Origin of the sequence: Longitalea arenae, from assembly GCF_016924755.1 — a bacterium.
GTDB classification, from domain to species: domain Bacteria; phylum Bacteroidota; class Bacteroidia; order Chitinophagales; family Chitinophagaceae; genus Niastella; species Niastella arenae.
In genome coordinates this window covers 403,701-461,371 of sequence record NZ_JAFFJX010000004.1, presented here as the reverse complement: position 1 = coordinate 461,371, position 57,671 = coordinate 403,701, and the positions used below count along the sequence as shown (strand labels likewise).

42 protein-coding genes (2 of these 42 cut by a window edge) are annotated in these 57,671 nt (G+C 46.8%); 23 read left to right on the top strand and 19 right to left on the bottom strand.

The genetic code is table 11. The annotated features are described in order from the left end of the window. The 10 genes from trpC to JT717_RS12445 all read left to right on the top strand — a co-directional run. A protein-coding gene (trpC, locus tag JT717_RS12490) for an indole-3-glycerol phosphate synthase TrpC (protein ID WP_205510804.1) crosses the window boundary here: on the top strand, positions 1-642 show its 3' portion. The gene continues 144 nt to the left of window position 1, outside the view; 642 of the gene's 786 nt are visible here — the last part of the coding sequence; its start codon lies off the left edge, out of view; it ends in the stop codon at positions 640-642. A 46-nt stretch (positions 643-688) separates the two neighbouring features. After that, on the top strand, positions 689-1,327 hold the full coding sequence (locus tag JT717_RS12485; RefSeq protein ID WP_205510803.1) for a phosphoribosylanthranilate isomerase: 639 nt from the start codon (positions 689-691) through the stop codon (positions 1,325-1,327). A gap of 9 nt (positions 1,328-1,336) precedes the next feature. After that, positions 1,337-1,855 (top strand): GNAT family N-acetyltransferase, encoded by a 519-nt coding sequence (locus tag JT717_RS12480; RefSeq protein ID WP_205510802.1) that lies wholly within the window; start codon positions 1,337-1,339, stop codon positions 1,853-1,855. A gap of 19 nt (positions 1,856-1,874) precedes the next feature. Then, complete coding sequence (gene trpB / locus JT717_RS12475) at positions 1,875-3,122, top strand: tryptophan synthase subunit beta (RefSeq protein WP_205510801.1); 1,248 nt, start codon at positions 1,875-1,877, stop codon at positions 3,120-3,122. A gap of 81 nt (positions 3,123-3,203) precedes the next feature. Then, complete coding sequence (gene trpA, locus JT717_RS12470) at positions 3,204-3,974, top strand: tryptophan synthase subunit alpha (protein ID WP_205510800.1); 771 nt, start codon at positions 3,204-3,206, stop codon at positions 3,972-3,974. Positions 3,975-3,984: 10 nt separating this feature from the next. Next, a complete protein-coding gene (gene hisH, locus JT717_RS12465; protein ID WP_205510799.1) occupies positions 3,985-4,587 on the top strand; it encodes an imidazole glycerol phosphate synthase subunit HisH in 603 nt (200 codons plus the stop codon). 1 nt (position 4,588) lies between these two features. Continuing rightward, positions 4,589-5,719, top strand: a complete 1,131-nt coding sequence (gene hisA, locus JT717_RS12460) for a 1-(5-phosphoribosyl)-5-[(5-phosphoribosylamino)methylideneamino]imidazole-4-carboxamide isomerase (protein WP_205510798.1) — start codon at positions 4,589-4,591, stop codon at positions 5,717-5,719. 146 nt (positions 5,720-5,865) lie between these two features. Further along, positions 5,866-6,627 carry an imidazole glycerol phosphate synthase subunit HisF gene (hisF, locus tag JT717_RS12455; protein WP_205510797.1) on the top strand — a complete coding sequence of 254 codons (762 nt, stop codon included), beginning with the start codon at positions 5,866-5,868 and terminating at the stop codon, positions 6,625-6,627. Between the two features lie 125 nt (positions 6,628-6,752). Further along, on the top strand, positions 6,753-7,355 hold the full coding sequence (gene hisIE / locus JT717_RS12450) for a bifunctional phosphoribosyl-AMP cyclohydrolase/phosphoribosyl-ATP diphosphatase HisIE (RefSeq protein ID WP_205510796.1): 603 nt from the start codon (positions 6,753-6,755) through the stop codon (positions 7,353-7,355). 1 nt (position 7,356) lies between these two features. Beyond that, entirely contained in the window at positions 7,357-8,457 is a 1,101-nt protein-coding gene (locus JT717_RS12445; RefSeq protein ID WP_240348031.1) for a TlpA disulfide reductase family protein, read from the top strand. Between the two features lie 193 nt (positions 8,458-8,650). Here the strand turns inward: JT717_RS12445 and JT717_RS12440 are convergent, their stop codons facing one another. From JT717_RS12440 to porW, 3 genes are all read right to left on the bottom strand, one after another. Further along, positions 8,651-9,760, bottom strand: a complete 1,110-nt coding sequence (locus JT717_RS12440) for a DUF2911 domain-containing protein (RefSeq protein WP_205510795.1) — start codon at positions 9,758-9,760, stop codon at positions 8,651-8,653. A 286-nt stretch (positions 9,761-10,046) separates the two neighbouring features. Next, the gene (locus tag JT717_RS12435) at positions 10,047-12,440 is read right to left on the bottom strand and encodes a transglycosylase domain-containing protein (protein ID WP_205510794.1); all 2,394 of its coding nucleotides are present in this window, start codon (positions 12,438-12,440) and stop codon (positions 10,047-10,049) included. Between the two features lie 291 nt (positions 12,441-12,731). Next, positions 12,732-15,872, bottom strand: coding sequence for a type IX secretion system periplasmic lipoprotein PorW/SprE (gene porW, locus JT717_RS12430; protein WP_205510793.1), 3,141 nt, complete (start codon positions 15,870-15,872; stop codon positions 12,732-12,734). Between the two features lie 137 nt (positions 15,873-16,009). Here porW and JT717_RS12425 point away from each other — a divergent pair, with 137 nt between their 5' ends. The 4 genes from JT717_RS12425 (at position 16,010) to JT717_RS12410 (ending at position 18,264) form a co-directional block, all read left to right on the top strand. Next, entirely contained in the window at positions 16,010-16,405 is a 396-nt protein-coding gene (locus JT717_RS12425) for a hypothetical protein (RefSeq protein ID WP_205510792.1), read from the top strand. 15 nt (positions 16,406-16,420) lie between these two features. Continuing rightward, positions 16,421-16,864: a bactofilin family protein gene (locus JT717_RS12420; RefSeq protein ID WP_205510791.1), complete on the top strand. Its 444-nt coding sequence runs from the start codon at positions 16,421-16,423 to the stop codon at positions 16,862-16,864. Positions 16,865-17,252: 388 nt separating this feature from the next. Next, positions 17,253-17,657 carry a hypothetical protein gene (locus tag JT717_RS12415; protein ID WP_205510790.1) on the top strand — a complete coding sequence of 135 codons (405 nt, stop codon included), beginning with the start codon at positions 17,253-17,255 and terminating at the stop codon, positions 17,655-17,657. Then, entirely contained in the window at positions 17,650-18,264 is a 615-nt protein-coding gene (locus JT717_RS12410) for a SprT-like domain-containing protein (RefSeq protein ID WP_205510789.1), read from the top strand. The genes JT717_RS12415 and JT717_RS12410 overlap by 8 nt, the downstream gene beginning before the upstream one ends. A gap of 110 nt (positions 18,265-18,374) precedes the next feature. Here JT717_RS12410 and JT717_RS12405 read toward each other — a convergent pair whose 3' ends face one another. Continuing rightward, the gene (locus JT717_RS12405) at positions 18,375-18,860 is read right to left on the bottom strand and encodes a GNAT family N-acetyltransferase (RefSeq protein WP_205510788.1); all 486 of its coding nucleotides are present in this window, start codon (positions 18,858-18,860) and stop codon (positions 18,375-18,377) included. A 1,539-nt stretch (positions 18,861-20,399) separates the two neighbouring features. On the opposite strand from JT717_RS12405, the gene JT717_RS12400 reads away from it, so the two are divergent. Beyond that, on the top strand, positions 20,400-20,903 hold the full coding sequence (locus JT717_RS12400) for a hypothetical protein (RefSeq protein WP_205510787.1): 504 nt from the start codon (positions 20,400-20,402) through the stop codon (positions 20,901-20,903). A gap of 181 nt (positions 20,904-21,084) precedes the next feature. Here the strand turns inward: JT717_RS12400 and sucC are convergent, their stop codons facing one another. Continuing rightward, positions 21,085-22,296, bottom strand: coding sequence for an ADP-forming succinate--CoA ligase subunit beta (gene sucC / locus JT717_RS12395; RefSeq protein WP_205510786.1), 1,212 nt, complete (start codon positions 22,294-22,296; stop codon positions 21,085-21,087). 400 nt (positions 22,297-22,696) lie between these two features. Here sucC and JT717_RS12390 point away from each other — a divergent pair, with 400 nt between their 5' ends. Together JT717_RS12390 and JT717_RS12385 are read left to right on the top strand one after the other, a co-directional pair. Further along, on the top strand, positions 22,697-23,518 hold the full coding sequence (locus tag JT717_RS12390; RefSeq protein WP_205510785.1) for a purine-nucleoside phosphorylase: 822 nt from the start codon (positions 22,697-22,699) through the stop codon (positions 23,516-23,518). Positions 23,519-23,623: 105 nt separating this feature from the next. Further along, entirely contained in the window at positions 23,624-25,666 is a 2,043-nt protein-coding gene (locus JT717_RS12385) for a putative porin (protein ID WP_240348030.1), read from the top strand. Here JT717_RS12385 and JT717_RS12380 read toward each other — a convergent pair. Together JT717_RS12380 and JT717_RS12375 are read right to left on the bottom strand one after the other, a co-directional pair. Further along, a complete protein-coding gene (locus tag JT717_RS12380; protein WP_205510784.1) occupies positions 25,659-26,351 on the bottom strand; it encodes a hypothetical protein in 693 nt (230 codons plus the stop codon). The two genes, JT717_RS12385 and JT717_RS12380, sit on opposite strands and share 8 nt — an antisense overlap. Before the next feature lie 263 nt (positions 26,352-26,614). Beyond that, positions 26,615-27,490 (bottom strand): LytR/AlgR family response regulator transcription factor, encoded by an 876-nt coding sequence (locus JT717_RS12375; protein WP_205510783.1) that lies wholly within the window; start codon positions 27,488-27,490, stop codon positions 26,615-26,617. A 151-nt stretch (positions 27,491-27,641) separates the two neighbouring features. On the opposite strand from JT717_RS12375, the gene JT717_RS12370 reads away from it, so the two are divergent. The 3 genes from JT717_RS12370 to JT717_RS12360 all read left to right on the top strand — a co-directional run bounded on the left by JT717_RS12370 (position 27,642) and on the right by JT717_RS12360 (position 33,720). Continuing rightward, positions 27,642-28,031, top strand: a complete 390-nt coding sequence (locus JT717_RS12370) for a hypothetical protein (RefSeq protein WP_205510782.1) — start codon at positions 27,642-27,644, stop codon at positions 28,029-28,031. A gap of 177 nt (positions 28,032-28,208) precedes the next feature. After that, a complete protein-coding gene (locus tag JT717_RS12365) occupies positions 28,209-32,576 on the top strand; it encodes a CusA/CzcA family heavy metal efflux RND transporter (RefSeq protein WP_205510781.1) in 4,368 nt (1,455 codons plus the stop codon). Positions 32,577-32,583: 7 nt separating this feature from the next. Beyond that, positions 32,584-33,720, top strand: coding sequence for an efflux RND transporter periplasmic adaptor subunit (locus JT717_RS12360; RefSeq protein ID WP_205510780.1), 1,137 nt, complete (start codon positions 32,584-32,586; stop codon positions 33,718-33,720). Between the two features lie 91 nt (positions 33,721-33,811). Here JT717_RS12360 and JT717_RS12355 read toward each other — a convergent pair whose 3' ends face one another. The 7 genes from JT717_RS12355 to JT717_RS12325 all read right to left on the bottom strand — a co-directional run bounded on the left by JT717_RS12355 (position 33,812) and on the right by JT717_RS12325 (position 40,058). Next, complete coding sequence (locus JT717_RS12355) at positions 33,812-34,132, bottom strand: cupin domain-containing protein (protein WP_205510779.1); 321 nt, start codon at positions 34,130-34,132, stop codon at positions 33,812-33,814. Positions 34,133-34,154: 22 nt separating this feature from the next. Beyond that, positions 34,155-35,348 carry a hypothetical protein gene (locus JT717_RS12350; protein WP_205510778.1) on the bottom strand — a complete coding sequence of 398 codons (1,194 nt, stop codon included), beginning with the start codon at positions 35,346-35,348 and terminating at the stop codon, positions 34,155-34,157. A 56-nt stretch (positions 35,349-35,404) separates the two neighbouring features. Continuing rightward, the gene (locus JT717_RS12345) at positions 35,405-36,241 is read right to left on the bottom strand and encodes a type 1 glutamine amidotransferase (protein WP_205510777.1); all 837 of its coding nucleotides are present in this window, start codon (positions 36,239-36,241) and stop codon (positions 35,405-35,407) included. 124 nt (positions 36,242-36,365) lie between these two features. After that, complete coding sequence (locus tag JT717_RS12340) at positions 36,366-37,037, bottom strand: SGNH/GDSL hydrolase family protein (protein ID WP_205510776.1); 672 nt, start codon at positions 37,035-37,037, stop codon at positions 36,366-36,368. Positions 37,038-37,227: 190 nt separating this feature from the next. After that, the gene (locus tag JT717_RS12335; protein WP_205510775.1) at positions 37,228-37,758 is read right to left on the bottom strand and encodes a hypothetical protein; all 531 of its coding nucleotides are present in this window, start codon (positions 37,756-37,758) and stop codon (positions 37,228-37,230) included. 133 nt (positions 37,759-37,891) lie between these two features. Then, positions 37,892-39,004 carry a carboxylate-amine ligase gene (locus tag JT717_RS12330; protein ID WP_205510774.1) on the bottom strand — a complete coding sequence of 371 codons (1,113 nt, stop codon included), beginning with the start codon at positions 39,002-39,004 and terminating at the stop codon, positions 37,892-37,894. Positions 39,005-39,071: 67 nt separating this feature from the next. Continuing rightward, on the bottom strand, positions 39,072-40,058 hold the full coding sequence (locus JT717_RS12325) for an ATP-grasp domain-containing protein (protein ID WP_205510773.1): 987 nt from the start codon (positions 40,056-40,058) through the stop codon (positions 39,072-39,074). A 110-nt stretch (positions 40,059-40,168) separates the two neighbouring features. Between JT717_RS12325 and JT717_RS12320 the strand changes: the two genes are divergently transcribed. After that, a complete protein-coding gene (locus JT717_RS12320; RefSeq protein ID WP_205510772.1) occupies positions 40,169-40,993 on the top strand; it encodes an alpha/beta hydrolase in 825 nt (274 codons plus the stop codon). Between the two features lie 391 nt (positions 40,994-41,384). On the opposite strand, the gene JT717_RS12315 is transcribed toward JT717_RS12320, so the two are convergent. Further along, entirely contained in the window at positions 41,385-44,690 is a 3,306-nt protein-coding gene (locus tag JT717_RS12315; RefSeq protein WP_205510771.1) for a TonB-dependent receptor, read from the bottom strand. 653 nt (positions 44,691-45,343) lie between these two features. Here JT717_RS12315 and JT717_RS12310 point away from each other — a divergent pair. Continuing rightward, positions 45,344-46,546, top strand: a complete 1,203-nt coding sequence (locus JT717_RS12310; RefSeq protein WP_205510770.1) for a bifunctional 3,4-dihydroxy-2-butanone-4-phosphate synthase/GTP cyclohydrolase II — start codon at positions 45,344-45,346, stop codon at positions 46,544-46,546. A gap of 287 nt (positions 46,547-46,833) precedes the next feature. Beyond that, entirely contained in the window at positions 46,834-49,290 is a 2,457-nt protein-coding gene (locus JT717_RS12305) for an ABC transporter permease (RefSeq protein ID WP_205510769.1), read from the top strand. Between the two features lie 60 nt (positions 49,291-49,350). Here the strand turns inward: JT717_RS12305 and JT717_RS12300 are convergent, their stop codons facing one another. The 4 genes from JT717_RS12300 to ggt all read right to left on the bottom strand — a co-directional run. Further along, the gene (locus JT717_RS12300) at positions 49,351-54,132 is read right to left on the bottom strand and encodes a translocation/assembly module TamB domain-containing protein (RefSeq protein WP_205510768.1); all 4,782 of its coding nucleotides are present in this window, start codon (positions 54,130-54,132) and stop codon (positions 49,351-49,353) included. A 402-nt stretch (positions 54,133-54,534) separates the two neighbouring features. Beyond that, on the bottom strand, positions 54,535-55,353 hold the full coding sequence (locus JT717_RS12295) for a KilA-N domain-containing protein (RefSeq protein WP_205510767.1): 819 nt from the start codon (positions 55,351-55,353) through the stop codon (positions 54,535-54,537). Between the two features lie 211 nt (positions 55,354-55,564). Continuing rightward, complete coding sequence (locus JT717_RS12290; RefSeq protein ID WP_205510766.1) at positions 55,565-56,116, bottom strand: DUF1572 family protein; 552 nt, start codon at positions 56,114-56,116, stop codon at positions 55,565-55,567. Between the two features lie 39 nt (positions 56,117-56,155). Continuing rightward, a protein-coding gene (gene ggt, locus JT717_RS12285; RefSeq protein ID WP_205510765.1) for a gamma-glutamyltransferase crosses the window boundary here: on the bottom strand, positions 56,156-57,671 show its 3' portion. Its footprint extends 197 nt past the window's final position; 1,516 of the gene's 1,713 nt are visible here — the last part of the coding sequence; the start codon falls outside the window, past its right edge; it ends in the stop codon at positions 56,156-56,158.

Genomic DNA, 57,671 nt, shown 5'->3' with positions numbered 1-57,671 from the left:
AAAACCGGTATCATTGCCGAGTTTAAAAGGAAATCTCCATCGAAGGGTATTATCAATGGAGCGGCCGATGTGGTAGAGGTAACTTCTGCTTATGCCCGCTTTGGCGCGTCCGGCTTATCTGTGCTCACCGACGAAACATTTTTTGGCGGCAGCACGGCCGACCTTATGAACGCCAGGGTGAACCAGGTGCCTATACTTCGTAAGGATTTTATGATCGACGAATACCAGATCGTAGAAGCCAGGGCCATGGGGGCCGATGTTATCCTGTTGATCGCAGCCTGCCTGACACCAGCTGAGGTTAAACGGTTAGCATCTTTTGCCGCTTCTTTGCAACTGGAAGTATTGCTGGAATTACATGCCGAGGAAGAGCTGGAGCATATTTGTGATGAAACAAAACTGGTAGGCATTAATAACCGCAACCTGAAGACCTTTACTGTTGATATCGAACGAAGCCTGCGGATGGCCGAACGCATTCCGGCCGGCAAGATCAAGATTGCCGAAAGCGGCATCAGTTCTGTTGATAATATCAGGCTTTTCAGGCAGCATGACTTTCGTGGTTTCTTAATAGGAGAGAATTTTATGAAAGAAGCGCATCCCGGTGAGGCATTTCATAAATTCATAGCGCAACTGGAATCAAAATAATATAGCGATTGCATGGCCACCCTAACACTTAAAATCTGACAACGCTATGCGAGTAAAAGTTTGCGGTATGACCATGCCTGAACAGCTGGAACAATTAGGCCCCATGGGCGTAACATTTGCCGGATTCATTTTTTATCCCAAAAGCCAGCGTTACGTATTCAAAGGGCTTACCACCAGCCAGATCAGGAAAGAGAACAGTATTAACAAGGTAGGCGTATTTGTGAATGCTTCCATTGAAGAAGTATTACATATGGTAGATGAATGCCGCCTGCACATGGTGCAGTTGCATGGAGACGAAACCCCTAAGTATTGTGAAAAGATCGCAGACTATGTATCGGTGGTAAAAGCCTTCCGGGTGAGTGAGAACGACAACATAGAATGGATGGTGCAATCGTATATGGATGTGTGCGATATGTTCATGTTTGATACGATGGGCGCAGGGTATGGAGGAACCGGAAAAAAATTCAACTGGAATATGTTGAAGGAAGCCAATATCGGCAAGCCATTCTTTCTGAGTGGTGGCATTGAACCCGGTGATGAACAGGAACTGAAGGAATTCGCCACGCTGCCGGTGGGCAAAGCACTGTTTTCCGTAGACATCAATAGTAAGTTCGAGATCAGTCCGGGTATCAAGGACATGGCGAAAGTAAAACAGTTCGTAACCCGATTGAACAGCCGGTATTAAACAATACATATGATTCAAGTACGCATCGCTGAAGAGAAAGACCTGCAAGCCATTCTGGAAATATACAACGACGCTGTTCTCAACACCACTGCGGTTTATGATTATGAATCGCATACATTGGAAATGCGGCGGCAATGGTTCCGGATCAAAGAAGCACAGGGATTTCCCGTATTTGTAGCAACAGAAAATGGAAAGGTACTGGGTTTTAGTTCAATCGGTCCATGGCGTTCCTGGGCGGCTTATAAATATACAGTAGAGAACTCGATATATGTAGCTGCGGATCAACGTGGCAAAGGCATTGGCAAAATGTTACTGGAGCCGTTGATAAAAGCCGCAGAAGAGTTAGAGCTGCATACCATTGTTGCCGGTATCGATGCTACCAATGAGATCAGTATAAAATTGCACAAGCGTTTTGGCTTTAAGGAAGCAGGCCATTTTACCCAGGTAGGTTACAAGTTTGGCCGCTGGCTCGATCTCATTTTTATGCAGTTGGTGCTAAAAACACCATCGCAACCAGTAGAAGGGTAATACTTAAACAATTTCACAAATGACGAACTCAACAACATATCAGCAACCCAATGCGCAGGGGTATTACGGAAAATTCGGCGGTGCTTATATTCCCGAAATGCTGCACCGTAATGTGGAAGAACTGAGATCGAAGTACCTTGACATTATTTACGATCCTGCTTTCCAGCAGGAGTTCAGGAACCTGTTACGTGACTATGCGGGCCGGCCAACGCCCTTGTATCATGCACAGCGCCTGAGTCAACAATACGGCACCACGATCTACCTGAAGCGGGAAGACCTGTGTCATACGGGTGCGCATAAGGTGAACAATACCATTGGCCAGATCTTACTGGCGCAGCGATTGGGCAAAAAACGGATAATTGCTGAGACGGGCGCCGGGCAACACGGCGTGGCTACCGCCACGGTATGTGCGCTGAAAGGGGTGGAATGTATTGTGTATATGGGCGAAAAAGATATTGAGCGCCAGGCGCCGAATGTAGCCCGCATGAAAATGCTGGGTGCTACGGTCATTCCGGCTACCAGCGGCAGCAAAACGTTAAAAGATGCAACCAACGAAGCGATCCGCGACTGGATCAATAATCCGGTGGATACGCATTATATCATTGGCAGCGTGGTAGGCCCGCATCCGTATCCCGATATGGTGGCGCGTTTTCAAAGTGTGATCAGTGAAGAAATACGGTGGCAGTTAAAAGAGAAAACAGGCAGCGAACTACCAACCCATGTACTGGCCTGTGTAGGCGGAGGCAGTAATGCCGCGGGTGCTTTTTATCATTTCCTGGAAGAGCCAACGGTGCAACTGGTGGCTGTAGAAGCCGCCGGCCATGGGGTCCATAGCGGGCTCAGCGCTGCTACCACCCAGTTAGGCAAACCGGGCGTATTACATGGCAGTAAAAGCCTGGTCATGCAAACCGAAGACGGACAGGTAGTGGAACCGCACAGTATTTCTGCCGGGCTCGATTACCCGGGTATTGGTCCCCTGCATGCGCATTTATTTGACTCGGGCCGCGGCGCCTTTTTAAGTGCTACCGATGAGGAAGCATTGCAGGCTGCTTTTAACCTGGCCAAACAGGAAGGTATTATTCCGGCGCTGGAAAGCTCACATGCCCTGGCAAGCCTTGAATACCTGAACCCGGTAAAAGCAAAGCGCTCAGAAGAGGCGATACCGGCGAATGCAATGATCACTAAAGATTCCGTGGTAGTGGTTTGTTTAAGTGGAAGAGGTGATAAAGACATGGCTACGTATATGAAAGCCATGGAGATGAAATAAAAATACAATTGTTACAGGTTCCAGGTTCCAGGTTACAAGGGCCTTGAAACCTGTAACCTGAAACCTGAAACTTGTTTTAGAATGAACCGTATAAGTGATCTTTTTCAGCGGAAAAAAAATAATATTCTAAACGTGTACTGCACTGCCGGTTACCCGCAGTTGAACAGCACCCTGCCTGTAATGAAGGCTTTGCAGGATAGCGGGGTTGATATGATCGAACTGGGCATGCCTTACAGCGATCCGCTGGCAGATGGTCCCGTAATACAGGCCAGCAGCAGCAAAGCACTGGCCAACGGGATGACGATTGCTACTTTATTCGAACAGTTAAGAGGATTCCGTCAGCAGATCCATGTGCCCGTCATCTTAATGGGTTATATGAATCCCGTATTGCAATATGGCTTTGAAAAATTTTGTCAGCATGCCGCGGATGTGCCTGTGGATGGATTGATATTACCCGACCTGCCTGAATATGAATACGAGAACGAATACGGCGCCATTATTCAACGCTATGGGCTGAAGTTCATTTTCCTGGTTACGCCCGAGACCTCTGAAGAGCGCATTCGCCGGCTCGACAGTTTAAGCACCGGCTTTTTGTATGCGGTTTCATCATCATCCACCACCGGTAAAGACAAGGATATGCATGCGGTGAACAGCTACCTGCAACGATTGCAGGATCTGCAACTTAAAAATCCGGTACTGGTGGGTTTTGGTATAAAGGATAAAGCCACTTTCCGGCAAGCCTGTGAACATGCCAACGGCGCTATCATTGGAACAGCATTCATAAAAGCCCTGGAGAATACCCCTGATGTGGAAGGGGCAACCAAAAAGTTTATCACTGATATAAAAAACTGATTTATTAATAATGGACCTGGTAATCATAAAATATAATGCGGGTAATATTCAGTCGGTACTCTATGCGCTGGAACGCATTGGCGTGAATGCTCTGGTTACCGACGATTATGAAAAGATCCAAAGCGCCCGCAAGGTGATCTTTCCCGGAGTAGGCGAAGCCAGCAGCGCTATGCGGTATTTGAAAGAGCATAAGCTCGATGCGGTCATTAAAGACCTGCAGCAACCGGTGTTAGGCATCTGTTTGGGCATGCAGCTGATGTGTGCTTACAGCGAAGAGAATGACACTGCCTGCCTCGGCATATTCGATGAAACGGTTCGTCAGTTTATGCCTCCGGCTACCGGTGAAGGAAGCGGCCTGAAGGTGCCTCAGATCGGCTGGAACAATATCTTCAACCTGCGATCACCCCTGTTCAGCCATTTGCCTGAGAACAGTTATTGTTATTTTGTGCACGGCTATTATGCAGCCCTGGGCGAACATACCATTGCTACCGCCGATTATGTGCAGCCCTACAGCGCGGCGCTGCATAAAGATAATTTTTATGGAGCGCAATTCCACCCCGAGAAAAGCGCCAAAGTGGGCGAGCAGATCCTGAAAAACTTTTTGAGCTTATAATATGACGATACAACCGGTTCCCTTAAACGAAGTATGGGCCATGCGGCAGGCGGTGATGTACCCGCAGGAGAGCATTTCATTCGTTCAGCTGGAAGATGATGAGGCCGGATTACATTGGGGCCTGTATGCAGAAGGCGAGCTGGTTTCTGTTATTTCGGTATTTGATAAGAACGGCTCTGTTCAGTTCAGGAAATTTGCCACCCGCACCGACCGGCAGGGCAGAGGATATGGAACTGCCTTATTGCAGCATGTGATGAACTGGGCGCTTGCAAAGGGCAAAAAGAATATCTGGTGTAATGCAAGATTAAGCGCCACCGGTATTTATAAAAAGTTCGGAATGCAGGCCATCGGCAAAGCCTGGCAGCAGCACGGGCTGGATTTTATTAAAATGGAAAAACAATTATTGCAATCAACGAATATGCAGATCATTCCGGCTATTGATATTATCGATGGAAAATGCGTGCGGCTGACGCAGGGCGATTATGAGCAAAAGAAGATCTACAATGAACATCCGCTGGAGGTGGCCAGGGAATTTGAAGATGCCGGCCTGAAACGTTTGCACCTGGTTGACCTCGATGGCGCCAAAGCCGGTGCTGTAAAGAACTGGAAGGTGCTGGAGACCATTGCCGGTAAAACCTCGCTGGTTATCGATTTCGGTGGGGGCATTAAAACGGAGAAGGATGTAAACATTGTTTTTAACTCAGGCGCTGCCTTAGCGACCATTGGCAGTGTAGCTGTAAAAAATGAAGCGGAATTTGTAAAATGGTTGCTGCAGTTTGGCGCAGAAAAGTTCCTGCTGGGCGCTGATGTTAAAGATGAAAAGATCACTGTAGGTGGCTGGCTTGAGACAACGGACATCTCTATTTACGATTTTCTGCAGAAATATATTGATCACGGTGTGCAACAGGTGTTCTGTACCGATGTAAGTAAGGACGGTCTGCTGGCAGGTCCATCCATTGACCTGTACAAAAAGATCATTGAACGTTTTCCATCATTGCATTTCATTGCCAGCGGGGGTGTTAGCTCTATGAAAGATCTTGAAGGCCTGGCCAATATCGGTTGTAAGGGTGCTATTGTAGGAAAAGCGATCTATGAGAATAGAATAACGCTGGAAGAGCTTAAAAGATTTTGAGATTGCTAATTCTGAGATTTCTGATTTAGGGTTTCTGATTCGCGTTCAAATCCCGAAATCCCGAAATCCCGAAATCGGAAATCAGAAATTGATTTTTGATCGGAGCACCTGAAATTCATAGAAAATTTCCCTAAAAAAAGTAAACAATGCTTTGTAAGAGAATCATCCCCTGTTTAGATATAAAAGATGGCCGCACGGTGAAGGGGACCAATTTTGTAAACCTTCGCGATGCCGGAGACCCGGTTGAGCTGGGGGCCTTATATGCCCAACAAGGCGCCGATGAACTGGTATTTCTTGATATAACAGCTACCGTGGAAAAGCGGAAAACCCTGCGTGAACTGGTCAACCGGATTGCGCACCATATCAATATTCCCTTTACGGTAGGTGGCGGCATTAGCAGTGTGGATGATGTGAACGCACTCTTACAGAACGGTGCAGATAAGATCTCGGTGAATACGGCTGCATTTAAAAATCCGCTGCTGATCGGGGAGCTCTCGAAGGAATTCGGCAGCCAGTGCGTGGTGCTGGCCATTGATACCCGGCAGGAAGAAGATGGGGAATGGTATGTGTATTTGAATGGCGGCCGTACAAAGACGGATGCGCGCTGTTTCGATTGGGCAAAGCAGGGAGTGGAGCTGGGAGCCGGTGAGATCTTGCTTACCTCCATGAATCACGATGGCACCAAGCAGGGGTTTGCACTGGATATAACCCGTCAGCTCGCGACGAAGCTGCCGGTTCCGGTCATAGCTTCAGGGGGTGGCGGCACCATGCAGCATTTTGTAGATGTGTTTGAACAGTCCCAGGCAGATGCAGCCCTGGCCGCCAGTATTTTCCATTTTAAAGAAATTGGTATTCAGGAATTAAAGGGATATTTGCTGGAGAAACAGATTGTGGTGAGACCCTGTTGATGCGTTGCTTTATTGATCAGTTGACGAGTTCACAAGTTGATAATAAAGCGGCAAGTAAGCAGGAAGTGACGAGTAGGCTTCACCATTCATCATTGACCATTGACCATTCACTACAATTCACGACCATGAAAGTAGATTTCAGGAAATACAGCGACGGCCTGGTGCCGGCCATCATCCAGGATTTTGTCACACACCGGGTGCTGATGATGGGTTTTATGAACGAAGAAGCCCTGCAGAAAACAATGGCCGAAGGAAAGGTGACCTTTTTCAGCCGCAGTAAAAAGCGCTTATGGACAAAAGGGGAGGAGAGTGGCAATCACCTGCTGGTAAAAGAGATCTTGTCTGATTGCGACAACGATACCCTGCTTATTAAAGCCCAGCCTTTAGGGCCTACCTGCCATACGGGCGCGGACACCTGCTGGAGCGAGCGTAACCATTCCGAGGATTTTTTGTATTACTTACAGGATATCATTGAGTTACGTAAAAAAAGTGAGGATGAGAAATCCTATGTGCGCCAGCTTTTTAACAAAGGCATCAATAAAATTGCCCAGAAAGTGGGCGAAGAAGCGGTGGAGCTCGTCATTGAAGCCAAGGACAGCAACACGGATCTTTTCCTGAACGAGGCGGCCGACCTGCTTTTCCATTATTTGGTATTACTTAACGCAAAAGGTCATAATTTGCAACAGGTCGTAAGTATTTTACAGAACCGACACTCCAATAAAAAGTAATATGAAGAAGCTGATAGCAGGACTATTTCTACTACCTGTTGCGGTAATGGCGCAGCAAAAAGGATTTGTGATCACGGGTACAGTTACCGGACTGGCTGAGAACTCCCGCGTAACCCTGGTGGATATGAACAAGCCTACGGATACATTGGCGAGAGCCCATGTGACCAAGGGCAGCTTTGTGTTGAAAGGCGCGGTGGCAGAGCCGAACCTGCATCAGCTGAATTTCGATGTGGCTGGTAAGAAATCGGTCTTGTTTATGGGCAATGAGAACATTACCGTAAAAGGTAATATCGATAATGTGCAGCAGTTTGACGTAACAGGTTCCGCTGTGAACAGCGATTTTATGGAGTTCCAGGGCATTTTTAATCCCTTATTTCAAAAACTGACCGCACTGAACCAGCAGATCTATGGCAAACAGAATACACAGGCGAACCAGCAGCCTAACGATTCGCTGATGGCCGCTTATAAAAAAGCCTACGATGACATTGTTAGCGCTATAGATAAATTCGTAGCCGAGAAAAAGGCATCACCGGTAGCGCCATTCCTGTTGGTGGTAACCCGCGAACTGGAACAGGATCCGGTGACCCTGGAAAAGCGGTATAAACTGCTGAGTACCGCTGGCCAGCAGGGATTTTATGGAAAGATCATCCAGGAAGGCATTGCAAACAGCAAAATAGGCGCTGTTGGTACAGATGCGATCGAATTCACCCAGAACGACACCACTGGTAAACCGGTGTCGCTTAATTCGTTCAGGGGTAAATATGTATTGGTTGATTTCTGGGCCAGTTGGTGCAAACCCTGCCGCATGGAGAACCCGAATGTTGTTACCGCCTATAACAAGTTTAAAAGCAAGAATTTCACAGTGCTGGGTGTTTCACTCGATAAAGCCCGGGAACCCTGGATCCAGGCTATCAAAGACGATGGACTGGCCTGGACACAGGTGAGTGACCTTAAGTTCTGGAATAACGAAGTGGCCCGGAAATATAAAATTGAAAGCATTCCGCAGAACTTTCTCATCGATCCCAAAGGAAAGATCGTTGCTAAAAACCTCCGCGGTCCCGACCTGGAAGCCAGGTTGTGCGAGCTGCTGGGTTGTAATTAACAGCAGCCTCCTAAAGGGGGAGCAAAAAAGCCACCTGTGACCAGGCGGCTTTTTATTTACATTTTGCTATGGGCCAGTTGGCGGAGAGCAGTTTCCTGGTTAATTATTTAATTGATCTATTAAAGACGGCCATCTGGTTACCAGATGGCCGTGGATGCACCATTAGCACATCAGCAAATTATCACACTATCCATCAATTGATGTCTTTGCCCTCCTGCAGGGTCTTGATCATTCTTTCCACATTCGTTTTATTGCCGTTGTCAGGGGCTTTGGGCAGGGCTTTCTGCGCATAAGCCAGGGCTTTTTTATAATCCCCGATGGCGGCATATCCTCTTGCCATGCCTACCTGGGCAGTGAACTCATTCGGGTTCTTATCGTAGTTCAGTTTAAACGCCTCGAAAGCTTCCTTGTTCTTTTTGCTTTGCAGTAACTGCCGGGCATATGCGTGGATCTGCTGTAAAGAACCTAAGGGCAGCGCTTCCTTCATAAGGGCCTGCGCTTCGGCCTCGCGGTTGAGTTTGCTTAAATATCCGGCCTTCGTTGATAAGGTCACGAAATTCTTTTGTCCGATAAAACCCAGGCTGATGGCGTTTTCCGCCCATTGCAAACCTTCTTCTAAATTGACATTATGCTGTAAACAGAACTGGGCGGCCTGGTTATAACTTACCCAGCCGGGGTTAAAGGCTTTTTCGGTACGCAGCTCGCTGCGAAATGATTCGAGCTGCAGATTGATATAATCGGTTTCTACCCTGAACGGTATTTTTAGTTTCTCCCATAACAAAGCAATGGTAGCGCCGTTATCGGTTTCATCGCTAAATGCATACGTTAACCATTCCACGCTTTTGTCGAGCGGCTGCGGTTTTACCTTTACCCGCAAGGCATCTTCCTTCGGATCATAATAATAACTGCCCCAGGAATTGTTATTCTTTGAAAAGATCACGGTGCATTCTTCTGGTTCGTAGGCAATAAAAAAGCCGTATTTGCCGGCTGGCAGCTGCTGGCCTTCAATGCTGACCGGCGTTGAAAATTCGATCGTGGTATTTTCATTGGCTCCTGCGCGCCAGGGGGCAGCTTTGCTGGTGCCAAAACCCAGGTCGGCAAAACCCTTATGCACCAGGTCGCCCCAGATCTTTCCTTCGCGGCCTTTAACGGCAGGCCGGTCGTAATGAATGGTAACATCCGTTATGCCGAGGCGTTCGCCAACCATGGCCTTCTTATTGCCACCGTAAGGCGGTATCGTTAACTGTGAATATGAAACGATATAGCATATCAATGCCAGACAAGCAGTCAACATCTTTTTCATGTCGGTAAGTTTTGAAAGAGAAGCTACGGACAATTTCAAAACTTACTGCCTGGTTTTATATCTGTTGTAAAAACGAAGTGTTAGGTGGTTATTGTGGAAAGGTTACCGGTCGCTGGCCCCTGGTCGCCGGTTACCGGGCGCCTTAATTGCGAAATCGCTGCATATAAACAGCATGCATTTCATTCTGACCACGGGTAACCGGTAACTGGTAAACCGGTACCTGGCAACCGGTACCTGGTAACTGGTAACCGGCAACTGGTAACCGGTAACCGGCAACCGGTACCTCTTAATTCTCTTCTTTTTTACCGAAAAGCCTTCTGAAGAAACCTTTCTTTTTCTTCGTATCTGCGGGTAATGCAGAATCCTTGGAGATCTGATTTTTTGTGCTGGTGGCTTCCTGCAGTACCTTTTGTTCCTCCATAGCCTCTTTCGACTCGGTTGGAATATTTTGTGTATCGGGTTTATCGAGGTAAGCATCAGCGCCTCCGTTACCTACATCCTCGCCTTCGGCGCCAGGAGGTGGCGTATGTTCAATGGGGCCAAGATAATCGTAGTACTGGTTGCGCATGTTCTCAGGCTGCACAAATCTGGCCTGCCTGTCGAGCCCGAGGGTTTTGTCCTGGAACGCTTTGGCAAAGAACGCTTCCCAGATAGGTCTTGCAGCGGCGCCACCATAACCCAGTCCACCTTCGAGGCGAATGAAACGATCGTCGCAACCGATCCATACACCTGCCATCAACTGCGGCGTATAACCAAAGAACCAGGCATCCGAGTTGTCATTCGTGGTACCTGTTTTACCACCCATTTCAGCAATGCCCAGGCGGCTGCGTAATCCGGCGGCCGTGCCATAGTCAACCGCTCCCTGCATCATACGGGCCATGGTGTAGGCCGTTGCCTGGCTGATCACCTCTTTACGTTCTGCATCGAAGCGGGCCAGCACATTACCGTTCTTATCTTCAATACGGGTAATGCATACCGGTTTAATGCTAACCCCTCCGGTGGGGAACATACTGTAGCCCCACATCATTTCATACAAGGAAAGCTCACAGGTACCCAAACTGATAGAAGGGTAGGGCTGTACCTTGGTGGGGATATTTATCTGGGCCAGAAATTCTGCAAAGCGTTTCGGCGTAGTTTGTTTGATGATATAGGCTGCCACTTCGTTGATAGAATAGGCCAAACCGGTAGCCATCGTGCGTACCCCCGAAACTTTCGGATTCGGGTTTGCAGGTACATATCCTGAACCGGGGAAATATTGTTGGGTGGCTTCACACATGGTTTCGGGTGTAAAGCCATATTCTTCTATAGCCAGCGAATACAGGAAGGGTTTGATAGATGAACCAACCTGCCGTTTTGTTTTCAGGTTTACGTGATCGTATTTGTAGTTCTTAAAGTCGATACCGCCCACCCAGGCCTTTACATGACCCGTCATAGGATCAGTGACCATAAAAGCTGTTTGCAGCATTTCGCGATGGTACTTGATGGAATCGAGCGGCGACATGATCGTATCTTTTTCCCGTTTGCTGTTCCAGGCAAATACTTTCATGCGTACCTTCTGCCTGAACGATTTCCGGATCTCATCTTCGCTTAGTCCTTCTGCTTTCAAACTCTTCCAGCGGTCGGAATTGCGCATGCTGGCTTCCAGTACATTGGCATGGCCTTTCCATACAGCATCTGTTTTTAAGCTCCGTTGGCTGGCCAGCACGCGCTGCAATACCGGCAGATGTTTGGCAACGGCTTCTTCCGCATACAGTTGCATGCGCGGATTAATGGTTGTGTATACGTGCAGGCCATCTTCGTAAATGTCGTAATTATCGCCATCCTGCTTTTTATGCTCACTGCACCATTTTTTCAACTCCTCCCTGATCACATCCAGGAAATAAGGAGCGATACCATTGTTCTCGTTGAGCTTTTTATAGTTGAGCTTGATGGGATCTTTTTTCAGCGCTGCTGCCTTCGCGTCTGACAAATATTTATTGCGCGCCATTTGATCGAGCACGGTATTCCTGCGCTCGAAAGAGGCCTTATAATTCGTACGGGGGTTATAGGTGCCGGTGGCTTTCAGCATGCCAATGAGTACGGCGGCTTCTTCCACATTCAGGCGATCGGGCTCTTTCGAAAAGAAAGTGCGCGAGGCATTGCGGATACCATATACGTTATCGCTAAAGGAAACGGTATTCAGGTACAGGGCCAGGATCTCCTGTTTGGTAAAATTCCTTTCCAGTTTTACGGCAATGATGTTCTCTTTTATTTTCTGCAGCAAACGGGCGAGCTTGTTCTCTGCTCTTTCATCGAACATATTCAGCGCCAGTTGTTGCGTGATGGTGCTGCCACCGCCTTCTTTACCCATAAAGAAAATAGCGCGGGCCAGAGAGCGGCCGTCGATGCCCGAGTGATCGTAAAAGCGCTCATCTTCTGTAGCTACCAGTGCGTCTACCACATGTTTAGAGATGTCTTTATACTGAACGAAGCTGCGGTTCCCTTTTTCTTTATAATATTTCCCCAACATGGTGCCATCATCCCCATATACTTCGCTGGCCAGGGTGATGCTGGGGTTTTCCAACTGGGCCAGTGAAGGCATTTTGCCAAAAAGGCCGAAGCTAATAAGCGTGATCAACAACACAACTACCAGGAATCCAATGAGAAAAATTTTCCAGAATATTTTAATTGCGCGCGTCATAGTTGGGAGTTTTGTAAAACCGGGATTTACCAACCGGGATTTTACGAATTGCAAAAATCATGCTTTATGGCGGATAAAACCAGGGACGGCTACGAAAGTATTCTTAATAATTTGTCCGGGCCAGTTTTTTAGACGACAAACCCGAAAGGAGGGTTCAACAAGCTCTTTGCATAAACTGGTTAATGCCCGGCTGAATAATAGTAATGTGTTGATAATGAGAAAACAGAACAAAAGGGATTCCTCCTGGGTAAAAGGGCTTCCGGCCACCCGCACCAGGGTATTAGAAAGGAGTTAGAATTTTCCGGGATAATAATCTGAGAGGAACTTTTTCAGTGCGTTAACATCTTTTGTGTTCATCAGGACCTGCAGATTGTTATCGTTGACGATCACAAACGAATATTTGGCAGCAGGCAGCCAGGGAACGATCTCCGTAACGGCCAGCTTACGGGTTTTATCGATGTAAGCGATCGCTTCATCGGCATTGGGGAATACGCCGATCATTACCAGTTTAATGTCGTCGCTGATGGTTTGGTTATTCACTGAAAAACCTTTGGCTGCATATTGCTCGCGGTTATAGCGGTTAAACGCGTTGCGGGCTTCATTTACATACACAGGGTCAACCTTGTCAAGCACAATACCTACATAGTGAGGCACTGCTGCATTATTGGTGAGCACCAGTGGTTTGGGTGCTTCTACCTTCGCCTTCACCGAATCTTTTTTCACCGCTGGTGGCGGCAGCTGTGTAGCAGGCGGTTTCGCCGGGCTAACCGCTTTCTCTGTTTTGACAATAGCCGGTTGCTGTTGGGGCGTTACAGGTACTGTAGCAGGCGGTTGCTGTGCTTTGGGCTCTTTGGCAGGCTGCTGCTCATTTTTGGTGACCGGTTGCTGCTGTGGTTCCGTTTTGGCAACTACAGGCGGCTGCACAACGGCAGGCTGCTGGGTTGCAGGTGTTTGTTGTACAACTACCGGCGGCCTAATAACCGGTGCGTTTGGTGCAGCGGCCACGGGTTCATCAACGATACCGGTGCTGTCTTCTACCGGACGCTCAATTTGCAGATTCGTAAGGTAATCTTCGATTTGTTTGCGGCGGCTTAAGACGTCGATCAATGCACGCGCTTTCGCGGCCATGGGTGTATTCGGGAACAGGCGTGTGATATCCTGCAGAGATTTTGTGGCCGAATCATCCTGGCGTTGTTTAATATAGTAAACGGATTGAATATACAGCAACTGGGGTGTCCAGTAATTTTGATGATACATGCTATCGGCAATCCGCTTTTGCGCCTGTGCTTCTTCAAAATTGCCTTCAATGTACAAGTTGTAAATATTGTCGTACCGCCGGGTCATTTCCAGCTTCGCTGTGCTGTCGGGTGAAATGCGATTGGGGTTCGACACGACCTTTTCAAAGGTGGTGCCCGGATATTTTTGTTTCAGCTCATTCTGCGCAGCTGTTGCTTTTGCCAGATCGCCGGTTTTGGTATAACAATAGGCGAGCAGGAACAGCGCTTCGGGCCGGTGTTTGGTATTGGGAAAACGGCTAAGTAATGCCTCGAGCGTATCGATGGTTGATGTATAATCTTCCAGTCCTTCCAGGTAGGTTTTACCCAGGTAGAACTGTGCATGCTCAATAGAGTCGTTCGAGCTCGTCAATTGCGCCGGTGTAAGCGGTACCATCTTCAGCAATTCCTCATAGGTGAGGGGACCCGCCGGAGCAGCAGCGCCTACCTGTCCTTCATCGGCCATACCACCTGAAATAGGCCCCGCCTGTTTAATAGCGGCCATGCGCTGCCAGTTGTCTACATTCGGGCGATTGCCCCACTGGCCTTTGAACTCAGTAAAACCTTTTGCTTTCAGGGCGTTATTATAGAAGTACCACTCGCCTTTGGCATTGCTGCTGAACATGTCTGACGGACCACTATTATCATTGAACGATAATGGGCCGCCCGATACATCCCCGCCGCCGGCATCTTCTTCCTTCAGGCCCTGGGTTTTGCGCAACTGTTTCACCAGTTTTTTGATATGAGCTTCGCGTTCTTCTTCGGGCATGGCGGCAACGAGCTGCAGGCTGTCTTCGCGGTGAATGGTATTTTGGTAAGCCACGATCCTGGCAAGGGTGGCTTTTAATTGATTCAGTTTGCCCGGGTCGGCCATATCGGGACCAACGTTGGTAATGCTGTCGTAGAACCGTTTTGCGTCGAAGTAGTTCTTTTCTTTGAACGACAATTCCGCCAGCAACAGGAATGCCCTCTGGCGAACGCCCGGATCTTCACCGGGTGAAGCTGTAGCTTTTAATAACAGCGCTTTGGCGCCGGCGATATTATTCCGCTCGAGCTCCATTTCAGCCGCAGCATACAGTATAATATCGCGGTATGCGCTGTAACGGTCTTTCCGCGCCATTTTCACCAGTTCATTAATATTTTCCTGGATCACTTTATCGTCTCCTTTCTTTTGCCGGATGGCATTCAGGCGGGCATACACTTCCATTACCGGGTTCAGCGTATGGCTAACCGCTTTTTCAAAGAAGGTAGCCGCTTCATCGCGTTTATCGGCTTTTTCGTATAACTGGCCTATCAGGTATTCCCACCGCGCCTGCTCTTCACGCGTTTCTGCATTATCGAGCGCCAGGTTCAGATAATAAGCAGCGCTGTCGTACACCTGCTGTTTATAGAACCACAAGGCCTGCATTTCGTGCAGGTCGGTCTTTAAGCGGCTGGGAAACTGCGGGTCATTTTTTAAGGTTTCAATTAAGCCGGCTGCTTCCGCCAGTTCATCTTTCGCCAGGTAGGTCCTGATCTGCCAGATGAAGGATTCATTGCGGCTGGGCGGCCGGGACCATGCTTTTTTCAGCAGGCTGGTGTTCTCTTTGGTAGAAATGGTGAAAGCGCTGCCGCCCTCATCTTTATTGGCATTGGAACCGATCGGTTTATCGTAACCGTCTTTTTCCTTGGGCGAAAAAGCATAGTTAATGTATTGAAAACTGAGGTAGGCGGAGTCAAGGGTATTCTTGAAATAATACGCTTCGCCCATGAGCATGTACAGGTTATCGACCCAGCTATTGCGCAGGTCGTGTAACAGGATGCCGGCATTTGCTTTGTAGATGACCGAATCGAGCTCCGTTTTATCTTTTGCGGTTACTTCGAGGCTGTAGTTGTAAAAGGAAAGCAAACGGGCATAATCGTCTTTATGCTGCGCTTTGGCGCGGGCAATCACATCGGCCAGTTTTTTATAGGCGTTGTAATGATAGTTGAATTTGGTGGTGCCGTTCTGGGTGAAGCGGCGAACGACGTGGAACTTTCTGTCTTCAGTCTTTTCAGAGGCCAGTTTGCGGTTTTCAAACTTCTGCGGCTTTTTCAGGTCAAAAGAAAGCGTAGGCTGCGCATATATTTTCGGCAGCGAAAAAATTAAAACAATAATTAATGCAAGTGTCCTCGTCAAAACCTTTGAATTTCTACCACAAACTAAAATCTTATTAACTGATTTTCAAGAAAATTATTTTGTAAGTACGTTAATTTTTATACGCATGAGCATTCATTAAAATAACTTGTTACCTTTAGCGTTTTGAAACTCTCTCTATGGCTAAATTCGATGCCCAATCTACCCTGAAGCGCTTGCAGAACCGGTACCGGCTGGTAGTGATGAATGATGATACTTACGAAGAGGTTGTGACGTTTAAATTATCCAGACTGAGTGTTTACATCACACTTAGCACCATTTTTGTGTTGCTGACCGGTTTAACGGTGGCGCTTATTGTGTTCACACCGTTGCGTATGTATATACCTGGGTATGGAGATGTTAACACCATGCGTGAGTTGCGGGAACTGAAAGTTCGTACCGATTCACTGGAGCAGGCGATGCAGTATAAGGATAAGTATCTTGATAACGTTAAAAGTGTGTTACAGGGGAATATCAGCGTTAAATTAGACACGACCACGCTTTCCATTCCCCAGCCGGAAAATATTGAAGAATAAATCTAACCATATCGTATGTTCAATCAGAAATCCAAATCCGAAAACGCAGGCGAGGTATCAGCACCTGGCACCGGAGCTGCCACTATCATTGCTGCCGGCACTGTATTAAAAGGCGATATTTCCAGTAATGGCGATATCCGTATCGATGGTTCCCTGCAGGGAAATATTCAATGCCAGGCTAAAGTAGTTATTGGCTCCAATGGTTCCGTGGAAGGCGATATTTCGGGCCAGCAGGCCGACATCATGGGCAAAGTATCAGGCACCATCAAAGTAAAAGAGTTGTTGCAGTTGAAAGGCGGCAGCCATGTAAACGGGAATTTATATGCAGGCAAACTGCAGATAGAGCCCAGCGCCAATTTCAATGGCCAATGCCATATGAACACGGCAACCAATGGCCAGGTGAACGAAGTGATTGCCGATAAAAAAGGCAAAAAAGCTTCTGAGACCGTATTAGAATAGAACTGGTTACGCCCTTATGTACTTGTTGAACGCTCCCTATTCGATAACCTATTTGTTACCGGAAAAGGATTCTATTTGTTACAGGTTTCATGGTACAAACTGCAAGGCATAAATTACTATCATAAATTACCGGTTGCCGGTTCCCAGTTACCGGTTGCCGGTTTCCAAGATCCCAGATGCTGCTTTGTTAGCCGGCAATTGGCCAAAGCCCTATTTCTTAACTTCACGCTTAAATCCTGTCTCAAAGTTTCTCCGTCCTTCCTGGCTTCGTCTTATTAATTGAGAACATCATTTACTTATTAAGTCGTGGACCCCTTAATTGGCCAACTCGTTAACCTGTCAGGTTTTCAACTTTCTGCTCTACCTTTGCCATCCATTTTTTAAAACGATGACAAATAACTCAGTTTCCAGGTCATTCAGGCCCCTGATACTCATTTTTGTAGTAGTTACTGCCTTGTTTTTGACCAACAGGGCCTGGTTCAGCCAACGGGATGTAAATGTGGATGTGCTGATCATTGGCAACCTGATCCTGTTTGCCGCTACTGCGGTATCTTTTTTCCTGTTCTCCCGCTCGCTGGGCTCTAAAAACCCACAGGCGATCGTACGGACGGTTTATGGCGGGGTATTTTCAAAAATGATGATTTGCCTGGTGGCTGTATTTATTTATATTAGCATAGTGGGCAAAGAGGTTAATAAGGCGGGTATTTTCGGCTGTATGTTCCTGTATCTGCTTTATACGACCATTGAAGTGGTTATCCTGATGAAATTGAGCAAGCAAAAAAAGAATGTCTAAGCAGCAGGCGCCATTAGAGTATCTCAGTAAATTCATTCCTGTAACGGCCGTTCCCCGGGTACTGGAGTATCTGCATCAGTACAAGGTTCATTTAACCATTACCCGCGAACGAAAATCAGTGCTTGGCGATTACCGCCACGCGACTTCCGACAAAAATCACCGCATCAGCGTAAACGGAAATTTGAATCCCTACGCTTTCCTAATTACGCTGATCCATGAACTGGCTCACCTGGTCACTTTTATGCAATTCGGGCACCGCGTATCGCCGCATGGCCGGGAATGGAAGAATTGCTATGCCTTGTTGTTGAAGGATTTTATGGGCAAGGAGATCTTTCCGCCCCTGGTTGAGCAGGCGCTTAAACAATCGATGCACGACCTGCCGGCCAGCAGTTGCGCCGATGAAGGCCTGATGCGGGTATTGAAAAAGTTTGACCGCGATAATGGACTGGTGATGGTTGAGCAATTACCCGAAGGGCAGTTATTCGATATAGGCGAAGGCCGCATCTTTAAAAAGGGAAAGAAACTGCGCAAGCGCTTTCAGTGTGTTGAAGTTGAAACGGGCAAACTTTACTTATTCAGCCCGATTTATGAAGTGAAAGCATGTTGAATCAACTGGCAATGATACCGGTTACCAGGACCCGGTTGCCAGGTATTTATTGCAGATGGCTTACTATTTTTTGCCTCGCCCGGTAACCGGAACCCGGTAACTGGTAACTACTACAACTCCTTCAGCATCCAGATCGCACAGCTGAAATGGCCGGTATTCCCAAGCGGGCCATCCAGGTATTTAAATCCGAATTTTTCATATACCGACATCGCCTTACTTAATTCAGGCATGGTTTCAATATACACTTTACGGTAGCCGGTTTCGCTGGCAAATTGCAGGGCTTTTTCTATCAGCGTTTTTCCAATGCCTTTGCCCCGGGCTACAGGCGTCAAATACATTTTTACCAGTTCACAGGTATCGGCTGGCAGGCCAGGTGAAGGAAAAATACCAGCGCCGCCAATGAGTGTGCCATCCGCTTCGGCTACATAATAAATACTGCCCGGCTGCCGGAACAGTTCGTATAACGCATCGGTAGTGGCGTCGTAATAAACAGTGCCCGGCTTATTAGCGCCGAATTCAGTCAATGCATTACGAATGATAACTGCCAGTGCCGGGTTATCGGCCGGTTGAATGGTTCTGATGGTAACAGCTGACATGTACCGAAGATACGATTAATGCCAGAAGTCATCAGTAACCCGGCCTGGCCGGGCATCTTACTATTAAAGGGCAGGATCAACAACAGGTGAGTGTAACGGTAATATCCGGAACTACCGTAAGGAAAGTATCGGAAGCGGAATAAAGCGAACAGAACTTTGTAACGAAGAAGTGATAGTGCAGATCAGGTACTATGCCAGCAGGGCCATCAAACTATAAATGATCACGTAGGTTACAAAGATGAAACCGAAGAATAGTCGTACGGGATTTTTCATTTGCTACAGATTAATCAGGTTAACGTTTGGTTTAAGTTTTTATTATGACAAAAATCTATGCCAAAAGCCGGTTTATCCACAAGAGGGATGTACTAAATTTTACAATTACAGAAAATACGGTGTGTTGCTCGTAACAACACTAGTAGGGGTAATAAAGGGGTAATTGGGCAGTTCATTAAACACCTGGTTTAACCGATGCGATCATATAAACAGCAGCAACATGCATGTTCTCTGAATACAGTTGAACGTTTACAAAGATATAGGCTGCTTATTTATTTGGTGCGAAGGTGACTGACATTAAATATCCCCGATTGAATGTATTGGCGTTAGTAAATGAATGCATTAGGGCTAATAGTAAATGTACGAATTACGATTCTTGTGAAAATACGAGGCATACAGGTTTCATCGTAGTTGTTTCTAAAATAATCGCAGAGATCATTAACTTAATATTATCAGATGCTTTCTAATTTAAAGAAATAGTTACATATTTATGCCGGCAATGGAGCTTTAATCCTTTTAGCTATTTTTGCTCATCCAACGATCAATGAGAACCGAAAACAGAAATATATCTAACAAGTTCGTATCTGTGAAAACCAGTAAAGCTGAAGTATATTGTATTATTACTAACGATATTGCCCGTCTGGTGTAGGCGGGTTTTTTATTGTACGTATCCGTTAGTAATTCAGTTCTTTAAAAGAGTGTGTGATGTAAGGGTATAACCCTAGATGCAAATAAGTTAACCAAGGAGATGAACGAATAAGTGGTGATCAAATGTAAAAAATGCGGCTACTATTTCGATCTTTACAGTGTCAAACAAAAAGATATTAAAGTATCCAACGTCCTAAGAAAAACCAGGTCCAAAAATCCAAAGAAAAACTAAAACGAAAATCCAACGATCCAGGAAAAACCGAGTCCAGTAATCCAAAAAAAACCAGGTCCAGATCCGAAAGAAAAACCAAGTTCCGATGTCCGAAAAACCGAACCCGTATTCCTGTGTAAAACGATCCAAATGTCCAAAGTCCGAAAGAAAAACTGAGTCCACCGTCCATTGAAAAACCAAGAATGATCCAAAAGTCCTTTTGAAAACCGATCCAGTAATCCTTTGAAAACAGAAACCGTCTCTCAAAAAGTAGTTGTCCCCGCTTTCCGTTGCGGGGACATTTTCTTTTTATGGGCATGTTTCGGATCAACAAATGCACCGGAAGCCGGTAATTGTGTTGAGTGGTTTTCGTTAATCCATGCAATATGTTAACTTGTATACGAAACATGCGGCCAGTACTTATTATATGGCTATCAATAGCGTTGGTATTTGATGCAGCAGCCCAGTTGCCCCGCTCAACTGATGGCCAGTACCAGTATTATGGTGAGGTCATCACCGAAAATCCGGCCCATGCCATGGAAAGGGCCAAATCTTTTTTCAATCAGCCATTTCTTATACATTGGGACACAGTAGCCCGCCGGGAGCAAGCAACCAATTTGCTGGTCTCGGGGAAAGGGTATATTAACGTAAAGGCCAAACTACGCGGCCTGTCGACACCTTCTTATGTTCCGGTTGCTTTGCACATGAGCATTGAGATCAAGGAAGGTCATTACCGCTACACCATCAATCATTTTGAAGTTATTGATAAAGAAGGCCGGGCCCATTACCCGCTGGAAGATAAACCCGAATCGGTAAAATCACTGGTGCACTACCAATTGCTTCAAAACACCCACAAGCGGGTAAGCTTTGTGATAGGCTGGCTGAAAAGGTATATGAAGGGGGAGGAGTGATGGGCTGATGGGCTGATGTGCTGATGTGCTGATGTGCTGATGGGCTGATGGAATACAGCGGGTATTACCCTGTATTTCATTATCGAATTATCACATTATCACATTATCACATTATCAAATTAAAAAGTCCCCACTTCAAGCGAAATGGGGACTTTCCTATAAGTGATTTCTAATCTTTTAATTAAGCTACCGCTTTATTTACCAGTGCAGCTGCTTCGCTCAACAGGATGGCAGATTGTACTTTCAATCCACTTTCCTCGATCAGCTTCTTAGCTTCTTCTGCATTGGTTCCCTGTAAACGTACAATGATGGGCACAGTAATGTTGCCAATTGATTTATAGGCATCGATCACCCCCTGGGCAACCCGGTCGCAACGTACGATACCACCAAAGATATTGATGAGGATCGCTTTTACTTTCGGGTCTTTTAAAATGATGCGGAAACCAGCTTCTACCGTAGTCGCATTGGCTGTACCACCTACATCGAGGAAGTTCGCAGGTTCGCCACCGCTCAGTTTGATCATATCCATGGTAGCCATGGCCAAACCGGCGCCATTTACCATACAACCTACGTTACCATCGAGTTTTACAAAGTTCAGGTTGTATTTACCCGCTTCTACTTCAGTAGGATCTTCTTCGCTGATATCGCGCAGGGCTTCCAGCTCGGGATGACGCATCAAAGCATTGTCATCGAGGTTCATCTTACAGTCAACGGCAATGATCTTCTCGTCGGCTGTTTTGAACAGGGGATTGATCTCGAGCATAGCGCAATCGAGCCCTACGTATGCATTATATAAGTTGATCACGAATTTTACGCAATTTTTGAAAGCTTCTCCTTTCAAACCCAGGTTGAAAGCTATTTTACGAGCCTGGAAGGGTTGCAGGCCACCGCTGGGGTGAACCCACTCTTTAAAGATCTTCTCGGGCGTATTGTGGGCTACTTCTTCAATGTCCATACCGCCTTCGGTGCTGTACATGATCACGTTTTGCCCTTTTGAACGATCGAGCAGGATAGATAAGTAAAACTCTTTTACCGGGTTGGGACCAGGATAATAAACATCCTGAGCAACCAGTACTTTGTTCACCACTTTACCTGCGGCGCCGGTTTGAATGGTAACCAGCGTGCCACCCAGTATATTGGAAGCGATAGTTTTAATTTCTTCGGCACTTTTACCTACTGCCACACCGCGTTGTTCGGTGCCCTGGATTTTGCCCTTTCCGCGACCACCTGCATGTATTTGAGCCTTTACAACTGCGAAGTTGTTGCCAAACTGAACTTTTAGATTCTTATATGCTTCTTCGGCCGCGTCGGCTCTGTCGACCGGTATTCCTTCCTGCACCGGTACATTGTATTTTTTCAATAATTCCTTTGCCTGGTATTCGTGAAGATTCATGCCGTAAAAAATTTTGGGCGAAAATAAGCAAAAAAGCGGTTACCTGTTGCCTTCCTTAGCAGTTACTGCCTGCCGATTTCCGGCAACGATTGCGGGGAACACCGGTTACCGGTTACCAGGCGCCGGTTACCAGGCCTAACGTTTGCAGACTCTCGCCTGGTTTAGCGCAAACCAGAATTTGTGATACCTGGTATCAGGTACCCGGCAACCGGAACTGACGAACATTATTAAGCAACCTGAATGTGTTGCCGGGTAACCAGTTCCGTCCAGGCCGGGAGTAGCTGAAAAGCCTCAACTGTGAACAGGGAACGGTGAACCGGCAACTGGAAACCGGTAACTGGAAACTTGTATATTTGCACGCATTTTCAACCAGCAATCACACCAATATTATTAATCAGTTATGCCCGGAATACTCCAGCAATTGCAAGAAACCAGTTCCTTTATCAAAAGTTTATATCCGCACACGCCGCAGGTGGGTATTGTTCTGGGGAGCGGACTGGGAAACTTTGCACAGGAAATTCAGGTAGAGAAAGAAATTCCCTATGAAGCCATTCCGCATTTTCCGGTGTCTACTGTTGAGGGCCACCATGGCAAACTGATCTTCGGCGAACTGGGCGGAAAAAAAGTGGTAGTAATGGCCGGCCGTTTTCATTTTTACGAAGGGTATACGCCCGAACAGGTAGTGTATCCCATCAGGGTAATGAAGCACCTGGGCATTGGGTATTTGCTTTTATCGAATGCCGCTGGCGGGGTAAACCCGGCATTTAAGGTGGGCGATCTGATGGTCATCACAGATCATATCAGTTTAAGCACCATTAACCCGCTGATCGGAAAAAATCATTCAGAGCTTGGCCCCCGCTTTCCTGATATGAGCGAGCCCTATTCGAAAGCGCTTATAAAAAAAGTGCGCGCCATTGCAGCTGCTGCCGGTATAAAATTACAGGAGGGCGTTTATTTCGGGGTAACTGGTCCGACCTTTGAAACAAGGGCTGAATACAAGCTGATCCATCGTTTGGGTGGTGATGCAGTGGGCATGAGCACCGTGCAGGAAGTGATCGTTGCCATACATATGGGCTTACCGGTGTTCGCGGTGAGTGTGATCACCGATATTGGTATAAGAGAAGAAGATAATATCATAACACATGAAGAAGTATTACAGGCGGCGAAAGAAGCCGAGCCGAAGCTCACCATAATTTTCAAACAACTGGTAGCCGGCCTGTGATGCCTGCCGGCAACGCAAAACGCGCCGGCATACAATTAACTTTCTTATAACCGGTAACGGTTTAATAATTATTAATTTGTCGCCTTGTTTAATAATCGTTCATACTTGTTAAGGTTTCAATACATTTTTTTTGTAACGCTGTTATTGCTGACCAGCGTTGTACATACTGCTACTGCGCAGGATGACCTGCTTCGCAGGGCGCAGGGACGTTTCAGTGGCATGACCATGGGACAGGGCGGTGGCGATTCCATTGCCCACCGTACCGGCCTGGAGGATTCTATCACTATTCGTTTCCGTTACCTGGATACGAGCAGGATGCAGAATTTTGATTCCGTTTTGTACGATTTTACAAGGAGAATTCAAATACCCTGGTATCATGTTACCCTGGGCAATTTAGGGAATGCCAGCCGCAGCCTGTTGTTTGAACCCAATATGAAAGCAGGCTGGGATCATGGATTTCATTCTTACGATATCTATAATTTCACGGCAAGCGACGCCCGCTTCTACAATACCACCCGGCCATATGCCGAGCTGAACTATATGCTGGGTTCTCGTTCTGAACAATATATCAGGCTCATGCATACGCAGAACCTGAAGCCCAACTGGAATATGTCGCTTGAATACCGCCTGATCAATGCGCCGGGCTTTTTTCAGAATCAGAACACCAATCACAACAACTACCGCTTTACATCCTGGTATCAGTCAAAGAACAAACGTTACCAGAATTTCATTGTAGTTGTTGGGAATAAACTGCAATCGGGTGAGAATGGCGGGATCCTGAACGATGGTTACCTCGAAGACAGTACCGGCGGCGCTTTTGATGAGCGTTCCAATATTCCCACCAAACTGGGCCCCGACCAGCCGGGCAGCAGAAATTTCTTCAGCACCAATATTGCCACAGGTACTTTTCATACCAACGCCACCTATATGATGCGGCAGCAGTATGACCTCGGACAAAAAGATTCGATGGTGGTGAATGATACTACGGTGATCCCCTTGTTCTATCCGCGGGTGCGGCTGGAACATACCATTGCATTGAACACCTATCACAACCGCTTCCGCGATACATTTTCCGACAGTACTTATTACGATAGCCTGTACTCGGTTAAACTGGATGCCAACCGGCAGGAGTTCTTTTTGCGTGAACACTGGCGCGAGCTCATCAATGATTTTTCCATTTATACTTTCCCCGATGCCAAGAATGCGCAACAATTCCTGAAACTGGGCGCTTCCGTACAAAGCCTGAAGGGAAGCTTCGATTCGAATTATGTTAATTTAGATAACCGGGATTATTATAACTTCTTTGTGCACGGTGAATACCGCAACCGTACCCGTAACCAGAAATGGGATATCGAGGCCCAGGGTAATTTTTATGTAACAGGCTTCAATGCGGGAGACTACAATGCGTACCTGAGCCTGAAGCGCCTGATCAGCCGGCAGATCGGCTACCTGGAAGTTGGTTTTCAGAATACCAACCGCACACCTTCATTTATATTCAACCCGATCAGCAGCTTTTACCTGGATACTGTTTCTAATGCTTTTAATAAAGAAAATACGACCATTCTTTTCGGAACATTTGAACAGCCTAAATTAAGGCTGAAGTTAACCGGCCGCTATTTTCTTACGACCAACTATACTTACTTCACCAATTATTTTCAGGCGGCCCAGACTTCTACCTTGTTCAATGTGCTGCAGGTGTCGGCTGAAAAAATATTCAGGATCGGCGGCAACTGGAACTGGAAAACCTGGGTGGTGCTACAGCAGCGCCTGGGCGATGGTCCGGTTAACCTGCCCTTGCTTTCTACCCGCAACCAGCTTGGCTATGATGGCACCCTTGGTTTTAAAAACCTGCGGATCAGCTTCGGCGGCGAAATGCGGTATTTCACGCCTTACAAGGCACCACAGTATTCGCCCATCATTGGCCAATACTTCTACCAGGATACCACTACCGTGCGTTTACAAATGCCTGATATCAGCGCTTACCTGCACTTCCGCATCAAGAGCTTTAGTGCTTATGTACGGGCCGAAAACCTGAATGCCCTCAAATTTCCCCAGGGCGGATTTACCAATAACAATGTGCCAACGGTCAATTATCCCTATCCTGGTTTACAGATCAGGGTCGGTATTTTCTGGAGTTTTGTTAACTAGGGATCGCCGTATCTCCGGGAACAGCCGCTTTCTTCTGCTGGAACTGCTTGCCGTAACGCGTCAGGATCAAACTGGTCCAGGTGCCGATCAATACGCCGGGTAATATCCATAATAACCAGGTTAAGGACCCTATCTGCATATTCACTACAATAAAGGCGGTTACGGTAGCGGCAAAAGCGCCACCCATTCTACCGCCATGGGTAAAGAACCAATGAAGTTTATTGGCCGGCCGTTTGTAAAATTGCCTGATGTCCTTCCAGCCACTCAGCAAACAGAAAATACCAAAGGTGAGGGGCACGCTTCCCCACATACCCCGCTCGGAGAACCATACATAGCTGAACCCCGTCAATGCCAAACCAGCTACGATGCCCGTGAGGCTGATGAGCCAGTCGAGCGGGGCGGGCCCTTGCTGCAAATGCAGTTTTTTAAGATAGAGGGCCCGGTAACCAGAGCAGGCGAGATAATAGCTGAAAAAACCCACCATGAACAGGAAGGGGATATTCTTTACGATGGAAATAAAAGTGGCTGTTATAAAAACACCGGTCATACCGGCGAAGAACAGTTTCCCGGTAAGCCGGTGTTGCCGCGCCCCTTTTTTGTTAAGCATGGAAAGCAGTCCGCAAGCGAGGGACAGAAAGCCACTGATGATGTGCAGGATGAGCATAATTTTTAACAGGCTGGTCATAAAACTGGTTTTTATAGTAACCGGCGTTGTGCTGGTTCTTTTTACAAAAATGCCTGTAGATCAGTGCGTTTTCCAAATACAAGGGACGAAATGCAAGGGTTTGGGACGGAAAGAAAACTCGCATTACAGGTTGCAGGGTTGCAGGTTCAGGTTGCAGGGGTGCAGGTTACAGGTTGCAGGTTACAGGTTTCAGGTTTTCCTGGATTGTGTTATGAGTTTTGAAGAAGGTCCCTGCGACCTGTACCATGTAACCTGTAACGGCTTTATTTCACCGTTGCACCTAAGACTTCAGATAATCTGGCATTAAGACTGCGGGAAACCGGAATGAGCTCCTCCACATCCCTTAAATGCAGTTTATATCCCTGGGCATTTCCGCTTACATGTTCTACCGCCACCAGGTTCACTATATAGGCGCGGTGACAGCGGAAAAATTGAGGAAAAGCCGACAGGCTCTCTTCTGCTTTTCGTAAAGTGTTCCGTAACAGGTGAAAGGCGGGCTCGTGCCCTTTTATAAAGCAGATGCGGATATAATTGTCGGCAGCAGTAATGTACCGAAGATCGTTGACGGCAACGCTCAACTGTTCTTTGCCGTTCTCACTGGTAAAAGTTAAAATGCCGGGCAGCGCTGATTCAGGTTGCGGCATCTGCTCTGGTTGCTTCAGCTGTTCATCGAGCCGCAAGGCGCCGGCCTGGTATTTTTTTAGCAGCCGCTGTTGTTTCAGTAAAATATTCAGTCCGAGCGGAAAAATACCTACCACAAAGGTGATCCATAAAAAGCTGAACAGGTTATGCACCGATAATTTCGAATGGTACAACCAATGGGTCAACAGCCAGTTGCCGATGGCAATGGGAACAAGGTGCCAGCACATGTGCAACAATTCTTTGCCCACCGTCCATTTTTCTTCCCGGTAAACGCCTGGAAAAAGCCAGGGCAGCAGGAAAGTATTGGCTGTTGCACAAATAAAAGTGACCAGCGCATATAAGGCGGCGTGAAATATAAGGGTAGGCGTGCTCAATGCATCCATGCCAAAAGGTTGCAACAAGACCAGGATCAGGAACACGACCAGCGCCGCATAAAAAGTGTAGCGGAATGATGTACGCGAAGGGCTATCTAAAGGAAACGGCCGGTTAAATACCATAGCTATGTCTTGATGGTATCGTAAAGATACATTTATACTTATGAACAATCATTGTAATACCATATTCAGTTCTAAGGGGTTAAGGAATTAACCCAGGTTAAAAAATAATTATTAGGGAATGAATTGGGCCGGTCTTTTGTACATTTGGGGCGTGAAAAGGACCGTTGCCATTTTTTTCATGAGTATTTATATGCTGTCGTTCTCAGAACTGCACCAGTTTCTGCGCATGCCGGTATTGATACAGCATTTTATTGAGCACCGGCAACAGGATCCTGCTATTTCGCTGCTGGCTTTTTTAAACGAACATTACATTCATCAGTATGTGCATGACGAGGATTACCAGCGCGATCAGCAGCTGCCTTTCCGTCATTCCGATTGTTGCGTGACCTATACCAGTGTTTGTTGTGAATGTCCGGTTACAACTGCAATAGAATGTATTGTACGCAGCACCGAAACGAAGAATGAGTTTATTCTGCACGATGAAGATAATCACTCCTTACTGGCAGTAGCAGATATCTTTCAACCTCCCCGCTGCGCTTAAGATCATTATTGTTTTATTTACCTGAAAAGAACTGGCGATGGCGTTGCTGCTAGAGTAACACCACCTGCAATTGATTTGTATTGATATCGACCGGGTAAGGTGCCTGCATAATACGGATCTGATCCATGCGATGCAAGTATGTCCATAGTGTACCTGTACCCATCCAAAAAGTATTTCATGATCCATTCCATTATCCGTTTTTCTATAAAGAATAAACTGGTGATCGGTTTATTTGTGCTGGCGCTTATCGGTTGGGGCAGTTATGCAGTGACCAGGCTGCCCGTTGATGCAGTGCCTGATATCACCGATAACCAGGTGCAGGTGATCACTATCTCGCCCTCCCTGGGCGCCCCCGACGTGGAGCGATTGATCACCTTTCCCATTGAACAGGCCAACAGCACGATTCCCGGCCTCAAAAATATCAGGAGTTTTTCCCGTTTTGGACTATCCGTGGTAACCATTGTATTTGAAGAAGATGTTGATGTGTACTGGGCCCGTCAGCAGATCGCAGAACGCTTGCAACAGGTGCAAAGCCAAATACCCGCTAATCTGGGAAAACCGGAAATGGGACCTGTAACCACCGGCCTGGGAGAAATATACCAGTATGTAGTGCGCGCTAAAAAAGGCTATGAGCAAAAATATGATCCCATGCAGCTGCGCACGATCCAGGATTGGATCATTCGCCGGCAATTGCTGGGTACGCCAGGTGTGGCAGATGTGGCCAGTTTTGGCGGATTGTTGAAGCAATACGAGATCGCCGTGAACACGTCGCGATTAAAGTCGTACAACCTCACTATCGATGATGTATTCACTGCCCTGGAGAAAAATAATCAAAACACCGGCGGCGCCTATATTGAAAAAGGACCTACGGTCTTATTCATTCGAAGCGAAGGCTTGATAAGCAGTGAACAGGATCTCGGCAATATTGTCGTGAAAATGACCGGGGCCGGTATCCCGGTGTTAATGCGCGATGTAGCTGTTATAGGTTTGGGAAGCGCTACCCGGTATGGCGCCATGACGTATAACGATAAAGGTGAAGTAGCGGGCGCGGTGGTGATGATGTTAAAAGGCGAGAACTCCTCCGCTGTTATCAGGCGCGTAAAGGAAAAAGTAGCAAAGATCCAGCAGACCTTACCGGAAGGGGTGGTGGTGGAACCATTTCTCGATCGCACCAAAATGGTGAACAATGCCATTGGTACCGTGGAAACCAATTTGGTGGAAGGCGCATTGATCGTGGTATTTGTATTGGTGGTGTTTTTGGGTAACCTGCGGGCCGGACTGGTAGTGGCTTCTGTTATTCCTTTGTCGATGCTGTTTGCCATTATATTGATGAATGTATTTGGCGTAAGCGGGAACCTGATGAGCCTGGGTGCCATTGATTTCGGATTGATCGTAGATGGCGCCGTGATCATTGTAGAAGCGGTGATGCATCGTTTGCATCATTCAAAACACTTCTCCGCCGTAAAGCGGCTTAGCCAAAACGCAATGGATGAAGAAGTGCAGCAAAGTGCTTCCAAAATGATGAATGCAGCCATATTCGGGCAGATCATCATCCTCGTGGTTTACCTGCCGATTTATTCTTTACAGGGTATTGAAGGAAAAATGTTCCGCCCCATGGCGCAAACGGTAACCTTTGCTTTATTGGGCGCCTTCCTCTTGTCGTTTACCTATGTGCCCATGATGACGGCGCTTTTGCTCAGCAAAAAGCTTTCGCACAAGAAAAGCTTTAGCGACCGGATGATGGAAGGCCTGGAAAAAATCTACGGGCTTGTGCTGAAAAAAATGCTGCGGTTCCCTAAAACAATTGTTGCCGCCAGTATCGTACTCTTTGTGGCGAGCATTTTTGTATTCTCAAGATTGGGGGGTGAATTTATTCCGGAACTCGAAGAAGGTGATTTTGCCATCGAGACCCGCATGCTTACCGGCAGTAATATCAATGCCTCGGTGAATACATTAACGCAGGCTTCGCATATTCTGAAAACCCGTTTCCCCGAAGTGCTGAAAGTGGTTGGTAAAAATGGCAACAGTGAAATTCCTACCGACCCCATGCCCATGGAAGCCAGCGACCTGATGGTGATCTTGAAACATAAAAAGGAATGGACCAGCGCCGGCAGCTTCGATGAGCTGGCAGAAAAGATGCAGGCGGCATTACAGGAGATTCCTGGCGCCACCTTTGGATTTATGTACCCGGTGCAAATGCGGTTCAATGAACTCATCAGCGGCGCCCGGCAGGATGTAGTGTGCAAGATATTCGGCGAAGACCTAGATACCCTGGCTTTATATGCCAACCGGATCGGTGCGCTGGTGAGTGGTATAAAAGGAGCCACCGATCTGTATGTGGAAACAGTGACGGGTACACCGCAAATTCTGGTGAATTACAACAGAACGGCGATTGCGCATTATGGTTTGAATATCGAGGATATCAACCGGGTGTTGAATACGGCTTTTGCCGGACAAAGCGCCGGACTCGTATATGAAGGGGAAAGGCGTTTTGACCTGGTGGTGCGTTTAGAAAATACCCAGCGGCAGGATATAACGGATGTACAGAACCTGTTAATTCCCACGCCGAATGGCGCACAGGTTCCTTTGAGCCAGGTGGCTTCCGTAACCATAAAAGATGGTCCCAATCAAATACAACGTGAAGACGCGAAAAGAAGGATCATAACCGGCTTCAATGTACGGGGCCGCGATGTGGAAAGCATTGTAGAAGAACTGGATAAAAAAATAAAACAACAGGTGCAATTGCCGGCGGGGTATTACATTGATTATGGCGGACAGTTCCAGAATCTTACGGAAGCCCGCCAGCGTTTGTCCATTGCAGTACCGGTGGTGTTGTTGCTCATTTTAGTGATGTTGTATTTCGCATTTGGGAAAGTTAAATACGGGCTGCTGATATTCTCAGCCATTCCCTTATCTGCCATTGGCGGCATCTTATTCTTATGGATGCGGGGCATGCCATTCAGTATCTCGGCAGGCATTGGTTTCATTGCCCTGTTTGGTGTGGCTGTATTGAATGGAATCGTACTTATTGCCGAATTCAACCGGCTGAAACATCATGGCATACATGACATTAAACAGATCATTATGGAAGGAACTCGCATACGCTTAAGGCCGGTGTTAATGACCGCCTCGGTGGCATCGCTTGGCTTTTTACCAATGGCATTAAGCCAGGGCGCCGGCGCCGAAGTACAGCGACCGCTGGCCACTGTCGTAATTGGCGGGTTGATCACGGCCACCATGCTTACGCTGATCGTTTTGCCGGTATTGTATATGTGGTTTGAAAAAGGCGTAAAGAAGCCGGCCACACCTGTCATAGCAGCGCTTGTTTTATTTTTGGGGATCGGTGAGCCGGCATTTACACAAACAACTCCTGGCCGCACCATGGCACTGGAGCAGATGTTACAGCGGGCAGATACCAATAACCTGTCGTTAAAGGTCAGCCGCAATGGTGTTTCTTATTTCAGGCAATTGCAACGCACCGCTACGCAGCTGCCACGCACCCAATTGGGTGCTGAGTACGGCAACATAAACAGCTTTCAAAACGATACCCGCTTTTACATTAACCAGTCATTTGAATTGCCGGTCGTATACAGGCGTCAGAAAGAACTGTATCAGGCGCAGGAGCAGGCCGTTTCGAGCCAGGTGGCGTTAAAACAGCAGGAATTGCACAAAGCGGTAAAAACCGTTTTCTATAATATGGTAGATCTGCTGGAACGGCAACAATTGTTATTGAGGCTCGACTCTATTTACAGCCGCTTTCTGCAGGCGGCTGCACTGCGGTTAAAGACCGGCGAAAGTACGATGTTGGAGAAAAGCAATGCAGAAGCCCAGGTGCAGCAGCTTAAACTGCAGCAGGAACAGGTAAAAGCCGATCTGCATATCGAGCAGCAGCAATTGCAATGGCTGCTCAACACAAATGAAGCCCTCCTGCCTGAATACCAGGTATTGAAGAAAGAATATACCGGCATAAGCGATAGCATGGCCCTGGCGGGTCATCCCGCCGTACAGGTGCAACAACAGCAGGTAAAAGTAAATGCTGCCCAATCGAATATTGAAAAGGCAAAGCTTACGCCGGGCTTTACCGTAGGTTACAGCAATCAATCGATCATAGGCTATCAGTCGAAAGACGGTATTACACAACAATACTATAATGCCGGTGACCGCTTTAATATCTATCAGCTGTCGGTGGCATTGCCCCTGTTCAATAAAGCCGTAAAAGCGCGCATAAGAGCAGAGCAGGTACAGGTTGAAACGGCCCGCATGGAAGTAGCGGCTACCAGCCAATACATCAGCAATCAATGGCAGCAACTGAACGAAGCCTATAAAAAATATGCAGGGCAGGTGCAGTATTATGAAAGCAGCGGTCTGCAACAGGCGGCCTTAATTACGCGCAACGCCCGGCTGGGTTTTGAAAAAGGCGATGTGAGTTATGTTGAGTGGACCTTACAAATGAACAACGCCGTTAACATAGAGCTGGGTTACCTGCAGGCCGTGCACGCCCTTAATAACACGATAATAGAACTGGAATATTTAACCGGAAAATGAACATGACATGAAGCATTTCATCTATATAGTAGTATTGTTTTTATCCATTGCCTGTTCCTCCTCGCCGGGAGAAAAAGCCATCGAGGCGGAAAAAGAAACGGAGCTGAATGCGGTAGCCTTAACCGGGGCGCAGATCAAAAATGCCGGCATTGAAATAGGGGCTGTAAAAGCCGAGGATCTGAACGATGTGCTGAAAGTAAATGGGGTAGTGGATGTACCGCCACAGAATATCGTTTCTGTTAGTTTTCCGTTAGGCGGTTATCTTAAAAATACCACCTTATTACCCGGCATGCATGTGAACAAAGGCCAGGTGATCGGCATTATCGAAGACCAGGCGTTGGTGCAGCTGCAACAGGATTACCTGATGGCGCAGGCCCGCTTACGATATTTACAACAGGAATATGACCGGCAAAAGGAATTAAGTGAACAACAGGTGGCCGCGGCCAAAACCTTTCAACAAGTAAATGCTGATTTTGCTGCGCAGAAAGTACAGGTAAAAGCGCTGGCAGAAAAACTGCGGCTGATCAATATCAATCCGGCATCATTAAATGAAAATACCATTTCCCGCAGTGTGCCGGTGTATTCGCCCATCAATGGTTTTGTGTCGAAAGTGAATGTTAACATCGGCAAGTTTGTGAATGCTACCGATGTGTTGTTTGAACTGATCAATCCCGATGATATCCATGCGGCATTAACGGTCTTTGAAAAGGATATGCCTAAAATAAAGGTAGATCAGCTGGTAAAAGTGTCTTTCGTAGATGAGCCCGACAAGGAATACGATTGTGAAGTTATACTGGTTACCCGCAATGTAGATATGAACCGCAGTGGCATTATTCATTGCCATTTCAAAACAAGGCCGAAAAACCTGTTGCCCGGCATGTTTTTAAATGCCACGATACAAATTGAACATGTTCCTTCGCTTACGGTGCCCGAAGACGCTGTAGTGCGCTATGGCAACCAGCAATATATTGTGCAGGTAAACGGGAATAAGCATTTCCAGCTGGTAGATGTTGAAACCGGTATCAGGGAAAATGGCCGGGTGGCCGTTCAGTCAAAAGCTATTGAGTTAAAGGGCATGCAGGTGGTTACTAAAAATGCCTATGCCGTATTGGGTAAGATGAAGAATACAGCGGAAGAAGAATGAGTTCAATACAAGTTCGTAAGTTATTGAGTTGTTCAGTTATGAGTTGCATTCGCAACTGATTGAGAACTTGATAACTTACGAACTGAATAACTTAATGAATTATATAATCTTCCCTTACCGGTGAAAAAGCATCCAGCACCTTTACGGCCGTACGCGCATAGGCGCTGTGTGTAACATTGCCCGGGATCACATGTACCATGCCGGCTGTCAGCAGCATTTTTTCACCGCCGATCACCATTTCCAGTTCACCTTCCATAATAAAAGTGATTTGTTCATGCGGGTGGCTGTGTTCCGGCAATTGCGCGCCTGGTTGAATATCTACAAAGGACAGGGTTATATTGTCGCCATGGATAAAACGGCCATATAATCCCGGTACGATCTCTTTGCCTTTAACGTCATCAAGGTGTTGCATAATAATTTATTTATAAACAGAATTATCGTTCTATAAAGCAAACACTGCCGCCTACCCAGGTTTTATCTTTATTATAGGCCACACCGATCATTTTGCCTTTGCTTAAACGGGCCAGGTTAATAACAGGTTGCGGCCTTTCCCAGCCTTTTTTCCATATATACATGATCCTGATCTCGGCTTTGGCGGGCATGTCGGGGGTTTCTATGATCTCGGCATATTGCACTTTCCGTTGCAGGATCCAGTTGTGCGGATCATCGATCTTTTCAATATCTGCCCTTGTTACATCTATTACTACGCCCTGCCCTGCAAAAGAGAACAAAGGTTTCAATACATAATTTTCGAGATCGGCGGGAACCTGTTTTATCTCATGCAGGAAATAAGTAGCGGGCACGTATGGATGGTGGAGAAAGGGCAGCGTGTATTTGCTGATGCGGTAAAACCAGTTAGGATGAGGCACCCATTGCACATTCAGGTCCTGGGTGATATCAACATAATTACCTAATGTATTCTTTTTTGCCTGCAGTTCATCGAAGATAACGCGATTGTAAATGCGCTTCACCGGTGTTTTTTTTCCGGTCCGCATATAATACAGGTCCTTTCCTTCCTGGATTAGCTCGGTAATACAAACAGGTTGTATACCCAGGTATTCCCGGGTATTATAGAAATCGATCCTTGTTTTTTGTTCATGCGGTTTTATTTCCAGCAGAATGGTATTTTCTACCGGCACATCTTCCAGGATCACTTCTTTCAACAGCTGCAAATAGGTTTCGCGGGTATGGCCGTTGAGGAACTGGCTGTAATTTTCAGGAATGGGAAAATGTTCCCTGAAGAGATCGGGATAAAATACCTGGAAGCCAAAGAGACTGGGGAAGCCCTGCATTTCAATAAGGCGTGGCTCTGGTTGCTGCTGGTCGTTCAGGCAGATGCCGAAATCGAAGGCAAACATGGCGCACCGGTCGTTCTCGTTGGGCACCCGTTCCGTGTTGGGGATGGATGCCTCGGTCATTTGTTTAAACGATGGATCGGTAACCACATCGATAATATGCTCACAGGCCTCGATCATTTGAGCGGTAAAGGATCTATCAACAAATACCGGTGTTTCACAAAGCCGGAATTCTATAGCGCCAGGATATTTACTGTGCAGGTCTTTTAAAAATGCTTCATATTTCTCAACGGCAAAGGTGTCATTGAACGCTTTTCGCAAACCGGGAACCATGCTGAATCAGTTTTGACATTGAAGGTAAGCAGAAGTTAGCAGTTACCGGTTACCAGTTAAGCGTTAGGTGCTAAGCGCTTTGCATCTATCGCCACATGTAGAAAGTTGGGAAGAATGTGCGAGTAGGTATACAGGATCTTATCCGGATCATTCAGCTGTTCGATCATCGACTGCCATTTTTCAAACCCATGGTTTTTGATCACCATTTGTTTCTTGTCTTCCCTTTGCAGGTAGCGGCTCATGCCAGGCGCATCCGCTTCCGGATGAAATTGGGTGCCTACCATGTATTCATTGAACCGCATTCCCATAATAGCCCTTTCCAATGGAACATGCGGCCGTTCTTTTTCGATAGCTAAGATGGAAGCGCCGATCTGTTGTAATTGATGGTGATCTGGCTCCACTACCTGGTAGTTGCGGCTGTCAACTGCATAAAAGGGATCCTGCAGGCCGGTGAAAACCGGTTCCTCTTTACCATCGGGCAGCATATGTATGGGAAAAACGCCAAAAGCGGTGGATTTGCGTTTGGTTACTTTGGCCACTCTAAAATACTGAACCGCCAACTGAAAGGAGTGACAGATAAAATATACATGTTTTTTAGGGCCCCGCGTGCTTTTATTGTATTGTTCCAGTTCATATACCCATTCAAAATACCGCCGCTCCCATTCGTGACCGCTGATCACCGGTGAACCCGGGCCGCCGGAAGAAATATATATATCGTAATGTAAATCAGGTGTCTGGCCTTTAAGGCGCACGTCAAATTCTTTACAAACCAGGTTTACGCCATGCGTTAGGCTATACTGGTGCAAAATATCCCTGATGCACCGCATGCCCTCATTCACCTGGCCTTCATACAGATCCAGCAAGGCCACCCGTATGGTTTGTGGTTTATTCATAGTATAAATGCAAAAATAACTTATATACAGTATTTGACTACTGTATATAAGTTAATCCCTAAAAAATTTGAATGTCACTTAATAATAGAACAACCAAACTGAAAAAAGGTTATGCCGGGCCTCGTTATTTTAGCAGCACCTTCATCATTTCTTCGGCTACAAACAGGTTGCCCTTTTCGTTGAGGTGAACGCCATCTGTAGTTAAGATCCCGCGGTCCTTATTCTCGGCATTATTCGCCAGGTTATAGGCGAGAAAGGCCTTGCGAAGATCTACCAGCTGGCAGTTATGTTTCGTGGCAATATTGCGAATGATACCGGCGTATTTGTTCAGGTCGCCGTCCAGCTCATTGGTGAAATCGGTCTTTTCACCAATAGCAGCTGGTGTACACAGGATCACTTTTATATTTTTTGCCTGCAGCTTCTTTAAGATGGCATTATAGAATTGTTCAAATTTGTTGGCATCGGTGCCTGTGCCGCCGGTCTTTTTATGCCAAACGTCGTTTACACCGATCCAGATCACGACGGTTGTTGGATTCTTAGCCATTACATCCTCTTCCATTCTTAGATACAGATCCGTTACTTTATTGCCGCTGATACCGGCGCCTACCAGTTCGTATTGATCTTTTAATCCTTTTTTGTCGATCAGGTTGCCTAACTGCGTAATATAGCCGTTGGGGCCAACACCGGCCTGGGTAATGGAATCTCCAAAGAAAACGACGCGCTGTTTTTGCTGCATACCGGTAAAACTTACTAATGCAATAGCAATAAATGATGTAATGTACAGAAGCAATCTCATAACTATAGGTTTAGAAAGAAATGGCAGCGAATCTAATCACAAATTTTTGATCTTATGCATAAAATTCCCGTCTGCATTGTTCTGCGGTTCAAAAGGGGAAATTGGATAAAAGGATACAAAAAGAAGTAGTTGCGATAAGCGGTAGCAGGAAGGAGCAGTCGTTATTCACCATTGACCATTCACCATTCACCTATTGGATCCTGACCTTAAACTGCCCATTGGAAATAACAGCAGAATCAGCCTTCGGACCGGCATTGTTCAATAACAGCTTTCCTTTAAACGTCCCGCTCAGCTGGGTGCTGCTAACTTCAGTGAAGGTGATCTCTAATGGATTGGTGTCATCGCCCTGGTTTACGAAAATATATTCCGGTATGGTGGTGTTGGGGTTATAAAGGCATCCCACACTGTAGTCGCTCGTGGGGTCTGTTTCTTTGTAAGTGCCGGGCTTAAAAGGGATCAATAGTTGAATGGTAAAACCCAGGCTTTCCATATCGGCCGGATCATTAGATACTTTTCCAAAAACAGAATAGTTTATAACACCGCCGCCAAGATCCTGCTTTATAGCTGCAGGCATGAAATTAAACGTTTTGTCTTTAGTGCCGATCTTGCATTTGATGTAGTATTGCGAAAGGTCGTCATTACGGCTTACTTCTTTACCGCATGAGGCTACAAATACGGCCAATAGCAAAACAGGCCAGCTTTTAACCAGGAATTGTTTCATACCGGAACAGATTTTAACCAAAGATATTTATTTCGGGATTACCGGGTAAGCGTAGGGGACGGGATTGACGGTTTAAACGCGCTAATGTGAATAATTATTGTGCCATTACGTTAAAATGTAATGTGTGGGCACGTTATATGCCCGCCAGGAACTGGCTATGAATATAATCCACAACACTCACCAGGCTGTTCGTTTGTTGAAACACTTTCAGCTGCCGGTCGGCACCTGTGCCTTCTTCCATAAGTTTTGCAATGAAGTTGATGGCATGGCGGCTGCCCAGTTCATCTACCACATCGTCTACAAAATCGAGCAGCTCGTATATCAGTACCCGGGTATTGATCTCCTCTTCCTTGCCAAAATCGATCAGTAATCCATCGATGCCATAGCGGCTGGCCCGCCATTTGTTTTCGTTGATGAGCGCCCGTGAGTATTGAATAAAGTTGAGGTTTTGCAACCGAAGTTTATAGATCTTGGCACAAACGCCCTGGAATAATGCGGCGATGGCAATGGTTTCCTGGATGGTCAAAGGCACATCGCAGATCCTGAATTCAACCGTATTATAAAAAGGATGTACCCGCAGGTCCCACCATATTTTCTTGGCGTTGTCGATACAGTTCGTTTTTACCAGCAGTTTTATGAAATTATCATAATCTTCGATAGTGTCGAAGGTTTCGGGGATGCCGGTGCGGGGAAACTTATCGAATATTTTCGTTCGGTATGATTTATAACCGGTATTTCTTCCTTCCCAAAAGGGGGAATTGGTGCTGAGGGCGTATATATGTGGCAGAAAGTACCTGGTTGAATTCGCTATGTGATTTGCCATTTCCCTGCTTTCCATCCCTATATGCACATGCAAGCCGAAGATAAGATTACTGCGGGCGGCATCCTGCAGCACATCCAGGATCTCTTTATAGCGTACATGGTCGGTTATTAACTGGCTTTCCCAGTGACTGAAAGGATGCGTACCTGCGGCGCCTACCCAAAAGCCGAGATCACCGGCAATATGTGAAATGGTGCGGCGAAGGTGACTCACGTCGTTAAAGGCTTCATCCACATTACGGCAAACATCAGAGCCTACTTCCACCACCGCCTGGTGCATTTCCGCTTTTACTTTATCTTTTATAACTTTTTGTCCTTCTGAAACGATCTTTTGCTGGTGGCTCTTCAACTCACGGCTAACGGGGTCAAGCACCATGTATTCTTCTTCGATACCAATCGTAAAATGCGTTAAGTTGATATTTGCCATTTCTTAATGCTTCTAATGAACTTAATAACGTGGGGAATGAATAACTCACAAACTTATTAACTCTTCTTCATTCTCCCTGTTCTAATTTTTCACCTTTCAGTATTCCCAAAGGTTCCCGGTTTACACTGCGCCGCGTGAATGTGCCCCAGGTAAGATTATCGTGCCCCGCTTCATGAACGATCGCCCTTTCAACAGCATAGGTGGCAGCAGTGTCAACGACCCATTCAAAATTGTCGTCACCGATATGATGCGGGTCGGCATCGGGCACCGGGTTACAAAAATCTATGGCATATGGAACGCCATCCCGGATGGCCAGTTCAACACTGTTAAAATCATAACCCAGGAATTGATTGAGCCGGATTACAATGTCTTCCATCTGGCGCCGCAGGTCAGGAGAAGGGTTAAAATCACATTTATAACGAAGGTGATGTGGATTGCGTGGCTCATAAGGCATGATGTGTACATATTTGCCGCCAATGCAATAACACCGGTAATAGGCCTCATACACTATTTCTTCCTGTAACAACATTACAAGCTGTCCGGTTTCTTTGTGAATTTGAAAGAAGTCGGCGCTATTATGCAGTTTATATACATGCTTCCAACCGCCGCCGGCATAGGGTTTCATGTAAGCCGGGAAACCAACGTATTCAAAGATATTTTCCCAGTCAAGGGGCCAGGCCAGGTTGGCAAAGGACTCAGGACTGGTATCCGCGGGCAGTTCGTATGAAGGAAGCATAACGGTTTTTGGTACCGGTACACCGATCTGTACGGCCAGACAGTTGTTAAAAAATTTCTCGTCGGCGCTTTCCCAAAAGGGATTGTTGATGACGGCCGTTCCGCAAATAGCCGCATTTTTTAACCAGGAGCGATAGAAAGGCACATCGTGCGAAATGCGGTCGATGATCACGTCATATTCAACGGCAGCACCTTGTATTACTTTGTCTATATGAACAGGTTTTGCGGTGATATCGTATATGTTCCTGCTGTTGACGCATTCGATAAAAGCCATGGGGAAGCTTCTTTCACGGCCGAAAAGAATACCGATTTTTTTCATACAAGCACTTTTTGGTGAACAGGTTCAGCGGCACGATCCTGCCTACCAAATTAACAATTCCTGCACATTTAACGTTACGGCTAAAGCAGATTTACCTAATTTTGGCAGCTATGCACACAGAAGTTAGTACCGGAATCATGGTAGAAACGGTTGAGTTGCCATCAGAATCGCTACAACGCACCATTACGATAAATATCTACGGACCCGCTCCGCTTCCTGCTGATAATACACTTGGCTTATTATTATTCAACGATGGTCAGGATATTGAGGCCATGGGCTTCGATAAAATGTTCGGCTACCTGCTGCAAACAGAAGCCATTAAACCATTATTATGTGTTGGCATTCATAGTGGGGAAGACAGATTGCTGGAATATGGTATGATCAGCAGCCCCGATTTTAAAGGCCGCGGTGCAAAAGCCGGCGAATACCGTCAGTTCATCCTGGAAGAATTGGTACCATTTATACATGCGCGTTACAATCAGCTTACTTTTAATGAAATGGCCTTTGCGGGCTTTTCATTGGGTGGTTTAAGCGCGCTGGACATTGTGTGGAACCATCCCGACATTTTCTCAAAGGTGGGCGTATTCTCCGGTTCTCTATGGTGGCGGTCGAAAGACAGAAAAGAGAAAGATTTTAATGAGGCTACCGATCGCCTGATGCACCGGCAGATCAGGCAGGGAAAATATAATCCTAAATTGAAATTCTTTTTTCAGGCTGGCGAGCTCGATGAAACCGAAGACCGCAATGGCAATAAAGTAATTGATTCCATCGACGATACCATCGATGTCATGCGGGAGCTGCTGGCCAAGGGTTGGAAAGAGGGAAGAGATATGCGCTACCTGCAATTACCGGATGGGAAACACGATATCCGCTCCTGGGCAAAAGCCCTGCCCGTGTTTTTGAAGTGGGGATGGAGAGCTCCCAGGAAGCAATAGGCAATTGGCAATGAGCAAATGGCAATGGGCAATAGGCAATAGGCAATAATTCCCAATGGGCAATTGGCAATTGGCAATGGGCAAAAAGGAACAGGCAAGGGAGCAGTTCCAGGAAAACAATATGCTATCTCATGAAAAATGACCTCATGCTGATATGAAAAGCAGCATTTTCATAAAGTAATTGCATTGCTCATCAGGGACAGCGCGTTTTTCATGAAAAGAGCGATAGTTCATTTCAAGAAAGGATCGTTTCTATTGAAATACCTTTTTTTAGTGAAAAAAAGACCCGCTCCAACCAACGTTATCACTGCCTTACCGCGATTTTTATACGACTATGCATAAAAAAAACGTCCCGCCATAACGGGACGTTTTTTTATATGCGTTTATCCTGTTAATTAAAGATATAGCGCAGGCCGAGCTGAATACCCCAGGTGCTGGTGGTTGAATAGTTCGGCTGATAGGCTTTTGTCGGGTTCCTTGGATCAAAAGTGAATTTGGGTGAAGCCTGCAGGAATCTTTCATTACCCTCGTTATTGGAAGGCGTGCTGCCAGCGGCTTGTGTAGGTACGCCCAGAATACCCATATCCTGGAAGGTGCCGTAGGTATAAGAATACCGGTAGCCCCATTCGCTGTTCAACAGGTTCAGCAGGTTGATGATATCAACACTGAACTGCAGGGTATGTTTGGTTGCCCCTCTTCTGTAAATAAAGTCCTGTAACACCCGCAGGTCAAGTGTATGGTTCCAGGGCAGGGTAGCACCGTATTTTGTCATATACTGACCTTTGTGCTCTCTCAGGTATTTGTCGTTTTCAATGAACCTGAAGAAGGCATCGCTTTGTTCCTGTGCTGAGTACACAGTACCACTTGAAGACCTGAAGCCATTTACAAAAGTGATCTCTGAAGGATCTTTTGGTATATACAGAACATCATTGCTTTGTCCGTCGCCATTGATATCAGCACCATAGCGGAAGCTGTAGCGTTCCTGCGGCTGCGCTGCATAGAACAGGCTGAAAGTAGTGGCCATGCGCTGATTAAAGTATTCTAACCGGTAAGATGCATTGGCTACGATACGGTGCGGAACAGCATAGTTGGAATAGCCGATATCAGGCTTATTGGGATTGAAGGTTATGTTATTGGTATTAAAACCGCTGCCGCTTTGGTCAGAGCTGCCAATAGCCACTTCTTTGGCCAGGGTATAGGTATACGCGATGCCCGCTTCCCATTTGTCGGAGAAAGTCTTTTGCAACTGACCGGTTAAGGCGAGGCTGTAGCCCTTGCTGGTATTATCCATAACGATCATCTGGTTAACCAAAGGAACTGGTCTTGCAGCTGCAGCGTTATTAAAGTAAGGGCGTTTATCGGCAACACCGCCCAGCGTACCACTTTCAGGACCCAGGTTGGCATTGCGGAAATAAACGTTGTTGATCATCCTGGTGTAAATAGCTTCCACGGTAGCCGTATAATTGTTGGCGAAACGTTTGTCAACAGCCAGGTTCGAGCGCCATACCTGCGGCATTTTGAAATCCTTGGCAGCTGCGCTGTATGATGAACCGCTGGGAATAGAGGTACCTACCGGCGGCGGATTCTTAGGGATATAGGTCGTTCTGTCCTTGCTGTATCTTATATTGGCCAGCTCTGCGGAAGTCGCCTGGTAAGTGGCGCGGATGACGCCGTTGTCGCCTACCTGGTTCACCAGCCAGATGAATGGGATACGGCCGGTGAAAACACCGGTTCCACCGCGAACAACAAGTGATTTGTTACCCAGTACATCATATGAAAAGCCAAGCCGCGGCGAGAACAGTGGCTTCTGCTCGGGCCATTGGCTTACGTCAAACTGCTCATCAACGCCATTCTCATCTTTGAACACCTGTTTTGCCAGCTCGGGGTTCTGCGGTGGGTCATACGGATACATGGGCAGATCGATCCGCAAGCCGCCGGTTACCTTCAGCTTATTGGTGATGCTGTAAATATCCTGTAAATAAAATCCCAGCTGCGAAAACTTTGCCTCAGGCACCTTTATGCCCAGCGGATTGCTTGGGTCATAGGCCACGGCAAATACAGCCGGCGCCTGGTTCGTGAGGAAATCATTCAACGAATTATAGCGGTAGTAGCTGGGGCCGCCGGCGCTGGTGAAAGAGTTGGCGAATTTCATCGCATCGAAGTTGATACCTCCGGTAAAGGTATGTTTACCCATATTGAAGGTAACATTGTTAGCGATGTTAAAGGCCCGGTCGTCGATCTCGTTCATATAAGAGAACAGATCAGTTCCGAATGAAATATACACGTTGTTCGCATCGCGCATGATGTCAACAAAGGGCATGCTGCTGTTGGGAATACGAACCAGCTGGTTGCTGGTATAAGAAGCGATCAGCTGGTTGCTCCATCTGCTGTTGAAGGTAGAGTTCAATTCAACCACCCCCGACCATACTTTCACATTATTCTTGAAATTGCTTCCTTCATAAGCCATACCGCCGGTGGCGCCGCCGCGCCGGCTGTTATTGATACGGTTGGCGTTAACACCGGTTACGCTCGATGCGTTGATCATATCATCGTCATTGGTCTCCGAATTGGTGTAGCGTAAGGTTAAACGGTGTTGATTGTTGATATTCCAGTCAATACGGCCCAGGAATTTGGTGTTATCGGTCTCAAAATCATATCCTTCATAACCACCGGGGTCGTATTCATAATTATTAATAAGGTGGGTTCTCAAAGCATCCAGGTCGCTGGCCAGTACCGAAGTAGCATTGGGATCAGCATCTGTCGGGCTCTTTTTAGCAACATAGGTCTGGCCGGGCTGGCTTCTTTTTTCTGTTTCCAGGTTCACGAAGAAGAACAATTTGTCTTTAATGATGGGGCCGCCAACGCTACCGCCAAAGATCCTGGTTGAGCGTTTGGCATTGGGCACATCGGTCTCTTTCACTTTCTGGCCGGTGAACTCCTGGTTCCTGTAGTAACCATAGGCTGTTCCATACCAGTTGTTGGTACCTCTTCTTGTTACCGCATTGATACCGCTGCCTACAAAACCTGCCTGGCGAACATCGTAAGGCGCAATGTTTACCTGCACCTGGTCGATCGCGTCCACGGAAATGGCCGAGGTTGCGCCACCAGGTACCATACCATCACCGCCGCGGCCAAAGTTGTTGTTGAACAGAGCGCCGTCGATCATGATATTGTTAAAGCGGTTATTCATGCCCGCAAAACTGTTTCCGTTGCTTTGGGGGGTAACCCTTGTGAGGTTGGTTAAGCTACGGGCAATATTGGGCATGTTTTGCACCAGCCGGTTACTGATATTGGTAGAGGCGCCGGTCTTTTCCGTAGCGGCTCTGCGGCCCGCAGTAACCACTACCTGCTGCATTTCTCTATCAGCTACTTCCGCCAGCAGGTCAAACTTTTCACCCAATGGTATATTGATATCACTTCTTTTGAAAGCACTATAGCCAACGTAAGTAATGGTAACCGTATAAGGCCCGCCGGGGGGCAGGTTGGTGAGGTCGAATACGCCGCCATTCCTTGTGAGGGTGGTAAAGGCGGAACCTGTTGGTTCGTGGCGGGCTACCACAGTTGCTCCTACCAGGGGTTCTCCTTTGCCTGATTTAACAACGCCGGTCATACTACTGGTGGTAACCTGTGAATACCCATTGAGTATTCCGGCACAAAGCAGTAAGAGGGTTAGTAAATAAGCCTTTAAATTTCTCATATATGCGTGTTTAATTTTGCAAACATTGATAAAGGGTACTGTCAGCAAACCTGGCGCAAGAGATCGTTAGTGATCACAGCACATCGGGGTTTCCGGTGCTATAATGAACAGAAATTTGTTTTCATGGCCTATCAGGCGATACCATGGCATGTTTTGAGAATCATGCTGTTGAGGAGCAGTTGCTTAATGTTGCCGCAAATGTAACAGAAATTAAAATCAAACACATTATCTCTATATTAAAAGCAGTTCACAGTTTGTTAACGTCAATCATTACACTGAAATATTACCCAAATACCTGAAGGTCCTGCCTTTGTTTTTTCATGGGGAGAAGCAATCGAGGTTCCTGCTATAGAGGCAAGTCGAACACTTAAAAGGCTGCATGGTAGCCAAAAGTCAAAGATTTATGACACATAATATTATATGTATTAAATGAGGCCAGGCAACCTGCGGGCGGAGAAGTACGAAGTAAGTAGTAGGAAGCAGGAAGTAAGCATTTTGCCTGATTTCAGAACAGGGTGAACAATTTGATTCCCTTCCTGTTGTATATCTGTCATAGACAGCAAATACTCAGGCAGTTATGCTCCCCTTCAGGGATCATGGGTGCGGGCTGTTTGCTTCCCTCTTTTGTTTTAACTTTGCCGAAATTTCAAAACATGCTGGATTCTATCGAAAGTGCCATTGAGGACATAAAAAATGGTAAACTGGTAATTGTAGTAGATGATGAGGATCGTGAGAATGAAGGTGATTTTTTGACCGCAGCACAGAATGTGACCCCTGAGGTAGTGAATTTTATGAGTAAATACGGGCGTGGACTGATTTGCGCTCCTCTGGAAGAGGACCGTTGTGCCGAACTGAAGCTCGACCTGATGGTTAACAATAATACCGCCCTCCATGAAACGGCTTTTACCGTATCGGTTGACTTGCTGGGCCATGGCTGTACCTCCGGTATTTCTGCCCACGACCGCGCAAAAACCATCCAGGCGCTGATCGACCCCAATACCAAACCTGAGGACCTGGGCCGTCCGGGCCATATTTTTCCCCTGCGCGCTAAAAGAGGCGGCGTTTTACGGCGGGCCGGACATACCGAGGCCGGTAATGACCTGGCACGCCTGGCTGGTTTTGAGCCTGCCAGCGTACTGGTAGAGATCATGAACGACGATGGTTCAATGGCGCGTTTGCCCCAGCTGGAAGAAATTGCCAGAAAGTTCGACCTGAAACTGATCTCCATAAAAGACCTCATTGAATACCGCCTGAAAACAGATTCACTGATAGAAGAAATCGTGCGGGTGGATATGCCAACCAAATGGGGCAACTTTAAATTGATCGCTTTTAACGAAAAAGGTACCCCCAACGAGCACCTGGCCCTCATAAAAGGGGAGTGGCAAAAAGACGAACCAGTACTGGTTCGGGTGCACTCTTCCTGCTTTACTGGTGATATTCTCGGTTCTATGCGCTGCGACTGTGGCGAACAGCTGCACGCGGCCATGCAGCATGTTGAAAAAGAAGGTAAGGGCGTTATCCTGTATATGAACCAGGAAGGCCGGGGTATTGGTCTGGTTAACAAACTGAAAGCTTACAAATTACAGGAAAGCGGTTTTGATACGGTAGAAGCCAACCTGCACCTGGGCTTCCCCATGGATAAACGTGATTATGGTATCGGGGCGCAGATCCTGCGCTACCTGGGTATTACCAAATTGCGCCTGCTGAGCAATAACCCGAAAAAACGCGCCGGTTTGCTGGGTTATGGATTGGAAGTGGTAGAGGCAGTTCCTATTGAAGTGGAGCCCAACCCTCATAATGAAAAATACCTGACCACCAAACGTGATAAGTTAGGGCATGAGATCTTGAGGAAGTAGGTGTAGGAGGAAGATACAACTTATTTTATAGGCCATCCCGGTTGACCGGGGTGGCTTTTTTGTACAGTCGCCTCGACAAATTATAAACGGCGCCGGAGCATGCTGTATCAAACTGAGTCAGTCCGTTGTAATAAAAACGAACACCCGGCTCTATTTTTTCTTTGTAAGAAATTGAAGCTCACACTAATATCGAATGGCATATTTTTCACTGCTTATACGTGCCAGGCGCAGCATTGGCAAAACCTGTAACTGGTTTGGAACAGCATCCAAGAGGCAAAACGATATTTATGCTTAAAAATTATTTCAAGACCGCCTTCAGAAATTTGATCCGTAACAGGAACTACACGATCATCAATATCTCCGGTTTGGCTGTAGGTATTGCCGTTTGTATGATGATCTTTATCATTATACAATTTGAAACCAGCTTCGATGGTTTTCACACGAAGAAAGACCGCATTTTCCGGGTGTTGACCGAATACCATCATGCAGATGCTGATAACGCATATGGGCGAGGCGTTCCATTCCCAATGCCTGCCGGATTGACAACTGCTTTTCCGGAAATAGAACAGGTAGCCCCGGTATATGCAAGTCACAATGACGAGTTGCAGGTGCTTGATGAAAACGGGCGGCCAATAAAGAATTTCAGAGAAGGGAGCGGTGTATTCTTTACAACGCCTTCATTCTTTACAATATTCAATTTTCCGTTGCTCGCCGGTTCGCATGCCTCATTAAAAGATCCGAACAATGTATTACTTACCAAAGAGATCGCAGAAACATATTTCGGCGACTGGAGAACCGCGTTGGGCAAATCCATTAAACTCTCAGGAACCTATCGCATCGGTGCCGGATTGTTCAATGCCGGGCCAACAGTGCTCACAGTGTCAGGTATTCTGGCCACCATACCGGCAAATACCGACTTCCAGTTAAAATTGGTAGTGGCCTACGGAACGGATTTCACAGGGGATAAACAATACGGATTTCAAAATCCCAATTGGAATGGAACAGCACCTGATTTTGGCTGCTATGTATTGTTGCCACCAGGTATTGCTGCTGACAATTTCAACCAGCAGTTAAGAGCCTACTCGCGAAGAATGGCGCCTGCGGACAATAAAGACAGCCATATTATACAACCATTAAGTGCGGTGCATTATGACACAGAAACCGGTAATTACAGCAACAAAACGATCAGCCATGAACTGCTGAACGTATTGTGGTTGATCGCAGCATTCATTCTGTTAATTGCCTGCGTAAACTTTATCAATCTCTCTACCGCGCAAGCTGTTAACAGAGCCAAAGAGATCAGCGTAAGAAAAGTTTTGGGGAGTAATCAATATCAATTGCGGTGTCAATTTCTCATTGAAACATTTTTGATCGTTACAAGCGCTGTGCTGCTTGCTTCGCTAATTACTATGCCCCTGTTGCCTTCTTTAAATAATCTTTTGGAGCATTCACTTTCCTTCAATATCCTGGACCCTTCCATTATTTTATTTCTTCTGATAGTAACAGCTATGGTAACCGCTCTTGCAGGGTTTTATCCTTCCATTGTTTTATCCCGTTTCAGCCCGGTGAATGCTTTAAAGAGTAAGACCATCGCAAATACCGCAAAGGGATTTTCATTAAGAAAAGGCCTGGTGGTGTTTCAATTCATCATTGCGCAGGCACTGATCATTGGAACACTCATCATTGTAGAACAAATGAATTATTTTATGAACCGGCCCCTGGGGTTCGATAAAGACGCCATCGTGAATGTTCCTTTCCGGCCGGATAGTACCGGCGGCAAACTGACGGATTATTTAAGGCAGGAATTTATGACCGTGAAAGGTGTGCAGGCCGTAAGCTTTAGTTCCCACAACCCGGTGGAAGACGATAACGATATGTGGACTACATTCAAATTTGACCATGCCACAAAAGAAGCAGGCTTTAAAGTGATCACCAAATTCGCCGACGACGAGTATATGCCAACGTATAAACTACAGCTGGTAGCCGGAAGGAATTTGCAGCCTTCCGGTTTAACAAGAGAATTTTTGGTGAATGAATCGCTTGTGAAAAGTTTGGGATTTAAAAGAGCGGAAGAGATCCTGAACAAAGAAATAAGCATATGGGATGGCCTGATAAAATGTCCGGTGGTGGGTGTGTTGAAAGATTTCAATAACAGGTCTTTTCGCCATCAGTTGGCGCCGCTGATCATTACTACAAACAATACGATGTACCGGCAGGCTTCCATAAAGCTGGCCACAACAGAACTGTCTTCGTCTATGGAAGCTGTTAAAACGATCTGGGAGCGAACATTTCCCCAGTATGTTTATGAATACAGGTTCCTCGATGAGAAAATTCATAACTTTTACAAACAGGAAAGCCAGTTAGCGCAGCTGTATAAAATTTTTGCAGCCATAGCAATATTCCTTAGCTGCCTTGGTTTGTATGGATTGGCCTCATTCATGGCGGCGCAGCGAACAAAAGAAGTTGGTATTCGGAAAGTACTGGGCGCTACTGCAGGTAATATCGTTTATTTATTCTCCAAAGAGTTTATCATACTTATTGCCATTGCCTTTGCGATCGCTATGCCTTTTGCATGGTATTACATGCACCAATGGTTGCAGGATTATGCTTACCGCGTCAGGATCAGCTGGTGGTTATTTGCCGCATGTGGGTTCGCCTCCATCATTATTGCACTTGCAACGATAAGTGTACAGGCGATAAAAGCAGCCATTGCAAACCCGGTAAAAAGCTTAAGGACCGAATAATTGGTTGAAAGATGAATTTGATGTCTATGGCTGCTCCTTAGGCGCCAGCATGTTTAGCTTTTAATTGCTCCCTGTTTCGTTGCGGGATGTATCGTTATTGACCACGGGTGGTTTCAGTTTTTTCTTGCGGTCGGCACGCCAGAGATCGCTCAGCCGTTCGAAGTCGCGGCGGTAACTGATGCTGGCGCCGGAGCGGTTTTGACGTGCACCGGTACCCGCCAGGTAATTGTAGGAGTCGCGATAAAAGAAGGTGAGCACGAGTTTACCGTCCTGGCGTATTTTCCAGTCGGCAGAAATATCCGGCAGGAACTGCAGGTTCTTTGTAGCCTGCACCTGTTGCGGTGATAAACCAAAGTCAACGGCACTACCAAAGGTGAAGGTGAGCCGTTCGTTCAAAAAGCTTTTGCCAATATTGAAATTGAGATTGGTGCGGTCGATATTCAATTTGCTGCGGTCGATATTGTCAACCAGGTTACTACCATTGTACAACTGGGCATTGAAGTTCACCTTAATGCTTTTGTCGTTAAACAGTTTCTGGAAAATGCTGGAGAACTGTTTGCTCAGGGCGCCCGATAATACCCCGGAAATACTATTCACTACCACCCCGCTGAAGGCAAGGCTGCCAATATTGTTCTGGCTGGAAGAAGATACAGGCCCGAAGCTGTTGAATACAATGAGGAAGGCTACCTGTTTATTCAACTCGTTCTGGTCACGCTGGATCAACTGCAAAATGCGCAGGGCATCCGGATCATCCTTTAAGGGGCTGTTCGTAGGCAGCTCTATCTGGAAGGCGATATCCGGCTTCATAAGGCTTTTCGTTAACGAGGCCACCACAATTACTTTACCGCGGTATTTGCGCACGTTGGAGTTGGCATTGGTAACCGCTTCGGTTGCCAGGTCGCTAAAGCGCACATCGTCTGCTTCGTACTCGGCATCGATCTTTATGGTGGCATCGTAAGGGTCGCCCCGCCATTGGATATAGTTACCGGTGTTCTCTTTTAGTTTAAACGGTTTACGCAGCAGACTCTGGAAATTGAAATTATAGTTTCCGCGGTCTATTTCATACCGGCCTGTAATGCTGAAATTGCCATCGGTACCGGTGTTCATTTTAAGGTTGCCATGGCCGTTAGCCTGTATCACATCGCCCGTTAATTCATCGAGGATCACATACATGTTGGCGAAGTTGTTTGCCGTAACATCAAGCGATACGTGCAGGTTGCTGGCATCGGTGCTGCGCACGGCTTTCATTTCGCTACCATACTGTTTCCACACAACAAAACTGGCCTGTCCGCTTTCACGGCCGGTTTGTGAACGGATGTTCAGTTTGGAACTATCGGCCGGTTCGCCGCGCACATCCAGCCGCATATCTTCCAGCGGGCCTTTGAATGTGGCATTGGCTTTGGCGATCAGGGTACCAAAAAACGGGTCTTTGCTGGAGCTGCCGGTATTCAATACCATGAGCTTATTGGTATTGAAAGCAAAATCAAAATACAGGTCGTCAAAAGCCCGGTGTCTTAATATTCCGCGGGTAATTTGACCGGTATTGCCTTTTTCATCCTTGAATTTAAAGGCGCCGAAGTCAATCTGGTCTTCCTGGAAATCAAAAACGGCCGATGGTATTTTGTACAATACATTGGTGTAGATCACCCGCAGTTCGCCATCACGCAATTGCATGCGGCCCAGGTATTTCAGGTCGTTGGGCGGGCCCACAATGCGCAACTGACCTGTAGCATAGCCATCCAGGTCAGTGAAAACGTCAGAAAGGTATTTGTCGAGCAGCCTGATCTTTGTATCCTTAAAGTTGCCGGTAATATCCAGCGGCGCCGTATGGGCCGTATCTGACAGGTTATACAGGCCGTTCAGGTCAAATATGTATTTGTCGTTTGCTGAAATGGTTTTGAAATTTACCCTGTTGGTCACCTGGCTGTAATTGGCATTCAGTTGCAGTTTGCCAATGGAGTCATTGTCGAGCCGGAACATCTCCGCTTCGCCGGCAAGGTCAACCTGTAATTTGCCAAAGGGATCAATAATATCGGCAGTAGCAGTAAGCAAACCTTCGAGCCGGTTGTCGGTAGTTACATAAGGCGCGAAATCGCCGATGTTCACTTTTTTCAATTCTACTTTTATGTCGTTGGTATTGCCAATATCGGAAGGGTGGGTGGTAACCAGGATCTCCTGCTGACCATTATAGATCTTTACGCCCTCGGCCGATACCAGCTCTTTACTCAACACCAGTTCACCATTCTTTTCAATGGTCCAGTTTTTACCATTCAGGTCGAAGTTCGATTCATTAAAGGTTATGTGCACACCGCCCGGCATGGTTTGTACCCGGGCAAACAGGTCGGCCGAGTTGAGGGTTTGATTGGCTGCCGTTTTCAATTGTACCAGCGACATATCCTTCGCTGACCGCACTCGCAGATCAGTACCTGGGAAATGCAGGCTGTCGTTCAGGTATACATCGGCAATAGTGCTGCTGAGCGACAGGGAATCGTAATTGCCGGTGCCTTTCAGATTGAGGTTATAAAAGAAAATATTTTTATAGTTGAACTGCGGCACTTCCGCATTGAGGTCCAGTACATTCTCCTTACTGTTGATGCGGCCGGTAATAGTGCTATAGTTAAAACCGCCGAGGTTCTTATCGATAAAGCTCATGTATTCATCCACTTTTTTGGTGGTGAACACAAAGCTGAAGTTCTCGTTCTTCAGTTCGCGTCGCGATGGTTTAATGTAGCTGGGATAGTATTTATTCAAAAAAGAGCGAACGGCATCGGGCAGGTCCCTGATGGAGAAGTCGCCAACCAGCGCACCATCGAATTCATTACTTACTACAGTGATCACCTTGTTGTTGCCCATGGCCTTTGATTCAATACTGAGCGAATCGAAAGAAATGGGTTTGCTGTCTTTCAGGATAGACGCCTCGTAGATACGTGCAGTACCCAGGAAGTTATCGATATTGCTGCCGGTAAAGTTCATCCTAAACTTACCTTTTACCTCAATACTGTCGCGGGTAAGTTTAACATTCCGGAGATCGGCCTTGCTCACTTCCGCATCAAAATTGAAAGCCGGTACTTTCTGGCTGAAATCGACCAGTCCGTTCAGCCGGGCCGTTAAATTGGGGTCGTTGCTGATCACCTCTCCATTGAACAGGCGTTTGGCAACGGTTCCTTTAACGACTATATTCTGATAATTATAATTGTTTACATCGAGTGAGCGGATATTACCATCCAGTTTGGCGTTCAGGGTGCTGGCTCGCAGGCCCCGGCCGTTTACCGAACCTGTAAAGTTGATCTTGCCCACCTGCGGCGCATCTACAAATTCGCCCAGGGCAAAAGACCTGGTTTCAATGCTGCCGGTGTAAATGGTGGGACCATTGTCGGGAAATTTCATATTCACGTCGCTCACCACTACACCGAGCCTGGTTTCGATCGTACCATAAGTAACAAAGTCTTTTATGAAACCGGTGAAGTTACCCCGGAAACGCAGGTATTCCAGTTTATCGAGCCTTGGTTGCTCAATGCCTTTGAGGTCGGGAATGATGGTGATGGCATCGCGGTAAGTGGTCCTGAATTCATTCGCTTCAAAGTCGATATAGGTCTTATCGAGTTTGGTAAGGCTGTTCAGCCGGATGTTGCCGTTGAGATAAGTGTCTTTGCCGGCTTCAATGATCAGTTTACGGGCGCTGAGGTTTTCGATTGTGCCTTTGACCTTACCGGTAACGCGGATCTCTTTCTTCCAGGCCTGCAGTTCGGGGGCAAAGTATGCGATGTCGTCGCTGTTCAGTACGGCATTCGTAAAATCGCCTTCCATACGTACTTTGTCTTCAAAGTCGCTCATGTCGTCGAAGGTAGCATAACGCATGGCGAAGTAGTTCTGCAGGTGGCTGCGATTGGTTTGAATGTCCAGCCGGGCAAATTCCATCGCTTCGGGATGCCAGGTGACCCGGGCGTTCAGTTTTTTGACCACGAGGCCGCTGCGTTCTTTGGTAGAAAGCAATAAGCCGGCGGTGACCGTATCCTGTTTGAAAACTACCTTGTTAAAAACAGCTTTGATATCGGTGAAGAGGATATGATTGCCATCGAAGTATTCGTATGGGAGCCTGTCTGTTTGCACGTCGTTACGGAAAGTGCCTTTATCGAGGGTAAGGCGGTCAACGGCCACATCCCAATTGCCGGGGTTCCAGCGCAGCTTTTTGGGATCGTTGATGATAGCGGCGGTGTCGGGTTTGGGCCTTAGGGAGTCGGGCCGGTTACCATCGTAGTTATAAATGGCAAAAACCGGTTTATGGATGGTGATGCTGTTGATGTGGGCAGTGCGTTTTTTCAGATTGATCTCATCGGCATCCACATCCATTGAACCCAGCTGCAGGGTCATGTCTTCACCCCGCCATCCATCCGTCTGGATCAGCTTTACGTTCCGGAATTCTACTTTTTCGAGGTCAAGATCGATGTCGTCCTGCTTTTTTACTTCTTTCTTTTTCGGACTGCTGAAATAGTCGGCCAAGAAGCGATAGTTCCAGGTGCTGTCGCTGCGTTGCAGGTGGATGAGCGCATCTTCGAGGCCGATATAGTTCAGAACAATCCGGTCTTTCAGAAAGAACCAGTCGGTCAGATTCACTTTTACGGCGCCGGCATAAAGCAGGGTATCCTTGTGCTGGTCGTTTACGAGGGTGCCTTCGAGCACCATTTTATTGAATAAAGCGAAATCAACGTGTTTAATGCGAACGGTAGCGTGGAGGTTTTTGGAAAGTTTACCGGTGATCTGTTTTACCAACCAGTTCTGGACAAAGGAGGTTTGAATAGCCAGCCAGGCTAAAATGATCAAACCGATCAGCACCAGCAGCACGGTCCGGGATATTTTCCAAAACTTTCTCAGGGTTGGAGCGTATTAAATGTAAAAGTAATAAAACAGTTTCCTATCTGGCGCAAAATCAATACCAATGAGTTGTTTTTGAGCAACTTTTCAGTGGCTTTAACATCCCCGGCAGGCGGTGGTGCGCCGATAGCTGTATTGAACATACGTAAAATGGCTATGAAGGTTGGTTATTTCATTGGTTTTTAACGAACAATTTGGGTAAATGGTTCAAAACAGGTAAACGGGGTAAATGGTCTCTATCGGTAGGGAGCAGTGTGAAGTAAGATAGTTAAAACAGATGGTTAGTCAAAGCAGGGGAGTGGGTATTTGTCGATTGGGAACTTTCTCGCGGCAGACAACCGGACAAAAGGCCGCAGCCGGGACAGCAAGATTTTATTTTAGTTTTTTCAATGCATTGTTTGCGAGCAGTGATTTCATTTGGGAGATGGCAATTTCATTAAGTTGTTGCAGGCGTTGAGATTGCGAAAGTTCCTGGCGAAGGAGAACGGCATTGATGCTTTCGAGGTTACTCAATACCACCAGTTGCTCAAGGCTTGCTTCATCCCGGATATTACCGGATTTCCCGGGATTTTCTTTTCGCCATTCTGTGGCCGTTTTTCCAAAAAGCGCCATGTTCAACAGGTCGGCTTCACTGGCATAAATGGTTCCGGTTTGCTGGCGGGTCAGTTGGGGTGGGATCAATGTTTCTTTTATGGCATCAGTATGAATGCGGTAATTTATTTTGGACAGGGTACGCTGCAGGTTCCATTCCAGCTGATGGGTTTTATTTTCTTCATCTTTTAACCGTTGAAATTCTTTAATGAGGTATAGTTTGAACTCGGGGCTGAGCCAGCTGCCAAATTCGAAGGCGATGTCTTTGTGGGCGAAGGTGCCGCCCCCATAACGGCCGGCCTTGGAAACGAGGCCAATAGCGTTTGTGGCATCGATCCATTTTTTCGCAGAGAGTGTAAAACTGTTTAATCCCGCCTGGTTTTTAAACCTATCGAATTCGATGGGTTTAAAATCCGGATTATAGATCTGTTCCCAGATACCTAAAAATTCAATTGTATTACGGTTCCTTAACCAATTGTATATAATACTTTCATCACCAAATGACCTCACCATATCTGTCAAGGAAATATAATCCTGCTCCTTCACTTCAATGATGGTAACGGGTGTTTCCTTTACCATGATCACCTTGTTGTTAGGCATAGCGCTGATTTTATCGTTTGAAAGTACAACAAAAGCGGCTATGCGCTATTTGATATTGATCAAAAAATGCATATGTAAATGAGAGCAAATGTTTACTTAAGCCGCAGTTTTTGCGGATTGCCAATTGCCAATTGTGAATTGTGAACTACGAACCGCGAACTACCAATTGTCAATCGTGTATTGTGAACTGCGAATTGTGAACTGCTATTGCCTAATGATTCTTCGCCGGATCCTTTATGCCATCACTCTTGTTATAAGCTTCCGATTTTCCCTTTTCGATCGAGAGGCTTTGCCAGCTTCTATCCTTAATGATCTTGCCAATGTAGAGGATCTGTCCAACGTGATAAGGGTAATGCGCCAGTTGCCGGTTGATGGCGTCGATCACGGACAAAGGTTCTTCCCGGATATAGATCGTTTTCAGCAGGTCATTTTCGGTGAGCGCCGTAAGTGCATTCAGAAAGCAGTTCCAGCCTTCTTCCCATAGCAGCAGCAATTGCTCGCGCGAATAATCATGCACCTCAAATTCTTCGTCCCGCTGCCGCCAGGCTTTTTCACCATCTTCAGTGAGGAAATTGGTCCAGCGGCTAAGCATATTTCCGCTCAGGTGCTGGATGATCACAGCGATGCTGTTCGATGCCTCGTTTGGCGTAAAATGCAAGTCGGCTTCCGTTAACTGGTCGAATGTCTTTTCGCCCAGGCCCTTGTAATAGCGTAACCGTTTAATGGCTGTATGCAAAAATTCGGTACCTATTGATGTAGACATAACTGAAAGTTTTAGGTATGATATGAATGGGGCAGGGGGTTAATATCCTGCCGCGGAGTCATCGCCGCGTTTATCGGCCACTGCTTCAAAATGCCCATTTTCATCAATGCGAATCACTTCCGTTCGGCCAATGGAGCCCCGCTGGGTAACCTTGTAACCCATTTGCTGCAACTGCTGCCTTACTGCCTGCGGAAAATCGGCCTCCACGAAAATCTCATCGGGCAACCATTGATGATGAAATTTAGGTTTATTCACGGCATCTTCGGTGCTCATGTCAAATTCGAGGATGTTGATCAGGGTTTGGAACACCGAGGTGGTGATCGTTGTGCCGCCTGGTGTGCCTGCCACGATAAAAGGTTTATTGTTTTTTAATACGATGGTAGGCGTCATAGAGCTGAGCATGCGTTTTCCCGGGGCAATGGCATTGGCATCAGCGCCAATGGCTCCATACATATTGGGAACACCCGGTTTAATACTGAAATCATCCATCTCATTGTTCAAAAGAAAGCCTGCGCCGCCCACCACCGTTTTACTGCCGTAATGTCCATTCAGCGTAGTTGTTACAGCTACGGCATTGCCGTTTTTGTCGTATACGCTGAAATGGGTTGTTTCTTCGCTCTCCGCAATAACCCCCGCCTGAACCACCTGGCTGCTGCCAGCCGTTTGCGGCTTGTAATCTTTCATTCTTTCTGCAGCATACGTCTTGCTCGTTAATTTTTCAGCGGGTACTTTATAAAAATCAACATCGCCGAGGTATTTAGCACGATCGGCATAGGCGCGCCGTTCTATTTCTGTCATCAGCTGTACGGCCCTGGCCGACTGAAAGCCATATTCTTTTACTGGTTTGTCTTCGATCATGTTCATCATTTGCGGCAACAAAATGCCGCCGCTGCTTGGCAGCGGCATGGTGAGTATCTTATAGTTTTTGTAATCGAAAACAACCGGCTGCCGTTCTTTTGCCGTATAACTTTTAAGGTCGCCATAATTGATGATGCCATGGGCCCGTTTCATTTCTTCTACGATCAACCGGGCGGTTTCTCCTTCGTAAAATTCCTGCCTACCCTTGTCCCGGATCCTTTTTAATGTATTGGCCAGTTGCTGCTGCACCAGGGTGTCGCCGGCTTTCCAGCCACCGGGTTTTACAAAGACAGGGGTCACCGTATTGTATTTGATAAAATCCTCGCGGGCATGGTTCAAGCTGCGGGCTTCTGATGCGGTTATTACAAAGCCTTTTTCGGCCAGGTCAATAGCGGGTTGAATTAATTTTTTAAAGGGCAGGCTGGCGTATTTCATGCACTGGAATAAACCCGCAACAGTACCCGGAACTCCAGCTGCCAGGTGGCCATTTTGACTTAATTCCGTTTGTGCATTGCCCGCCTGATCGAGATACATATCACGGTGTGCGCTAGCCGGGGCTTTCTCGCGGTAATCGATGGTGACATCAGCACCGTTTGCGAGGCGGATAACGGTAAAACCACCGCCTCCGATATTCCCTGCACCCGGGTAGACTACCGCCAAAGCCAACTGGGTAGCTATTGCGGCATCTATGGCATTG

Bases quoted from the DNA above. Each gene is read 5' to 3' on its own strand.
- JT717_RS12485 (WP_205510803.1), top strand. From the start codon at position 689: ATGCGAGTAAAAGTTTGCGGTATGACCATGCCTGAACAGCTGGAACAA.
- JT717_RS12480 (WP_205510802.1), top strand. From the start codon at position 1,337: ATGATTCAAGTACGCATCGCTGAAGAGAAAGACCTGCAAGCCATTCTG.
- trpB (WP_205510801.1), top strand. From the start codon at position 1,875: ATGACGAACTCAACAACATATCAGCAACCCAATGCGCAGGGGTATTAC.
- trpA (WP_205510800.1), top strand. From the start codon at position 3,204: ATGAACCGTATAAGTGATCTTTTTCAGCGGAAAAAAAATAATATTCTA.
- hisH (WP_205510799.1), top strand. From the start codon at position 3,985: ATGGACCTGGTAATCATAAAATATAATGCGGGTAATATTCAGTCGGTA.
- hisA (WP_205510798.1), top strand. From the start codon at position 4,589: ATGACGATACAACCGGTTCCCTTAAACGAAGTATGGGCCATGCGGCAG.
- hisF (WP_205510797.1), top strand. From the start codon at position 5,866: ATGCTTTGTAAGAGAATCATCCCCTGTTTAGATATAAAAGATGGCCGC.
- hisIE (WP_205510796.1), top strand. From the start codon at position 6,753: ATGAAAGTAGATTTCAGGAAATACAGCGACGGCCTGGTGCCGGCCATC.
- JT717_RS12445 (WP_240348031.1), top strand. From the start codon at position 7,357: ATGAAGAAGCTGATAGCAGGACTATTTCTACTACCTGTTGCGGTAATG.
- JT717_RS12440 (WP_205510795.1), bottom strand. From the start codon at position 9,760: ATGAAAAAGATGTTGACTGCTTGTCTGGCATTGATATGCTATATCGTT.
- JT717_RS12435 (WP_205510794.1), bottom strand. From the start codon at position 12,440: ATGACGCGCGCAATTAAAATATTCTGGAAAATTTTTCTCATTGGATTC.
- JT717_RS12425 (WP_205510792.1), top strand. From the start codon at position 16,010: ATGGCTAAATTCGATGCCCAATCTACCCTGAAGCGCTTGCAGAACCGG.
- JT717_RS12420 (WP_205510791.1), top strand. From the start codon at position 16,421: ATGTTCAATCAGAAATCCAAATCCGAAAACGCAGGCGAGGTATCAGCA.
- JT717_RS12415 (WP_205510790.1), top strand. From the start codon at position 17,253: ATGACAAATAACTCAGTTTCCAGGTCATTCAGGCCCCTGATACTCATT.
- JT717_RS12410 (WP_205510789.1), top strand. From the start codon at position 17,650: ATGTCTAAGCAGCAGGCGCCATTAGAGTATCTCAGTAAATTCATTCCT.
- JT717_RS12405 (WP_205510788.1), bottom strand. From the start codon at position 18,860: ATGTCAGCTGTTACCATCAGAACCATTCAACCGGCCGATAACCCGGCA.
- JT717_RS12400 (WP_205510787.1), top strand. From the start codon at position 20,400: ATGCGGCCAGTACTTATTATATGGCTATCAATAGCGTTGGTATTTGAT.
- sucC (WP_205510786.1), bottom strand. From the start codon at position 22,296: ATGAATCTTCACGAATACCAGGCAAAGGAATTATTGAAAAAATACAAT.
- JT717_RS12390 (WP_205510785.1), top strand. From the start codon at position 22,697: ATGCCCGGAATACTCCAGCAATTGCAAGAAACCAGTTCCTTTATCAAA.
- JT717_RS12380 (WP_205510784.1), bottom strand. From the start codon at position 26,351: ATGACCAGCCTGTTAAAAATTATGCTCATCCTGCACATCATCAGTGGC.
- JT717_RS12375 (WP_205510783.1), bottom strand. From the start codon at position 27,490: ATGGTATTTAACCGGCCGTTTCCTTTAGATAGCCCTTCGCGTACATCA.
- JT717_RS12365 (WP_205510781.1), top strand. From the start codon at position 28,209: ATGATCCATTCCATTATCCGTTTTTCTATAAAGAATAAACTGGTGATC.
- JT717_RS12360 (WP_205510780.1), top strand. From the start codon at position 32,584: ATGAAGCATTTCATCTATATAGTAGTATTGTTTTTATCCATTGCCTGT.
- JT717_RS12355 (WP_205510779.1), bottom strand. From the start codon at position 34,132: ATGCAACACCTTGATGACGTTAAAGGCAAAGAGATCGTACCGGGATTA.
- JT717_RS12350 (WP_205510778.1), bottom strand. From the start codon at position 35,348: ATGGTTCCCGGTTTGCGAAAAGCGTTCAATGACACCTTTGCCGTTGAG.
- JT717_RS12345 (WP_205510777.1), bottom strand. From the start codon at position 36,241: ATGAATAAACCACAAACCATACGGGTGGCCTTGCTGGATCTGTATGAA.
- JT717_RS12340 (WP_205510776.1), bottom strand. From the start codon at position 37,037: ATGAGATTGCTTCTGTACATTACATCATTTATTGCTATTGCATTAGTA.
- JT717_RS12335 (WP_205510775.1), bottom strand. From the start codon at position 37,758: ATGAAACAATTCCTGGTTAAAAGCTGGCCTGTTTTGCTATTGGCCGTA.
- JT717_RS12330 (WP_205510774.1), bottom strand. From the start codon at position 39,004: ATGGCAAATATCAACTTAACGCATTTTACGATTGGTATCGAAGAAGAA.
- JT717_RS12325 (WP_205510773.1), bottom strand. From the start codon at position 40,058: ATGAAAAAAATCGGTATTCTTTTCGGCCGTGAAAGAAGCTTCCCCATG.
- JT717_RS12320 (WP_205510772.1), top strand. From the start codon at position 40,169: ATGCACACAGAAGTTAGTACCGGAATCATGGTAGAAACGGTTGAGTTG.
- JT717_RS12315 (WP_205510771.1), bottom strand. From the start codon at position 44,690: ATGAGAAATTTAAAGGCTTATTTACTAACCCTCTTACTGCTTTGTGCC.
- JT717_RS12310 (WP_205510770.1), top strand. From the start codon at position 45,344: ATGCTGGATTCTATCGAAAGTGCCATTGAGGACATAAAAAATGGTAAA.
- JT717_RS12305 (WP_205510769.1), top strand. From the start codon at position 46,834: ATGCTTAAAAATTATTTCAAGACCGCCTTCAGAAATTTGATCCGTAAC.
- JT717_RS12295 (WP_205510767.1), bottom strand. From the start codon at position 55,353: ATGCCTAACAACAAGGTGATCATGGTAAAGGAAACACCCGTTACCATC.
- JT717_RS12290 (WP_205510766.1), bottom strand. From the start codon at position 56,116: ATGTCTACATCAATAGGTACCGAATTTTTGCATACAGCCATTAAACGG.